This window comes from Streptomyces sp. NPDC048417 (genome assembly GCF_040651615.1).
In the GTDB taxonomy this organism is placed as follows: domain Bacteria; phylum Actinomycetota; class Actinomycetes; order Streptomycetales; family Streptomycetaceae; genus Streptomyces.
Genome location: NZ_JBEZKI010000007.1, coordinates 17,969 through 75,639 on the forward strand (window position 1 = coordinate 17,969; position 57,671 = coordinate 75,639).

Annotated in this window: 42 protein-coding genes and 3 pseudogenes (1 of these 45 cut by a window edge); 18 read left to right on the plus strand and 27 right to left on the minus strand. The window is 71.5% G+C overall.

The genetic code is table 11. The features are described from left to right. The first annotated feature begins 300 nt into the window (after window positions 1–300). Window positions 301–1,293, plus strand: a complete 993-nt coding sequence (gene hemB / locus AB0D59_RS12740; RefSeq protein WP_362564216.1) for a porphobilinogen synthase — start codon at window positions 301–303, stop codon at window positions 1,291–1,293. A 139-nt stretch (window positions 1,294–1,432) separates the two neighbouring features. Continuing rightward, window positions 1,433–1,643 (plus strand): annotated as a pseudogene (locus tag AB0D59_RS12745) (SAM-dependent methyltransferase); the annotation flags it as partial. A 14-nt stretch (window positions 1,644–1,657) separates the two neighbouring features. On the opposite strand, the gene AB0D59_RS12750 reads toward AB0D59_RS12745, so the two are convergent. After that, window positions 1,658–2,401 carry a DUF4232 domain-containing protein gene (locus tag AB0D59_RS12750; RefSeq protein WP_362564218.1) on the minus strand — a complete coding sequence of 248 codons (744 nt, stop codon included), beginning with the start codon at window positions 2,399–2,401 and terminating at the stop codon, window positions 1,658–1,660. A gap of 156 nt (window positions 2,402–2,557) precedes the next feature. Here AB0D59_RS12750 and AB0D59_RS12755 point away from each other — a divergent pair. Next, window positions 2,558–3,930, plus strand: a pseudogene (locus AB0D59_RS12755) (helix-turn-helix domain-containing protein). On the opposite strand, the gene AB0D59_RS12760 reads toward AB0D59_RS12755, so the two are convergent. Beyond that, the gene (locus AB0D59_RS12760) at window positions 3,876–4,076 is read right to left on the minus strand and encodes a hypothetical protein (protein ID WP_362564220.1); all 201 of its coding nucleotides are present in this window, start codon (window positions 4,074–4,076) and stop codon (window positions 3,876–3,878) included. The pseudogene AB0D59_RS12755 and the gene AB0D59_RS12760 overlap by 55 nt on opposite strands. Before the next feature lie 307 nt (window positions 4,077–4,383). Between AB0D59_RS12760 and AB0D59_RS12765 the strand changes: the two genes are divergently transcribed. Further along, the gene (locus tag AB0D59_RS12765; RefSeq protein WP_362564221.1) at window positions 4,384–5,577 is read left to right on the plus strand and encodes a PLP-dependent aminotransferase family protein; all 1,194 of its coding nucleotides are present in this window, start codon (window positions 4,384–4,386) and stop codon (window positions 5,575–5,577) included. 48 nt (window positions 5,578–5,625) lie between these two features. On the opposite strand, the gene AB0D59_RS12770 is transcribed toward AB0D59_RS12765, so the two are convergent. The 3 genes and pseudogenes from AB0D59_RS12770 to AB0D59_RS12780 form a co-directional block, all read right to left on the minus strand. Continuing rightward, window positions 5,626–6,399 (minus strand): DUF4253 domain-containing protein, encoded by a 774-nt coding sequence (locus AB0D59_RS12770; RefSeq protein ID WP_362564222.1) that lies wholly within the window; start codon window positions 6,397–6,399, stop codon window positions 5,626–5,628. Between the two features lie 60 nt (window positions 6,400–6,459). Further along, complete coding sequence (locus AB0D59_RS12775) at window positions 6,460–6,681, minus strand: helix-turn-helix transcriptional regulator (protein WP_362564652.1); 222 nt, start codon at window positions 6,679–6,681, stop codon at window positions 6,460–6,462. A 21-nt stretch (window positions 6,682–6,702) separates the two neighbouring features. Further along, window positions 6,703–6,957 (minus strand): annotated as a pseudogene (locus AB0D59_RS12780) (helix-turn-helix transcriptional regulator); the annotation flags it as partial. A gap of 221 nt (window positions 6,958–7,178) precedes the next feature. Here AB0D59_RS12780 and AB0D59_RS12785 point away from each other — a divergent pair. Then, window positions 7,179–7,628 carry a peptidoglycan-binding domain-containing protein gene (locus AB0D59_RS12785; RefSeq protein ID WP_362564224.1) on the plus strand — a complete coding sequence of 150 codons (450 nt, stop codon included), beginning with the start codon at window positions 7,179–7,181 and terminating at the stop codon, window positions 7,626–7,628. Between the two features lie 51 nt (window positions 7,629–7,679). On the opposite strand, the gene argS is transcribed toward AB0D59_RS12785, so the two are convergent. Next, a complete protein-coding gene (gene argS, locus AB0D59_RS12790; protein ID WP_362564226.1) occupies window positions 7,680–9,437 on the minus strand; it encodes an arginine--tRNA ligase in 1,758 nt (585 codons plus the stop codon). Window positions 9,438–9,751: 314 nt separating this feature from the next. Here argS and lysS point away from each other — a divergent pair, with 314 nt between their 5' ends. Continuing rightward, window positions 9,752–11,494, plus strand: coding sequence for a lysine--tRNA ligase (lysS, locus tag AB0D59_RS12795; protein ID WP_362564228.1), 1,743 nt, complete (start codon window positions 9,752–9,754; stop codon window positions 11,492–11,494). 66 nt (window positions 11,495–11,560) lie between these two features. On the opposite strand, the gene AB0D59_RS12800 is transcribed toward lysS, so the two are convergent. The 3 genes from AB0D59_RS12800 to AB0D59_RS12810 all read right to left on the minus strand — a co-directional run bounded on the left by AB0D59_RS12800 (window position 11,561) and on the right by AB0D59_RS12810 (window position 14,941). After that, window positions 11,561–12,919: a DUF2637 domain-containing protein gene (locus AB0D59_RS12800; RefSeq protein WP_362564229.1), complete on the minus strand. Its 1,359-nt coding sequence runs from the start codon at window positions 12,917–12,919 to the stop codon at window positions 11,561–11,563. A gap of 99 nt (window positions 12,920–13,018) precedes the next feature. Then, on the minus strand, window positions 13,019–13,930 hold the full coding sequence (locus AB0D59_RS12805; protein ID WP_362564231.1) for a DUF3558 domain-containing protein: 912 nt from the start codon (window positions 13,928–13,930) through the stop codon (window positions 13,019–13,021). 132 nt (window positions 13,931–14,062) lie between these two features. Further along, window positions 14,063–14,941: a DUF3558 domain-containing protein gene (locus tag AB0D59_RS12810; RefSeq protein ID WP_362564233.1), complete on the minus strand. Its 879-nt coding sequence runs from the start codon at window positions 14,939–14,941 to the stop codon at window positions 14,063–14,065. Between the two features lie 228 nt (window positions 14,942–15,169). On the opposite strand from AB0D59_RS12810, the gene AB0D59_RS12815 reads away from it, so the two are divergent. Continuing rightward, a complete protein-coding gene (locus AB0D59_RS12815) occupies window positions 15,170–16,363 on the plus strand; it encodes an RtcB family protein (protein ID WP_362564235.1) in 1,194 nt (397 codons plus the stop codon). A gap of 523 nt (window positions 16,364–16,886) precedes the next feature. Further along, window positions 16,887–18,107, plus strand: a complete 1,221-nt coding sequence (locus tag AB0D59_RS12820; protein ID WP_362564236.1) for a transposase — start codon at window positions 16,887–16,889, stop codon at window positions 18,105–18,107. Window positions 18,108–18,141: 34 nt separating this feature from the next. On the opposite strand, the gene AB0D59_RS12825 is transcribed toward AB0D59_RS12820, so the two are convergent. The 3 genes from AB0D59_RS12825 to AB0D59_RS12835 are packed head-to-tail and all read right to left on the minus strand — an operon-like array spanning window position 18,142 to window position 19,483. Further along, on the minus strand, window positions 18,142–18,318 hold the full coding sequence (locus AB0D59_RS12825) for a hypothetical protein (protein ID WP_362564238.1): 177 nt from the start codon (window positions 18,316–18,318) through the stop codon (window positions 18,142–18,144). Further along, window positions 18,318–19,091, minus strand: a complete 774-nt coding sequence (locus AB0D59_RS12830) for an SDR family NAD(P)-dependent oxidoreductase (protein WP_362564239.1) — start codon at window positions 19,089–19,091, stop codon at window positions 18,318–18,320. Before AB0D59_RS12830 ends, AB0D59_RS12825 begins: the two co-directional genes overlap by 1 nt. A gap of 53 nt (window positions 19,092–19,144) precedes the next feature. Then, the gene (locus AB0D59_RS12835; RefSeq protein ID WP_362564241.1) at window positions 19,145–19,483 is read right to left on the minus strand and encodes a YnfA family protein; all 339 of its coding nucleotides are present in this window, start codon (window positions 19,481–19,483) and stop codon (window positions 19,145–19,147) included. Between the two features lie 125 nt (window positions 19,484–19,608). On the opposite strand from AB0D59_RS12835, the gene AB0D59_RS12840 reads away from it, so the two are divergent. Beyond that, window positions 19,609–20,079 (plus strand): hypothetical protein, encoded by a 471-nt coding sequence (locus AB0D59_RS12840; RefSeq protein WP_362564243.1) that lies wholly within the window; start codon window positions 19,609–19,611, stop codon window positions 20,077–20,079. Window positions 20,080–20,103: 24 nt separating this feature from the next. Here AB0D59_RS12840 and AB0D59_RS12845 read toward each other — a convergent pair whose 3' ends face one another. Then, window positions 20,104–21,120: a thaumatin family protein gene (locus tag AB0D59_RS12845; RefSeq protein WP_362564244.1), complete on the minus strand. Its 1,017-nt coding sequence runs from the start codon at window positions 21,118–21,120 to the stop codon at window positions 20,104–20,106. 227 nt (window positions 21,121–21,347) lie between these two features. Here AB0D59_RS12845 and AB0D59_RS12850 point away from each other — a divergent pair, with 227 nt between their 5' ends. Then, window positions 21,348–23,267 (plus strand): sigma-70 family RNA polymerase sigma factor, encoded by a 1,920-nt coding sequence (locus tag AB0D59_RS12850; protein WP_362564246.1) that lies wholly within the window; start codon window positions 21,348–21,350, stop codon window positions 23,265–23,267. 54 nt (window positions 23,268–23,321) lie between these two features. Here AB0D59_RS12850 and AB0D59_RS12855 read toward each other — a convergent pair whose 3' ends face one another. Then, window positions 23,322–24,371, minus strand: a complete 1,050-nt coding sequence (locus AB0D59_RS12855) for a thaumatin family protein (RefSeq protein ID WP_362564247.1) — start codon at window positions 24,369–24,371, stop codon at window positions 23,322–23,324. 184 nt (window positions 24,372–24,555) lie between these two features. Between AB0D59_RS12855 and AB0D59_RS12860 the strand changes: the two genes are divergently transcribed. The 4 genes from AB0D59_RS12860 (at window position 24,556) to AB0D59_RS12875 (ending at window position 28,963) form a co-directional block, all read left to right on the plus strand. Next, on the plus strand, window positions 24,556–25,677 hold the full coding sequence (locus tag AB0D59_RS12860; RefSeq protein ID WP_362564248.1) for an LLM class flavin-dependent oxidoreductase: 1,122 nt from the start codon (window positions 24,556–24,558) through the stop codon (window positions 25,675–25,677). After that, on the plus strand, window positions 25,674–26,270 hold the full coding sequence (locus AB0D59_RS12865) for an FMN reductase (protein ID WP_362564250.1): 597 nt from the start codon (window positions 25,674–25,676) through the stop codon (window positions 26,268–26,270). Before AB0D59_RS12860 ends, AB0D59_RS12865 begins: the two co-directional genes overlap by 4 nt. A gap of 503 nt (window positions 26,271–26,773) precedes the next feature. Beyond that, the gene (locus AB0D59_RS12870; protein ID WP_362564252.1) at window positions 26,774–27,517 is read left to right on the plus strand and encodes a response regulator transcription factor; all 744 of its coding nucleotides are present in this window, start codon (window positions 26,774–26,776) and stop codon (window positions 27,515–27,517) included. Continuing rightward, window positions 27,518–28,963 carry a HAMP domain-containing sensor histidine kinase gene (locus AB0D59_RS12875; protein WP_362564254.1) on the plus strand — a complete coding sequence of 482 codons (1,446 nt, stop codon included), beginning with the start codon at window positions 27,518–27,520 and terminating at the stop codon, window positions 28,961–28,963. 123 nt (window positions 28,964–29,086) lie between these two features. Here AB0D59_RS12875 and AB0D59_RS12880 read toward each other — a convergent pair whose 3' ends face one another. Then, the gene (locus AB0D59_RS12880; RefSeq protein WP_351741206.1) at window positions 29,087–29,257 is read right to left on the minus strand and encodes a hypothetical protein; all 171 of its coding nucleotides are present in this window, start codon (window positions 29,255–29,257) and stop codon (window positions 29,087–29,089) included. A gap of 181 nt (window positions 29,258–29,438) precedes the next feature. Here AB0D59_RS12880 and AB0D59_RS12885 point away from each other — a divergent pair, with 181 nt between their 5' ends. Then, window positions 29,439–33,806, plus strand: a complete 4,368-nt coding sequence (locus AB0D59_RS12885; RefSeq protein WP_362564256.1) for a hypothetical protein — start codon at window positions 29,439–29,441, stop codon at window positions 33,804–33,806. Here AB0D59_RS12885 and AB0D59_RS12890 read toward each other — a convergent pair. Together AB0D59_RS12890 and AB0D59_RS12895 are read right to left on the minus strand one after the other, a co-directional pair. Continuing rightward, entirely contained in the window at window positions 33,784–35,583 is a 1,800-nt protein-coding gene (locus AB0D59_RS12890; protein WP_362564258.1) for a phosphatidylglycerol lysyltransferase domain-containing protein, read from the minus strand. The two genes, AB0D59_RS12885 and AB0D59_RS12890, sit on opposite strands and share 23 nt — an antisense overlap. A 140-nt stretch (window positions 35,584–35,723) precedes the next feature. Continuing rightward, window positions 35,724–35,987 carry a hypothetical protein gene (locus tag AB0D59_RS12895; RefSeq protein WP_351741198.1) on the minus strand — a complete coding sequence of 88 codons (264 nt, stop codon included), beginning with the start codon at window positions 35,985–35,987 and terminating at the stop codon, window positions 35,724–35,726. Between the two features lie 78 nt (window positions 35,988–36,065). Between AB0D59_RS12895 and AB0D59_RS12900 the strand changes: the two genes are divergently transcribed. Continuing rightward, window positions 36,066–36,896, plus strand: coding sequence for a M55 family metallopeptidase (locus AB0D59_RS12900; protein ID WP_362564260.1), 831 nt, complete (start codon window positions 36,066–36,068; stop codon window positions 36,894–36,896). Window positions 36,897–36,902: 6 nt separating this feature from the next. Here the strand turns inward: AB0D59_RS12900 and pstB are convergent, their stop codons facing one another. From pstB to AB0D59_RS12940, 8 genes are all read right to left on the minus strand, one after another. Then, window positions 36,903–37,775: a phosphate ABC transporter ATP-binding protein PstB gene (gene pstB, locus AB0D59_RS12905; RefSeq protein ID WP_362564261.1), complete on the minus strand. Its 873-nt coding sequence runs from the start codon at window positions 37,773–37,775 to the stop codon at window positions 36,903–36,905. Window positions 37,776–37,789: 14 nt separating this feature from the next. After that, window positions 37,790–38,704 carry a sortase gene (locus tag AB0D59_RS12910; RefSeq protein WP_362564263.1) on the minus strand — a complete coding sequence of 305 codons (915 nt, stop codon included), beginning with the start codon at window positions 38,702–38,704 and terminating at the stop codon, window positions 37,790–37,792. A 74-nt stretch (window positions 38,705–38,778) separates the two neighbouring features. Continuing rightward, window positions 38,779–40,755 (minus strand): Ig-like domain repeat protein, encoded by a 1,977-nt coding sequence (locus AB0D59_RS12915; protein WP_362564265.1) that lies wholly within the window; start codon window positions 40,753–40,755, stop codon window positions 38,779–38,781. A gap of 112 nt (window positions 40,756–40,867) precedes the next feature. After that, window positions 40,868–43,474: a hypothetical protein gene (locus AB0D59_RS12920; protein ID WP_362564267.1), complete on the minus strand. Its 2,607-nt coding sequence runs from the start codon at window positions 43,472–43,474 to the stop codon at window positions 40,868–40,870. After that, a complete protein-coding gene (locus tag AB0D59_RS12925) occupies window positions 43,471–45,162 on the minus strand; it encodes a phosphate ABC transporter substrate-binding protein PstS (protein WP_362564268.1) in 1,692 nt (563 codons plus the stop codon). Before AB0D59_RS12925 ends, AB0D59_RS12920 begins: the two co-directional genes overlap by 4 nt. Continuing rightward, the gene (pstA, locus tag AB0D59_RS12930) at window positions 45,162–46,679 is read right to left on the minus strand and encodes a phosphate ABC transporter permease PstA (protein ID WP_362564270.1); all 1,518 of its coding nucleotides are present in this window, start codon (window positions 46,677–46,679) and stop codon (window positions 45,162–45,164) included. Before pstA ends, AB0D59_RS12925 begins: the two co-directional genes overlap by 1 nt. A 2-nt stretch (window positions 46,680–46,681) precedes the next feature. Beyond that, window positions 46,682–47,656, minus strand: coding sequence for a phosphate ABC transporter permease subunit PstC (gene pstC, locus AB0D59_RS12935; RefSeq protein ID WP_362564271.1), 975 nt, complete (start codon window positions 47,654–47,656; stop codon window positions 46,682–46,684). A gap of 669 nt (window positions 47,657–48,325) precedes the next feature. Further along, window positions 48,326–48,988, minus strand: a complete 663-nt coding sequence (locus AB0D59_RS12940) for a hypothetical protein (protein ID WP_362564272.1) — start codon at window positions 48,986–48,988, stop codon at window positions 48,326–48,328. Window positions 48,989–49,276: 288 nt separating this feature from the next. Between AB0D59_RS12940 and AB0D59_RS12945 the strand changes: the two genes are divergently transcribed. Further along, complete coding sequence (locus AB0D59_RS12945) at window positions 49,277–50,287, plus strand: cytochrome c oxidase assembly protein (RefSeq protein ID WP_362564274.1); 1,011 nt, start codon at window positions 49,277–49,279, stop codon at window positions 50,285–50,287. 769 nt (window positions 50,288–51,056) lie between these two features. After that, window positions 51,057–53,000 carry an HEXXH motif-containing putative peptide modification protein gene (locus tag AB0D59_RS12950; protein WP_362564275.1) on the plus strand — a complete coding sequence of 648 codons (1,944 nt, stop codon included), beginning with the start codon at window positions 51,057–51,059 and terminating at the stop codon, window positions 52,998–53,000. Here AB0D59_RS12950 and fxsT read toward each other — a convergent pair. Beyond that, window positions 52,997–57,544, minus strand: coding sequence for an FxSxx-COOH system tetratricopeptide repeat protein (gene fxsT, locus AB0D59_RS12955; protein WP_362564277.1), 4,548 nt, complete (start codon window positions 57,542–57,544; stop codon window positions 52,997–52,999). The genes AB0D59_RS12950 and fxsT overlap by 4 nt on opposite strands. 74 nt (window positions 57,545–57,618) lie before the next feature. Beyond that, window positions 57,619–57,671, minus strand: partial view of a MoxR family ATPase gene (locus tag AB0D59_RS12960; RefSeq protein ID WP_362564278.1) — the end only. It continues 1,174 nt past the right edge of the window; 53 of the gene's 1,227 nt are visible here — the last part of the coding sequence; the start codon falls outside the window, past its right edge — the gene reads right to left on this strand; its stop codon occupies window positions 57,619–57,621.

Consider the following 57,671-nt stretch of genomic DNA (forward strand, 5'->3'; position numbering starts at 1 on the left):
TGTGGTTCCCCGCGCTCCTTTTGCGTTCGCGGTGTGCGCCTTGGTGTTCGGCTGTTGGTGTGTTGTGGCTGGTCGCGTGGTTCCCCGCGCTCCTTTTGCGTTCGCGGTGTGCGCCTTGGTGTTCGGCTGTTGGTGTGTTGTGGCTGGTCGCGTGGTTCCCCGCGCTCCTTTGCGGCGCTTCCCGCACGGGGTGGCGCTGCCTACGCGGCGTTGTTGCCGGGGACTTGCCGCATGACGTGGGCCGGAGCGCCGACGCCGCGTCGGCAAGCGCGCCCAGGTGGCGGGCGTAGCGTAGGGGACATGACGAAGTACGGCTCCTTCCCCGGCACGCGGCCGCGTCGGCTGCGGACCACCCCCGTCATGCGGCGCATGGTCGCCGAGACCCGGCTGCATCCCGCGGACTTCATCCTCCCGGCGTTCGTGCGCGAGGGCGTCGACGAACCGGTACCGATCGCCGCCATGCCCGGCGTCGTCCAGCACACCCGGGACACCCTGAAGAAGGCGGCCCTGGAGGCCGTCGAGGCGGGGATCTCCGGGATCATGCTGTTCGGGGTGCCGGAGGAGGGCAAGAAGGACGCCCTCGGCACGCCCGGCACCGACCCGGACGGGATTCTCCAGGTCGCGCTGCGGGACGTGCGGGCCGAGGTCGGCGACGAACTGCTCGTGATGTCCGACCTCTGTCTCGACGAGACGGTCGACCACGGGCACTGCGGGGTGCTGGACGCCGAGGGGCGCGTCGACAACGACGCCACCCTGGAGCGGTACGCCGAGATGGCCCAGGTGCAGGCCGACGCGGGCGCCCATGTCGTCGGGCCCAGCGGGATGATGGACGGGCAGATCGGCGTCGTCCGTGACGCCCTCGACCAGATCGGGCGGGAGGACGTCGCGATCCTCGCCTACACCGCCAAGTACGCCTCCGCCTTCTACGGTCCCTTCCGGGAGGCCGTCGGGTCCTCGCTGAAGGGGGACCGGAAGACCTACCAGCAGGACCCGGCCAACGCGCGGGAGTCCCTGCGGGAGCTGGCGCTGGACCTGGAGGAGGGGGCCGACATGGTGATGGTCAAGCCGGCCGGGCCCTACCTGGACATCCTCGCCCGGGTCGCCGACGCCGTGGACGTGCCGGTCGCCGCCTACCAGATCTCCGGCGAGTACTCGATGATCGAGGCCGCCGCCGAGAAGGGCTGGATCGACCGCGACCGGGCCATCCTGGAGACCCTGACCGGCATCAAGCGCGCCGGCGCACAGAACATCCTCACCTACTGGGCGGTCGAGGCCGCGCGGATGCTGGGCTGAACCTCAGGGGCAGGGGCGGTGCCCGCTGTGAGATGTCGCAGTGGGCACGTGCAAGTCGCCCGCGGAGTCGGGTTGTTGGCCCCTGATTCCGGGTTGGGTCGGCGCAGACGCCCATGTCCGGCGACGCGAGTTCGGCAAGGCGCTGCCCGTCGGCAGCCGGGCGGTGCTCAGCCACCTCACCGAGGACCTCGACCCCGGGAACATCCGGGCGGTCCAGCGGGAGCGCACCTCGCGCGGCTTCAGCTTCGTGCTGCGGTCGCGGGCCGAGGCCGAGCGCCTGCTACGCCGACATCAACGACGTCACCGACGCCGACATCAACGTCTACGTCCACGCGGCGCTCGGAGCCAAGGCCCGGGCACCGGCTCACCAGTTGAGGGCGTCGCCGCGGTCCTGCTGCCAGTACGTCACCCGCAGCGAGCTGTCGTAGTACACGCCCTTCGCCGGCAGCGACGGCGTCGCCGAGGCACCGCCGCTGCTGTTCGGGGACATGCCCTGGAAGGCGAGGACCAGCTTGCGGCCGGTCGTACCGCCGTCGCCGCTGCCGTCGGCCGCGGACAGCAGCACGCCCGCGTACCCGGACTCGCCCGGGGCGAGGGTGGTGACCGCCTGCGGATGGGTCTCCTCGGCGGGCTGCGGGACCCACTGCATCTCGTCGAAGCGGAGCACGGGGTAGTAGGTCAGGTAGCAGGTCCTGCTGCCGGTGTTCTTCACCGTGATCAGCATGTGGTTCAGCGGGCGGGAGAGCGGCTGGACGGTGACGGCGGTGTCGGAGCCGTTGCAGAGCACGGGGGTGGACTTGCCGCCGCCCCCGCCCCCGCCCCCGCCGCTCGGCGTCTTCGTGGTCGTGTCGCTCACGGGCGCGGACGTGGATGTGGACGTGGACTTGCCGGTACCCGTTCCGGTACCGGTACCCGTTCCGGTTCCCGTGCCGCCGTCGGCGGTTTCCGAGGGCTTCGGTGCCGATGCCGTCGGCGTCGACGCGGTCGTCGTCGACCGGGACGCTCCCTCGTCTCGCGTGCCCGTTCCGTTCTCACAGGCCGTGAGGGCGAGGGCGGCGACGGCGGCGCCGGTGGCGGCGAGCAGGCGGACACGTCGGGCGGTGCGCATGTCGAATCCTCTTTCGAGTGGTGGCGTGCTTGGATGGCCACAGCCTGTGGGCTGCTCCGTCCCGTCCGCCACAGCCGTCGGACGATCAGGGACGCTGGAACGGCCACACTGGCTTTGACCTGGGAGAACATCCCTTCCCTGGAACGCGGGAACGGGATGCGGGGGACGGAGGAACCGTGTCGGACGGCGCTGCGGGAAGCGGCTTCGCGGAGTTGCTGCGGGAGCTCAAGGACCGCTCGGGACTGAGTTACGGCACGCTCGCCAAGCGGCTGCACATGAGCACCTCGACCCTGCACCGCTACTGCAACGGGGACGCCGTACCGGCGGACTACGCCCCCGTGGAACGCCTCGCCCGGCTCTGCAAGGCCGGCCCCGAGGAACTCGTCGAACTGCATCGGCAGTGGGTACTGGCGGATGCGGGGCGGGGGCGGAAGCCGGCCGAGCCGGAGACGGCGGCCGTGCCGGAGACGGCGGCCGTGCCGGAGAAGGCGGCCGAGGCCGTCGTCACAGCGGAGCCGGAGCCGGAGCTGGAGCCCGCGCAGGAGCCGGAACCGGCGGCGGTGCCGGAGGCGGACGTGGAGGTGGTGGTCGGGCCGGGCGTCGCCCGGCGTGGTCGCCGTGCTCCGCGGCCCGCGCTCCTCGCCGGGATCGCGGTCGTCGTCCTGCTCGCCGCCGTCGCCGCCGCCGTACGGCTGCCTTCCGGCGGGACCGACGAGAAGAACGCGGAGTCAGCGGGCGCCACCACCGCCGCGGCCGGCGCCGCTCCGCACGGCACACACCGCTCCTCCGGGGCGCCGACGGCCACCTCGTCCACCGCCTCGCGGACCCCCTCCGCCGCGTCCTCGGCCCCGGCCGCCGGTCCGGCCGAGGCCACCGCCACGGCCGGCTCCTCGCCCACCGCGCACGACAGCTCGGCCGCGCCCCCGCTCACCGTCAACACCCAGCCCTACAGCTGGGAGAGCCCCTGCTCCCAGCACTACCTGATCCACCGGGCCCCGGCCGACGTGGCGCCGCCGCCTCTGGAGTCCGACGCGACCGCGTGGGTGACCGCGCACCAGGCGGTCTCCTCGGGGGAGCAGTACGTCACCCTGACCGTGCAGGGCACCGGCACCGGGTCCGTGGTGCTGGAGGGGCTCACGGTCCGTACGGCGGAGCGGAGTTCGCCGCTCGCCTGGAACGACTACGCGATGGGATATCCGGGCGTCGGCTGCGGCGGGAACGTACCCACCCGCTCCTTCACCGTCGCCCTGGACGCGATGCGGCCGGCGGTCGTGCCGGAGGCGGGGCACCGGGACTTCCCGTTCAAGGTGAGCGAGTCGGACCCCGAGGTGTTCTACATCAGGGCCGACGCCTCGGCGTACTCCGTGGGCTGGTACCTGGAGCTGTCCTGGTCCAGCGGGTCGCGGCACGGGACGCTGCGGATCGATGACAAGGGGCGGCCGTTCCGCACCAGCGGGAACAACGGGCGGCCCGCCTACGAGTTCCCGCTGGGCGGCGAGGCCTGGCGGACCGCGTCGTCGGCGGGGTGAGACAGGGACGCGGCGGAGGGGCCCTCGTCGCGTACGCCCTCGCCGTCCCGGCAGCCGCCGAGGGCGGTCGCGGCGACCAGCGCCAGGGCGGCCGCCGCCAGGAGACGGCGACGGCCGGCGGCCGGAGTGGGGCGCGTGGCGGACATGCGAGGGCTCCCTTGACGTCGTCGGCGTGCTCGGCGGTGCTCGGCAGGGTCGGCGATCTCGGTGTGCCCTCAGCCTGTGGGGCGGCGGGCCCGGACCGCCAGACCTCACCGTTGATTCGGGACGAGTGAGCCCGGTCCACGGCTCCGACCTGCACGGATCCCACCCCGTGGGACGGAGGGACGGGACGCCCGCGCACCCGGATCCAAGGCCCGGGCGCCCTTCGTCCGTATCGCGGAATCACGGGTGTAGACGGCATCCACCTCTCTAGGCTCCGGCCAAGACGAGGATCAGCCCGAGGAGCCGTCCATGACCGCCACCAGTGCCCCCGCCGCCCTGCCGCCGCTCGCGGCCCGTGCCCGAGCCGTCGGCGGTTCGCCGGTACGGGAGATCCTCGCGGTGACCGCACGCCCCGAGATGATCAACTTCGCGGGCGGGCTGCCGGCCCCCGAACTCTTCGACCGGGAGGGCATCGCGGCCGCCTTCCGGGCGGTGCTGGAGGAGTCGCCGGAACGGGCCCTGCAGTACTCGACGACGGAGGGCGAGCCGACCCTGAGAGACGGACTGGCGGCGCGCGTCACCGCACAGGGCCTGCCCACCGACACCGACGACCTCCTGATCACCACCGGCTCCCAGCAGGCCCTCTCCCTCCTGGCGAGCGCACTGATAGACCCCGGCGACACGGTCCTCGTCGAAAGCCCCTGCTATCTGGCGGCACTTCAGGTCTTCGGGCTGGCCGGCGCCCGGATCCTGCCCGTCCCGGGCGACGCGGACGGCGTCGACCCGGCCGCCCTGGAGGAACTCGTCCGCGCCGAGCGGCCCAAACTCCTCTACCTCGTCCCGACCTTCCAGAACCCCACCGGCCGCACCATGCCCGCTGCCCGCCGCGCCGCCCTCGCCACCACCGCCGCCCGGCACGGCCTGTGGGTCGTCGAGGACGACCCCTACGGCGACCTCCGCTACGACGGCGACCGCGTCCCCTGGATCGCGTCCTTCCCCGGTGCCGCGGACCGGGTGGTCCTGCTCGGCTCCTTCTCCAAGGTGATGGCCCCCGGCCTGCGCCTCGGCTGGCTCCGCGCCCCGGGCGCGCTGCGCCGCGCCTGCGCGGTGGCCAAGCAGGCGGCGGACCTGCACACCCCCACCCTCAACCAGCTCGCCGCCGCCCGGTACCTGGACGTCCTGGACGGCCATGTCGCCAAAGTGCGCGCTGTGTACGGCGCGCGCCGGGACGCCATGCTGGCCGGCCTCGCCGACGCCCTGCCGACCGGCTCCACCTGGAACCGGCCCGAGGGCGGCATGTTCCTCTGGGCCCGGCTCCCGGAGTCGTACGACACCACCGCCCTGCTCCGCCGGGCCGTGGACCACGACGTGGCCTACGTCCCCGGTGAGCCCTTCTACGCCGCCGACCCCGACCGCTCCACCCTGCGGCTGTGCTTCGTGACCCAGACACCCGAGGAGATCGGGGAGGGGCTGCGCAGGCTGGCTGCGGGACTCAGCGGCTGAGGCGGATCAGTCCCCTCGGATCAGTCCCACCGGGTCAGTCCCGTCGGCTCAGTCCCACCAGAAGTGCCACAGCCGCTCGCCGACCAGCTGCTCGGCGTACGACGACAGGGTGTCGTCGGCGCCGGGCAGCACGCTGTACGGGCAGAACGCGTAGTGCTCGGCGGCCACCGCCTCCGCCTCCTCGAGGTCGGCGGGCGGGGCGGCCACGGAGACGGCGAGATGGTCCAGGCCGAGGGCGACCACCCGTATCCCGAAGCGGTCCTCCCAGGAGCGCAGCACCGCGCACAGCCGGGCCACGTCCTCCTCGTAGTTGACCGGCCCGCCCCAGCCGATGGCCGCCGGTATGTCCGCGCTGCGCCGGGCCGACACCAGCGCCAGGTGCGGCTCCTTCAGCCAGGGCCGCCCCAGGCTCAGCGCGTCGGCGACATCGGCGGCCCGCGCGTCCGGGTCGGCGACCAGCGTCGGGGCGAGGGCCAGCCCCGGCCACTCCGCGCCGTCCGGCGGGTCCTCCTCCCAGTAGTCCTCCAGCACCTCGTCGGCGTCGTGGTCCCCGGGGTACGACGTCTCCTCGGGCGCGAAGTCCCAGTCGTCGACCTCGGACACGTCGATGAGCACCGGCAGCAGCCCCGCGCGGGCGGCCGGGGCGCCCAGCGCCGTCCAGGTCCCGGGACCGGCGGGCTGCCCCGCGTACCACAGCAACGGCTGGTGCCACGGGCCGTCGAGGGTCTCGTCCAGCAGGGTGCCGGGCGGGAGTTGGAGCCCCAGGGAACGACCGCTCGGGTCGGTCGCCAGCTTGGGCAGCGGGTTGGGAAGAGTCGCCATGCCACAGACTGTAAGGGCGGCCACTGACAACGGCGTTGGCGCCCACACGAAGCGATCCGGTCAATCCCCGCCGTACCCCTGCGCCACCACCTCCCGCAGGGCCAGACAGCGCCCCGCCGGTTCACCGGCCAGGGCGCACAGCTGCTCCACGGCCGCGCGCGGCGGCAGGGCACGGCCGCCCAGATAGCGCTGCCAGGACGACTTGCTGAACGTCGTCCGCGCCGCCAGCCCAGCCAGACTCAGCCCGGTGCGGTCCCGTAACGCGCGCAGCGCGGCGGGCACCGCCTCCGCGCCGCCGCCCCGGGACGCGACCTCGTGCAGCGCGAGCAGCCCCACCGGATCGCCGCCGCCGAGCCGGGCCAGCGCCGCCACCGCCTCCGGGGGCGGCAGCGAGCGGCCCGCCAGATAGCGCTCCCAGGACTTCGGGCTGTACCCGGTGCGCGACGCCAGCCGGTGCAGACTCAGCCCGCTGCGCTCCTTCAGCCGACGCAGCCGCACGATCAACTGCCGTGAGCACGGCTCCAGTTCGACAGGCAGCGCTTTCCCGTGACGCGACATGAACCCCCCGCTCGTCGTCCCCATCCGGCTGACGGATCGGGCGCGGTGCCCGTATGAGTCCGGCGGTGCCGTCCTGTCGTTCCGTCGCCGCGCACGGCTTTCACGCAGGTCAACTGGTACGGCGTCCCGTCCGGCCGTCACTTGTGGGGGAGCTGTGGCGTCCGCCGTCGTCCGGCCCGCACGCTCGTGTGGATCTGATCTCGCGACCGGAAGAGGAACGCATGCGATCGAACGTTCTGGCCAGGACCCTCGTCAGTGCCGCCGCCGTGGCGGGGCTCGCCGCCGGAAGCCTGGCGGCCGCGGGCACGAGTTTCGCGGCCTCGCAGCCGGCCGCCAAGGCGGCGGTGAGTTCCCGGACCGTCGGCATCCAGGCGGTGAACAACCTCGGCCTGGACACCGCCCACGCCGCCAACTGGCAGTGCTGGATGGCGAGGTGGGGCTACAACCCCGGCACGATCGACGGGCAGCTGGGCACCAACAGCTGGAAGGCGGCTCAGCAGATGTTCAACGACCAGGGCCTCGGCGCCGGCACCGTCGACGGCGTCGTCGGACCGAACACGATCAGGGCGCTGCAGCGCTACCTGAACCAGTACGGCTACAACCTCGACGTCGACGGCGTCGCGGGACCGGCGACCAAGGCCGCCTTCTGGGACTTCAACGCCTACTGCTGAGCCGCCCGGACGGCCCGGACGGCCCGGACCTTCCGGACGGCCCGGACGGCCTCAGAGCCGCTCGGGCGTCCGGATGCCCAGCAGGGCCATGCCCTGGTGGAGGGTGCGGGCCGTCAGGTCGCACAGGAGGAGGCGGTTCTCCACCTGTGCCGGGGTGTCGGCCTTCAGCACCGGGCACTTGTCGTAGAACGACGTGTACAGCGACGCCAGTTGGTACAGGTACGCGGCCAGCTTGTGCGGGGCGTACTCCGCCGCCGCCTCGAAGACCGTGTCGCCGAACGCGTCCAGGTGCAGGCCCAGCGCCCGCTCCGCCGCGTGCAGTTCCAGCTCCGGGTGCGCGGCGGGCCGGACGTCCCCCGCCTTGCGGAGGATCGACTGGATACGGGCGTACGCGTACTGGAGGTAGACGGACGTGTCGCCGTTCAGCGAGACCATCTGGTCCAGGTCGAACTTGTAGTCCCGGCTGGGCGACGTCGACAGGTCCGCGTACTTCACGGCGCCGATGCCGACCTGCTGGGCCCGCTCCTGGATCTCCGCCTCGGTGAGGTCCTGCGCCTTCTCCCGGACGACCTCGGCGGCCCGCTGCACCGCCTCGTCCAGCAGGTCCTCCAGCCGTACGGTCTCGCCCTCACGCGTCTTGAACGGCTTGCCGTCCGCGCCCAGCACCGTGCCGTAGCCCATGTTGTGCGCGGTGACGTCGCCGGTGAGCCAGCCCGCCCGCCGTGCCGCCTCGAAGACCATCTTGAAGTGCAGCGACTGCCGCACGTCCACGACGTAGAGCAGCGAGGTGGCGTGCAGGTCGGTGACCCGGTTGCGGATCGCCGTCAGGTCCGAGGCCGCGTACCCGAAGCCGCCGTCGGCCTTCTGCACGATCAGCGGGACCGGCTGGTCGTCCTTGCCCCGGATGTCGTCGAAGAAGACCACGAGCGCGCCCTCGGAACGGACCGCGACGCCCATCTCCTCCAGGAGGCGGGCCGTCTCCGGCATGCCGTCGTTGTACGCCGACTCGCCGACGATCTCGTCGTCCCGGATCTCCATGTCCAGCTTCTCGAAGACCGAGTAGAAGTAGACCTTCGACTCGTCCACGAACCGCTGCCACAGGTCCAGCGTCTCCTTGTCGCCGGACTGGAGGGCGACCACCCGCTTCCGGGCGCGCTCCTTGAAGCTCTCGTCCGCGTCGAAGACCGCCCGGGAGGCCTTGTAGACCCGGTTCAGGTTCGACATGGCCTGCTCGCCGTCCGTGTCGGTCTCCGCGGACAGCTCGTCCGGGTTCTCGATCAGGTACTGGATGAGCATGCCGAACTGGGTGCCCCAGTCGCCGATGTGGTGCCGGCCGATCGTCTTCTCGCCGGTGAAGTCGAGCATGCCGCGCAGGGCGTCGCCGATCACCGCGGAGCGCAGGTGGCCGACGTGCATCTCCTTGGCGACGTTCGGCTGGGCGTAGTCGATGACCGTGATGCCCGGGTTCGCCTTGGCGGCCACGCCGAGCCGGTCGCCGTCCGCGTACCGCGCGGTCAGGTTCTCGGTGATCGCCTTGTCGGAGAGGGTGATGTTGAGGAAGCCGGGTCCGGAGACCTCGACGTCCTGGATCAGGTCCGCGCCGGTGACGATGTGGGAGACGACCTGCGTCGCCAGCTCCCGGGGGTTGGCCTTGGCCTTCTTGGCGAGGGCGAGGATGCCGTTCGCCTGGAAGTCGGCCCGGTCGCTGCGTCGCAGCAGCGGGTCGACGGCGGCCTCCGGCAGGGTTGCCGAGAGGGCGTCCGCGAGACGCTGATTGACGAGATCGGTGAGCGACGTGACCGAGGCCATGGGGTGGGAGCCGTTCTCCTCGTGGGTGCGGGTAGACGGGACCAGTATTTCACGGGGGGTAAAGGGGTTTTTGCGGCTACGAGCTCGAGGGGGTGTGGTGGGCGGCCGGGTGCGGCGCCGTGGGGGCTGGTCGCGCAGTTCCCCGCGCCCCCGAGGGCGGCTGCGCCCCCAGACGGCGGTCGCGCCCTCAGACGGGGCCGCGGCGGTCGTTGGGAGGGCCTCGGTAACCCGTTTTCGTGGATTCGACCTCGGCTGGGACAATAGAGCGGTCAGCCGTGCGACCGTACCGGCTGTCCCATGTCAGAAAGAAGGACGTGCCGATCGTGGCTCAGAGCACCGAGACCACCGACTGGGTCTCCCGTTTCGCGGATGAGGTCATCGAGGAGTCGGAGCGTCGGGCCCCGGGCAAACCGGTCGTCGTCGCGTCCGGGCTCTCTCCGTCCGGCCCCATCCACCTGGGGAACCTGCGGGAGGTCATGACCCCGCACCTGGTCGCGGACGAGGTCCGACGGCGCGGGCACCAGGTCCGGCACCTGATCTCCTGGGACGACTACGACCGCTACCGCAAGGTGCCGGCCGGTGTCGCCGGGGTAGACGAGTCCTGGGCGGAGCACATCGGCAAGCCGCTCACCTCCGTCCCCGCCCCGAAGGGCTCCGCGTACCCGAACTGGGCCGAGCACTTCAAGGCCGCGATGACCCAGTCGCTGGCCGAGCTGGGCGTGGAGTTCGACGGGATCAGCCAGACCGCCCAGTACACCTCCGGGGTGTACCGGGAGCAGATCCTGCATGCCATGAAGCACCGTGGTGACATCGACGCGATCCTCGACCAGTACCGGACCAAGAAGGCCCCTGCGAAGAAGCAGCAGCAGAAGGCCGTCGACGAGGCCGAGCTGGAGGCGGCGGAGGGCTCGGGCGCGGCCGGCGAGGACGACGGTTCCGCGGGCTCCGCCGGATACTTCCCCTACAAGCCGTACTGCGGCGGCTGCGGGAAGGATCTGACGACCGTCACGTCCTACGACGACGACACCACCGAGCTGACCTACGTCTGCACGGCGTGTGCCTTCACCGAGACCGTCCGGCTGAGCGAGTTCAACCGGGGCAAGCTGGTCTGGAAGGTCGACTGGCCGATGCGCTGGGCGTTCGAGGGCGTCGTCTTCGAGCCGAGCGGTGTCGACCACTCGTCGCCCGGGTCGAGCTTCCAGGTGGGCGGGCAGATCGTCGGGATCTTCGGCGGGGAGCAGCCCATCGGGCCGATGTACGCGTTCGTGGGCATCAGCGGGATGGCGAAGATGTCGTCCTCGCGCGGTGGCGTACCCACGCCCGCCGACGCGCTGAAGATCATGGAGCCGCAGATCCTGCGCTGGCTCTACGCCCGCCGCCGGCCCAACCAGTCCTTCAAGATCGCCTTCGACCAGGAGATCCAGCGGCTCTACGACGAGTGGGACAAGCTGGACACGAAGGTGAGCGAGGGCGCCGCGCTGCCCGCTGACGTCGCCGCGCACGCGCGTGCGGTGGGCACGGCCTCCGGCGAGCTGCCGCGGACCCCGCGGCCGCTGCCGTACCGGACACTGGCGTCGGTCGCCGACATCACCGCCGGGCACGAGGACCAGGCGCTGCGGATCCTCAGCGAGCTGGACCCGGCCAACCCGCTGGGATCGGTGGACGAGGCACGGCCGCGGTACGACAAGGCGGAGGCCTGGATCAACACCCAGGTACCGGCCGACCAGCGCACCATCGTGCGGGACGAGCCGGACGTCGAGCTGCTGAAGTCCCTCGACGAGGCGTCCCGGCAGTCGGTACGGCTGCTGCTCGACGGGCTCTCCGAGCACTGGTCGCTGGACGGGCTGACGCACCTCGTGTACGGCGTGCCCAAGGTGCAGGCCGGGTTCTCCGCCGACGCGACGGCCAAGGAACTGCCGGCCGAGATCAAGACCGCCCAGCGGACGTTCTTCGCGCTGCTCTACCACCTGCTGGTGGGGCGCGACACCGGGCCCCGGCTGCCCACGCTGCTGCTCGCCGTGGGACAGGAGCGGGTGCGGGTCCTGCTCGGGGAGTAAGCGGCACCGGCATGAAGAAGGGGCCCTCTCCGCCGGAGAGGGCCCCTTCTTCATGCCGTGCGCGGCCTACGCGATGTGGTCTTCCTGCAGTTCCGCCGTGTGACGGTTCGTGAAGCGGTTGACCATGCGTTCCGCCTCCCGCTGCGGGAGGGTGATGCCGTACGTCGCCTCCACGTCACCCCGGAACTGGCCCGAACTGGGGTAGCCCCCGTCTATCGACTTCTTGAAGACCAGGTAGAAGTCTTCCTCGGTCGGCTCCGGGGGGCCACCGCCCTCGCCGAGTTCACGGGTGCGGCCGGGGCCGGAGGGGATGGGAAAGCTGCCGGTCGTCTCCGACGCGGACTCCTCGGGCAGCGGCTGCTGCTCCGGCGGGAACTGCTCCTCCGCGAACTGGGCGGGCGCGAACTGCTGCTGCTGCCGGGCCAGTTGCTGCTGGTACTGCTCCTGCTCGTACTGCTGCTGTGCCTGCCAGGCCGCGTACTGCTCCTCGGTGAACTGGGGCTCGAACGTCGGGTCGTAGTCGCCGTGGTACTCGATCTGCTGGGGGTCCCTCGCATGCAGCCAGGGGTTCAGCTCCGGGTCGGGTTCCGGCTCGGGCTCCGGCGCGTAGGCGGGCTGCTCGGCGTTGGGGCCGGGGACCAGCCCGGGGCGCTGCTCGCCGGGAGGTGCGGCCTGCCGCGGGAGGGCGGCCGGAGCGGGCGCGGCGGCAACCGGAGCGGGCGCGGCGGCAGCCGGCGCGGGGGCCGGCAGGAGCGCCGGCAGGTCTATGCCCGCCGCCGCCAGGCCCTCCGGGGCCGTCTGGGCCAGGGGGACGCCGTAGCGGGCCAGCCTCAGGGGCATCAGGGACTCCACCGGGGCCTTGCGGCGCCATGCCCGGCCGAAGCGGGAGCGCAGTCTCGCCTGGTAGACGAGACGTTCCTGCTCCAGCTTGATGACCTGGTCGTAGGAGCGCAGCTCCCACAGCTTCATCCGGCGCCAGAGCAGGAACGTGGGCACCGGGGAGAGCAGCCAGCGGGTGAGGCGGACCCCCTCCATGTGCTTGTCCGCCGTGATGTCCGCGATCCGCCCGATCGCGTGGCGGGCGGCCTCGACCGCGACCACGAACAGGATCGGGATCACCGCGTGCATGCCCACGCCCAGCGGGTCCGGCCAGGCCGCCGCGCCGTTGAAGGCGATCGTCGCGACGGTCAGCAGCCAGGCCGTCTGCCGCAGCAGCGGGAAGGGGATGCGGATCCAGGTCAGCAGCAGGTCCAGGGCGAGCAGGACGCAGATGCCCGCGTCGATGCCGATCGGGAAGACATAGGCGAAGTTCCCGAAGCCCTTCTTGATGGCCAGCTCACGGACGGCCGCGTACGAGCCGGCGAAGCCGATACCGGCGATGATCATCGCACCGGTCACGACCACACCGATGAGAACGCGGTGCATCCGAGTCAGCTGTATTCGCTCGGCCACCCGTACTCCCCTCCCCTTGCATGTTGTTGCGCGCAACAGGGTGGCACATCAGTGCGGCGCGCGTGTTGCCGGTCAGCCCTTCTTGGTTGACGACTTGGAGGGCGACGCACTCGCGGAGGGTGACTTGGAGGGTGACTTGGAGGCCGACTTCGACGGCGTCGCCGCAGGTGAACTCGGCGTCGTGGCGGAGCCGTTGGCCGTCGCGACCGAGGCCACCGCCTCCTTGGCGGCCTTCTCCGCGGACTTCGCGAGAGTGCCCGCGTCCGGGGTTTTCTCCCCGGCCAGACCCGCGCCGTTGTAGTCGACGGTGACGACCACGTTCGCGACCCGTGCCACGACCGTCTGCTGCCGGAAGGCGCCTTCCTTCTTCTTCAGGTCGTAGTGCACGACGGTCGCCTGGTCACCGGTCCCGGTCACCGGCTCCGACTTGGTGTTCTTGGCACCGGTCACGGACTGCGCCTCCTGCACCTGGCTCGCGTAGTACGCCTCGGCCTGCTTCTCGCCGGAGCCGCGGTTGGTGTCCGATGCGAAGCGGAGGAAGGAGATGTTGAGCCAGCGGAACTGCGAGCCCTTGACGCCGTTGTTGTCCAGGCTGCTCCAGGAACAACTGCCCCGCGTGGCCACGTCGTCCGAAGTGCCCTTCTTGCCCGACTTCGCGCCCTTCGGTACGAGTGCGGTGAGCGTCTTCTTCGACGGCACCGCACACGGCTCCGGCAGCTTCTGGTACTTGGCAGCCTGGACGGTCGGCGAAGGGGCGGTGCCGGCGTCGGAGCCGGAGCCGGCGGGGGCGGTGGCCGGGTTGGAGCCGCCGCCCGTCTCCTTCGCGGCGGCGTCGGAGTCCGAGGAACAGGCCGCCGCGAACAGCGCCACGGCGGGGACGGCGGCCGCACAGACGAGGCCGCGGCGCAGGCGCCCTGCCCGTCGCTGTGCGTTCCGCTCGTTCCGGTCGCGCTGGTCGTCTCGCTGGACTGCTACTCGCTGCATGGTTCCTTCACTCATACGTTCGGGGTTCCTGCGGTCGGATCGGGTCCGAGGGGCCACGGTACGCGGTGAGGAAGCTGTGCGGTTTCGGTTCGCGGGCTTTGCGGGCGGGGTGCGGAGGGCGTGCCCGGGCGCTCAGCTGTTGAGGGCCTCGGCCAGCTGGGCGGCCAGATTCTGGGCCCTGTCCTGCAGTTCCTTGCTGTCCGGGACGGTCCCGGTAGTCATCGGCTGCTCCTCGTACTCGATGGTCACCACGACGTTGGACGTGCGGAACACCACAGTCACCGTGCGCTGTTCGGCCGTCGAGCCGGAGCCGCTGAGCTGGTCGTCGAGATACGCCTCGTCGCCGAGGTCGGCGAGGGCGCGGGGCTGGAGGTCGACCGGGGTGGTCGAGGCGGAGGCCGAGGTGGACGCCGACGTGGACGTCGTGGCGGTCGTCGAGGCGGAGGTGCCGGCGGATCCCGAGGGGGACGCGGGCGCGGACCCCGTGTCGGACGGCGTCGGGGTCGGCGTCCCGGACGACGATACGGAGGACGACGCCGACTCGGAGGCGCTCGGGGGCGCGGACTCGGGGATGTCGGCCGCCGACTCCCGCTGCGTGTAGATCGTCTGCGCCTCGTTGTCGTCGCTGACCGCGTTGTCGTAGGACACCACGCGCTCGAAGTCGACGGACAGCCGGTCCGTGGCGTCGGTGGACTCGACCTTCCAGCGGCAGCCGACCTTGCGGTCCGTGTCGTAGGTGAGCGTGGCCGTACCCGCGTACGCCTTGTCGCGCTGCTCCTCGTCGGTGATCTGGGCGATGCCCGGGAGCAGCGAGTCGAGGGTGTCCTGGCTGACCGCGCCGCAGGGCTCGGGGAGGGTGCGGTACTTGCCGGGCTGGGCGGCGACGGTGGCGGTGCCGGTGTCCGCGTTCTTGTCGCTGATGTCGTCGCCACCGCTGGAACCGCTCGTGCAGCCGGCCAGCAGGGCCGCGAGGAGGGCGGCGGTGCCGGTTACGTACGCCTTCCGCTGCACGGTCAGGCTCCTTTCCGTTCACTGGGTCGCTCGGTCCTGCTCCAGTGTCCCCGCTGGTTAATCGCTTGCCGCAGCGGGGCGTCCCCTGGAGACAATGTGTATCGCACGCACTGCCGTGAACGCCGGTCCCAAGTCTGATTTCGGTGACCTTGGCGACGCATTTGCGTTATTCCTTGATTAAGTCTTTTGTCCATTTTGTTTGATTGTCCGCGGGGGAATGAGGAAGCCATGTCGTACGTGGAGATGCCGGGTGCGAAGGTGCCGATCCGGATGTGGACCGACCCGGCGGCGGTCGAGGAGGTGGCGCTGCAGCAGCTGCGCAATGTCGCGACCCTGCCGTGGATCGAGGGCCTGGCGGTCATGCCGGACGTCCACTACGGGAAGGGCGCCACGGTCGGGTCGGTCATCGCCATGCGGGGGGCCGTGTGCCCGGCGGCGGTCGGCGTCGACATCGGCTGCGGGATGTCGGCGGTGAAGACGTCACTGACCGCCAACGACCTGCCGGGGGATCTGTCGCGACTGCGGTCGAAGATCGAGCAGGCGATTCCGGTGGGGCGGGGGATGCACGCGGATCCGGTGGAGCCGGGGGACTTCCACGGGCTGGCGACGGCCGGGTGGGGGGAGTTCTGGGGGCGGTTCGACGGGGTTGCCGATGCGGTCAAATTCCGTCAGGGGCGGGCGCATCAGCAGATGGGAACGCTCGGATCCGGAAATCATTTTGTCGAAGTATGCACAGATGTGGCCGATTCTGTTTGGTTGATGCTGCACTCCGGTTCCCGGAACATCGGCAAGGAACTCGCCGAGCACCACATCGGCGTGGCCCGGAACCTTCCGCACAACCAGGGCCTGGTCGACCGTGACCTCGCCGTCTTCGTCGCGGATACCCCGCAGATGGCGGCGTACGAGCACGATCTCTACTGGGCTCAGGAGTATGCGAAATACAACCGCTCGCTCATGATGGCGCTTCTCAAGGACGTGATCCGCAAGGAGTTCAAGAAGGCCAAGGTCACCTTCGAACCTGAAGTCAGCTGCCACCACAACTACGTGAGTCGCGAGCGGTACGAAGGCATGGACCTGCTCGTGACCCGCAAGGGTGCGATCAGTGCCCAGGCCGGGGAGTACGGCATCATTCCCGGCTCCATGGGCACCGGGTCGTACATCGTGAAGGGCCTCGGCAACGAGAAGTCCTTCAACTCCGCTTCACACGGCGCGGGTCGGCGCATGAGCCGGAACGCGGCCAAGCGGCGCTTCTCGACCAAGGACCTGGAAGAGCAGACGCGGGGGGTGGAGTGCCGCAAGGACTCCGGTGTCGTGGACGAGATCCCGGGCGCGTACAAGTCCATCGACCAGGTCATCGACCAGCAGCGGGACCTGGTGGCGGTAGTGGCGAAGCTGAAGCAGGTCGTCTGCGTCAAGGGATGATCCGCGGACCGCAGCGCAGAGCCCCGGTCGACGAGACCGGGGCTCTGCGCTGCACGCGGTGTGGCTACGTGGTCGTCATTCTCCGCGCCGTCCGGTGCCATGCAGGTACGACTGAGGCTGGTTCGAAGCGGTGTGATCCCTTGGTGCCGGGGAGGATGATCACGGACTCCAGATGATCGTGTGACGCGAGCCTGGGGTGGATGTTCGTGTGGCGATCGGGTGATCGATGAGGTTCGCCCGTGTGGGCTGTCCGGCGCTCACCTGGTGTCTTGTGAGGAGGTCCCGGCGTTCACGCCGGGGAGGAATCGCATCCCGTGACAGCGACGCGGAGCGTCGCCGTATCCGGCCCGTGGGCGCGGAGCGCCACCGTGCTCGCCCGGCGGAGCCGGGTGGAGGCGAACGTGTGTGCCTGCGTTCGCTGATGGGGGTGATCGTGGCGGGAGTTGGGTGTGGGTGTGCGAATCTCGCCCGTACGGTCGTGCGAGGGCAGGGCGGGTGACGGGAACGCGAGCGGGGTGTCGGCGTGGCGGAAGCGGCGGGGACTGATGGCGTGGGCCATGCCCGGTGCACCTACCGGCTGCGTGTGTCGTCTGCTGCCCGCAGTGCCCTGTCGGCGGAGTGGGACCGGTGCCGGTGGACCTGGAACGAATGCGTCGCCAAGTCCAGGGCCGTACACCTGCACAACAAGGCCACCGGGCAGAAGGCCACGTGCGGCCCGGCGCAGCTCGACAGGATGCTGACCGAAGCCCGCGCTCGCACGCCGTGGCTGCGTGAGGGCTCGTCGGTTCCCCAGCAGCAGATCATCCGCGACTTCGGCCGCTCCCGCGCCAAGGCGCACAAGGACATCCGGGAGCGGTTGCCGATGGCGCGCCGGGCCGGGATGCCCAGGCACAAGAAGAAGCGCGAGGCGCTGGCGAGCCTCAACTACACCAAGCGCGGCTTCCGGCTGAAGGACGGCTGTCTGCATCTGGCGGGTGGCATCGTGGTGACGGTGGTGTGGTCGCGGGAACTGCCGGCCGAGCCGTCCTCGGTGCGCGTGTACCAGGACAGCCTCGGGCACTGGTACGCCTCGTTCGTCGTCTCCGCCCAGGCGCAGCCGCTGCCGGAGACCGGCCGCGTGGTCGGCGTGGACTGGGGCGTGAAGGAGACTGCCACCACCACGTCCGACGACCATGATCTGCCTCACGCCGGGCATGGCAGGAAGGCTCAGACAAAGCTGACCCGGTACGACCGTATGATGGCCCGCCGCAGACCGGACAAGGGCCAGCCCGCCTCGAAGGGCTACCGCGAGGCGAAGAGACTGCGTGCGAAGGCGTACAAGAAGGTTGCCCGGCAGAGGCAGGACACTGGCCGTAAGTGGGCCAAGAAGGTTGTCCGCGACCATGACGCTGTCGCCGTCGAGGACTTCAAGCCGAAGTTCCTGGCCAGGACCACCATGGCCCGCAAGGCCGCTGACGCCGCCATCGGCGCCACCAGGACGGCTCTGGTCGAGATGGGCCGCAAACACGGGCGGGACATCCGCCTCGTACACCCCGCGTACACCACGATGGACTGCGCGCACTGCGGAGCGAGAGCCAAGCACGCACTGCCGCTGGGTGAGCGCACCTACACCTGCACCGTGTGCAAGACCGTCTCCCCACGGGACAAGAACTCCGCACACGTGATGCTCGTCCGGGCTGGTCTCAACCCGGCTGGTGCCGATGGTGCAAGACCTCCGGGAGCGCTGCTCCAGGAGGCGGCCTGAGCCAGGAATCCCCTCCCTTCAGGGAGGGGAGGATTCAATTCGCGTGATGGACCGCGTAGATCATCACGAAGGCGAGGAAGTGGATGCCGAAGAGGAAGTAGGCCAGGAAGTACCAGACCTGGCGTTCGTTCCTGGTCTCCTGTGCCAGGCGGCGCTTTTCCAGGTCGTCTTCCAGGGCGGCCGTGGGGTCGGCGTCCGGACGGTCCCCCATCACAGGTCCCGGTGGACCTTGGAGTTGGAGGCCTGGGCGCGGGGGCGTACCACCAGGAGGTCGATGTTGACGTGGCTGGGGCGGGTCACCGTCCAGGTGATCGTGTCCGCCACGTCCTCGGCCGTCAGGGGCTCGGCGACGCCCTGGTAGACCTTCGCCGCCTTCTCCTCGTCGCCGCCGAAGCGGGTCAGCGCGAACTCGTCGGTCTTGACCATGCCGGGGGCGACCTCGATGACGCGGACCGGCTTGCCGACGATCTCCAGGCGGAGTGTCTCGGCGAGGACGTGGGCGCCGTGCTTGGCGGCGACATAGCCGGCGCCGCCCTCGTAGGTGCCGTGGCCGGCGGTCGAGGAGACGACGACCACCGTGCCGTCGCCGCTCGCCTCCAGCCGGGGCAGCAGGGCCTGGGTGAGGTTGAGGGTGCCGATGACGTTCGTCTCGTACATCGTGCGCCAGTCGGCCGGGTCGCCGGTGGCCACCGGGTCGGCGCCGAGGGCTCCGCCGGCGTTGTTCACGAGGACGGCGACCGTCTTGAAGGCGGTCGCGAACTCGTCCACGGCCGCGCGGTCCGTCACGTCCAGCGGGTAGGCGGTCGCCTGGTGGCCGGCCTCGTTGATCTCCTTGGCCAGCGCCTCGATGCGGTCCTCGCGGCGGGCGGTGAGGACCACGCGGTAGCCGGCAGCGGCGAGCTGTCGGGCGGTCGCGGCGCCGATTCCGCTGCTCGCACCGGTGACGACGGCGATGCGGGAGGCGGCGGACGGTGCGGTGGCCATGCGGTGCTCCTGATTGCTCGGTGGGCGTCGGCTCCTTCCAGCGTAGGCGAGGGTCAGCCGCCGCTCCTCGGCGCCCACATGATCACTGCCATGCCCGCCAGGCAGATCGCCGCGCCCGTGAGGTCCCAGCGGTCCGGGCGGTAACCGTCGGCGACGACGCCCCACAGGATCGAGCCCGCGACGAAGATTCCGCCGTATGCCGCCAGGATGCGGCCGAAGTGGGCGTCCGGCTGGAACGTGGCGACGAAGCCGTAGGCGCCGAGGGAGAGGATCCCGCCGGCGATCCAGAGCCAGCCCCGGTGCTCCCGTACGCCCTGCCAGACCAGCCAGGCGCCGCCGATCTCGAAGAAGGCGGCGACGACGAACAGGGCGGCGGAGCGGAGGATCAGCATGTCCGCAGACTGCCATGGCGTCCGGCTGTCACCTGTTGGAGGGCGCCTGCGCCGGGGTCCGGGTGGCATACATCCGTACGAACGCCGGAGACGGACGGGATGGACGGATGGACGGGACGGGTGGCATGGCGATGCGTCGTTGCGGGCTTGCGGTGGTCGGGGCGGTGACGGTGGGCGCGCTGGTGGTCGGGGCGGGCGGTACCGCGTGGGCCGGGGACGCCGATCTCGAGGTGCACGGGTCGGTCGTGATGAGCGGGGACCTGGTGGAGGTCCGGGTGACGCCGCGCAACCTCGGGCCGGACACCGTGTCCGACGCCACCGTGCGGTTCAGCTGGTCGGCGGCGCTGGCGGACACGCAGCAGCTGCCGGCCGCCTGCGCCCGCTCCGGCGACCGGGAGGTGGTGTGCGCCACCGGGCCGCTGGCCGTGGACCTGCCCGGCGAGCAGCTGGTGGTTCCGGTACGGCTGCGGGCGCGGCCGTCGGAGGTGACGCTGGAGGTCGACGTGGCGTGGGGCGGCGGCGCGGTGGACCACGACCGTACGAACGACAGGCAACGGGTGCTGGTGCTGGCGACCGGGGATCCGTACGCCTTCTGACCGGAACGCCAGGACGGCCCCTGGCTAGGTCGTGCCGAAGGTCACCCGGTAGTAGCAGGCGCCCTTGCAGGGCATGGTCGCCGCGTCGTCGAAGGCGTACGAGTAGGCGTACGGCGCGGCCCGCTTGAAGACCTGGGTGTAGTCGACGGGCCACTTGGCGGGGACGCAGTTGTCGCGGCCCGCCCAGGCGCCGCGGCAGCAGTACGTGTCGCCGCCGAACGCCGCGCACGGCGGCTTGCAGCCGATCTCCCGGCCGCCGGAGAGGGCCTGCATCGCCTTGGGGCAGTCGATCTCGGTGGTGCAGGCGCCGTGGTAGCAGCCCGTGGAGCTGACCGGGTCGGTGGTCGTGCTGTGGGAGATGTTGATGTACATGGGCAGGTTGGCGCCGTCGACCATGCTGACGTCGTAGAAGTCCATGCCCGCGTACGCGTCGAAGGTGAACTCGCCGAGGGTGGTGGGTGGGTTGGGGCCGGTGCAGACGCTGGTGCAGTCGCCGGAGGCGCAGGGGCCCGCGGCGGTGCCGATGCATCCGGTACGGCCCCAGATGCGGCCGCCCCAGTTGTTGGCCACGGTCAGCGAGAGGCTCTGGCCGGGGGCGAGTCTGCGGCCCGCGGGGTAGACGGCGGTGTTGGTGACGATCGCCCAGACCGGTTGCGCGGTCCGGTTGACGACCGTGATCAGACGCCGGCCGGCCGGGGCCGACGCCGGGGCATGCTGGTGCGGCGCGGCGGCCGGCTTCCGGGCGGTCGTGGCCGACGGCTTGGCCGAGCGGGACGGGGACGCGGCGGGGGATGCGGAGGAGGAGGGGGGCCCACTGCGGCCGGCGGAAGGCGCGGGCGAGGTGGCCGGCGGTGTGGACGGGGCGGCTGCGGCCGTCCGGCGGGCCGGTGTGCCCGCGGTGTCGGTTCCGGGTGACGGTGTCCACGCGCCGTAGGTGATCAGTACGGTGGCCGCCGTCGCGAGGGCCGCGGCCGCCGCGGGGGCGTACCACCAGCGGCGTCGCGGGGGTCTCGCGCCGTGTCTTCTGCGTCCTCGTGCCATCCTCGGGCCTTCCTCGGGCGGTGCCGGATGTGTGCCTGCCTCTCGGTGACCTCGTGCGCGGCGGCCGTACAACATAAATTGCGGACTCGAACAGGTTTCGACGTCGACCCGCCGGTTTTTCTGTTGTCCCCGTGGGCCTCGGGAGGTCTCCACACCACAAGCCGGTCCGACAGCCGGTACCGAGGCCGGTCCCAGAGCCGGATCCCTGCGCGGAGGAACAGACCCACATGATCGAGAACCATCGGAGGGGGCCCGATCCCGGCCTGGTGACGGCCGCGCGCGCGGGTGACGGGCGGGCCCTGGAGCAGCTGGTGACCGATTGCCTGCCGCTGGTCTACAACATCGTCGGCCGGGCCCTGAACGGTCATGCCGATGTCGACGACGTCGTACAGGAGACGCTGTTGCGCATGGTGCGCGGGCTGCCGAAGCTGCGGGATCCGTCGGCGTTCCGGTCCTGGCTGGTCGCGATCACGATCAGGCAGGTGCGCAACCGGGAGAGCCTGCGGGCCACCGACCGCGACCGCAGGGCGCGGCTGGAGGACGCGGAGGTGCTGGCCGACCCCGACCTGGACTTCGCCGGGCTGACCATCCTGCGGCTGGGCCTGACCGAGCAGCGCCGGGAGATCGCCGAGGCGACGCGCTGGCTCGATCCGGACGATCAGGAACTGCTGTCCCTGTGGTGGCTGGAGGAGACCGGTGAGCTGGAGCGCGCCGAGCTGGCCGGTGCGCTGGGGCTGTCCGACCGGCATGCCGCCGTGCGGGTGCAGCGCATGAAGAAGCAGATGGAGGTCGCGCGGTGTGTGGTGCGCGGGCTGGGCGCCGAACCGCGCTGTGCCCTGCTGGACGAGATCGCCGCGCCGTGGGACGGCACGCCGGGTTCCCTGTGGCGTAAGCGATTCGCCCGTCACATACGTGACTGTGGGGAGTGCGCGGGCCTGGAGCGGGGGCTGTTGCCGATGGACCGGTTGCTGGGCGGTCTGCCGCTGGTGGCCGTGCCGGCCGGTCTCGATCCGGCGCGGGTGCTCGCCCATGTCACAGCGTCTTCCGGTACTTCCGGTACTTCCGGTTCTTCCAGTACGTCCGGTGCTCCTCGCGGGCGGCACGGGCATGCGGGCAGGCGGGCCCGGCGGGCCCGGCGGGCGGTGAGCAAGCCTGTCGTGGTCGGTGGCTCGGCGGCGGTCGCGGTCGTGGCGGTGGCCGCGCTGGTCGCGGCCCGGCTGACGGCCGGTCCGTCGGCCCCGGTGGACCAGACGGCTCCGCGTCCGTCGGCGCCGGTGGCCGTCACCTCCCCGAGCTCCACGCACTCGCCCTCCCCGTCGCCTTCCCCGTCCCGCAAGCCGAGTGCGTCCCCGAGCCGGTCGGTGAAGCCCACTCCGTCCCCGCGCGCCGCGGCCCCCGTGCAGGTCGCCTCCAGTGCCCGCAAGGGTGTCGGGGTGTGGTCGTTCAACGGGGTGAGCCAGGCGCTGGCCGCGAGCGGGGCGAGCTGGTACTACACCTGGAACACCCAGCACCAGGGCGTGACGACCCCGGGTTCGGCCTCCTTCGTGCCCATGGCCTGGGGCGCCGCCTCCGTGACCGACGCGTCGCTCGCGCAGGCCCGGGCGCAGGGGCCGTACCTGCTGGGGTTCAACGAACCCGACATGGCGCAGCAGTCGAACATGACGGTCGAGCAGGCGCTGGAGCTGTGGCCCAGGCTGATGGGGGCCGGCAAGGTGCTGGGCAGCCCGGCGGTGGCGTACGGCGCGGACACGGCCGGTGGCTGGCTGGACCGGTTCATGTCCGGGGCGAAGGCGAAGGGGTACCGGGTCGACTTCATCGCGCTGCACTGGTACGGCGGCGACTTCCGCACCCCGCAGGCCGTGCAGCAGCTGACGTCGTATCTGGCTTCGGTGTACGAGCGGTACCACAAGCCGATCTGGCTCACCGAGTACGCCCTGATCGACTTCTCGCAGGGGACGCGGTTCCCGTCCGCGCGGCAGCAGGCGGACTTCGTCACCGCGTCCGCGAAGGCACTGGACGCGCTGCCGTACCTCCAGCGTTACGCGTGGTTCGGCCTGGGCGCGGACCCGTCGAAGCCGAGCAGCGGGCTGTTCACCAGCGGTACGGCGGCAACGGCGGCGGGCCGGGCCTTCCAGGCGGCGCGCTGAGCGGAGGGGGCCGGTGCGACCGCCGTGCGGCGGTGGGCACCGGCCCCCTCGGGGTCATGGGCTCACGCCCCAGGTGACGCGGTAGTCGCACTCTCCGGAGCAGGTGAGCACGCTGGTGGCGTCGTCGTTGACGTAGGAGTAGGCGTTGGGTTCGGCCGCCTTGAACACGGCCGCGGAGTCGACGGGCCAGGAGGACGGGACGCACTGGGGGCGGGCCGCGTAGGCGCCCGTGCAGCAGGTCTGGTCGGTCTTGAACACCAGACAGGCGCTGAGGCACGCGACGACATGGCCGTCGCGGACGCGCTGGAGCCTGGCGGGGCAGGTGGCGTTGGCGTCCCGGGTGCAGCCGGCCGCGGAGCAGCCGTTCGCGTCGATCCTGTCGCGGGAGGAGCCGCCGTAACTGTTGATCCACATCGGCAGGTTGTTGCCCTCGACCAGGCTGACGTCGTAGAAGTCCATGCCGTTCCAGGCGTTCAGGTTGAACTCGGCGAGTGTGGAGGGGAATTCGCCCCAGGTCGAGCCGCACTGGAAGCGGCCGCAGTCCCCGGTCAGGCAGTGGCCGCGGCCGGCGGCGTCGAAGGAACAGCCGGTGCGGGCCCAGAGGCGGACGTCCCAGTGGTCGGGGATGCGGAAGGTCAGGCTGGCGCCGGGGCGCAGTACCCAGCCGGTCGCCTCGACCGGGTGCTTGGGGTCGGCGGCGATCGCGGGCCAGATGGTCTGGCCGAGGCGGTTGACGAGGGTGATGGTGCGCTTGCCGGGGGTCTTGGCGGCGGCCGTCGGCTGCTTTGCCGTACGGGAGGGCGAGGAGGCCTTGGCCGAGGGCGATGTCCCGGCGTGCGGAGCCGACGAGGCCGAGGGGGTCGGTGACGGTTTCGGGGAGGGGCTCGCGAGAGGGGTGGCGGCGGCTGTCGTACGGGGCGTCGCCGCCGGGTCGGCGGTGGTGGTCGGCTGGTCGGAGGCCGGCGCCGTCTGCATACGGGCCAGCACTACGCCGGTCACCAGGGCGAGGCAGGTGAGGACCACGGCGGTGGTGGCGGCGAGGCCGGAGTACCGGCGGGGTCGGTGGCGGCGGCGGTGGTGGCGGTGGTGGCGGTGGTGGCGCATGGCACGGGGCTCCTGTCCGTTCCCACGGGTGTGGGCTTACGTGGGGGAGACCCGGACGGGGGTGGTGGGACAACGGAAATGGGGTGGCTGGTGCGGGTGCGCTGTGGATGTGGGGAATACCGGTGGGTGGGGTCTCGTTCTGCAGGTATAGTTGAATCGTAAACAACCTGGAGGGTGAGCGAGCATGCAGTTCGGGATCTTCACGGTCGGCGATGTCACGCCGGACCCCACGACGGGTCGGACGCCGAGCGAGCGGGAGCGGATCAAGGCGATGGTCGCGATCGCGCTGAAGGCCGAGGAGGTCGGGCTGGACGTCTTCGCGACCGGTGAGCACCACAACCCGCCGTTCGTGCCGTCGTCGCCGACCACCATGCTCGGTTACGTCGCCGCGCGCACGGAGAAGCTGATCCTCTCCACCTCCACCACCCTGATCACCACCAACGACCCGGTGAAGATCGCCGAGGACTTCGCGATGCTCCAGCACCTGGCCGACGGCCGGGTGGACCTGATGATGGGGCGCGGCAACACCGGCCCGGTCTACCCCTGGTTCGGCCAGGACATCCGGCAGGGCATCAACCTCGCCATCGAGAACTACGCCCTGCTGCACCGCCTGTGGCGCGAGGACGTCGTGAACTGGGAGGGCAAGTTCCGCACGCCGCTGCAGGGCTTCACCTCCACCCCGAGGCCGCTGGACGGGATCGCCCCGTTCGTCTGGCACGGCTCGATCCGCTCGCCGGAGATAGCCGAGCAGGCCGCCTACTACGGTGACGGCTTCTTCCACAACAACATCTTCTGGCCCGCCGACCACACCAAGCGGATGGTCGAGCTGTACCGGGCCCGGTACGCCCACTACGGGCACGGCACGCCCGAGCAGGCGATCGTCGGCCTGGGCGGCCAGGTGTTCATGCGCCACAGCTCGCAGGACGCGGTGCGCGAGTTCCGGCCGTACTTCGACAACGCGCCGGTCTACGGTCACGGGCCCTCCCTGGAGGACTTCACCGACCAGACTCCGCTGACCGTCGGCACGCCCGAGCAGGTCATCGAGAAGACGCTGGCCTTCCGGGAGTACGCCGGTGACTACCAGCGCCAGCTGTTCCTGGTCGACCACGCGGGGCTGCCGCTGAAGACGGTCCTGGAGCAGATCGACATGCTGGGCGAGGAGGTCGTACCGGTGCTGCGCAAGGAGTTCGCGAACGGCCGTCCGGCGAACGTCCCGGAGGCGCCCACGCACGCGTCGCTGCTCGCCGCGGCCGCCTCGGAAGGCGCGGAAGGCTCGGACGCGGAGAAGAAGGAGGTCGGGGCATGAAGCTCGTCGTCGTCTCGGCGGGACTGAGCGTGCCGTCGTCCACCCGGCTGCTGGCCGACCGGCTGGCGGCCGCGGTGGGCCGGCAGGCCGCCGGTGTCGAGGTCGAGGTGGTGGAGCTGCGCGACCTCGCGGTAGAGATCGCGCACAACTTCACCAACGGCTTCCCCGGGCGCAGGCTGGCGGCCGCGCTGGAGGCGGTGACGGAGGCGGACGGCGTGATCGCGGTCACGCCGGTGTTCACGGCCTCGTACAGCGGCCTGTTCAAGTCGTTCTTCGACGTCCTGGACAAGGAAACGCTGGTGGGCAAGCCGGTGCTGATCGCGGCGACCGGGGGTACGGCCCGGCACTCGCTGGTGCTGGAGCACGCGCTGCGGCCGATGTTCGCGTACCTGCGGGCGGTGATCGCGCCGACCGGCGTCTACGCGGCGTCGGAGGACTGGGGCGCGGAGGGCCTGGAGGCCCGGATCGAACGGGCGGCGGGGGAGCTGGCGGCACTGATGACGGGCCTGACCGGCGCGCGGCCGGCGAAGCCGGAGGCTGTGCCGGTGGTGGTGCCGTTCGAGGAGCAGCTGGCGAGGCTGGCGGCGAGCTGAGATCGACCGGGGCCGGGGGTGTCGCTTACCGGCGCCGGCAGGGTGCCTCCCCCAGAGGGGGTGCCGCCAGCGCCCACCCGTGCCGCCCTGGGGGCACGACTGCCCGCAGCTGGGACGCGCCCCGTAAGGGGCGCGGGGCTGTATTCGATGTGCGGCCGCCGTCGTGGGGGCGCGACCAGCCCCCACCGGGCGACCAGCCCCCACCGGGCGCTAAGCCTCCACCGGGCGACCAGCCCCCACCGGGCGCTAAGCCTCCACCGGGCGACCAGCCTCCACCGGGCGCTAAGCCTCCACCGGGCGATCAGCCTCCACCGGGCGACCAGCCCCCACGGGGCGCTAAGCCCCCACCGGGCGCTAAGCCCCCACCGCGCGACCAGCCCCCACCGGGCGACAGCCAGAACTCGACGCCCGTTGCCTCTGTGACGGTGAGAGCCAGGTAAAAAGGGTGATCGTAGGCCCGCTCACCCCGGCCGAACCACCGGAGGCCTTGGCAGACTGGGTGCGTGCCCCAGACTGTGCTGCTCGCCGAAGACGACCGCGCCATCCGCCACGCCCTGGAGCGGGCCCTCAGCCTGGAGGGTTATGAGGTGACGGCGGTCGCGGACGGTGTGGAAGCCCTGGCGCACGCCCATCGCGAGCGACCGGACGTCCTCGTCCTCGACGTGATGATGCCCGGCATCGACGGCCTCCAGGTCTGCCGCGTCCTGCGCGCCGAGGGCGACCGCACCCCCATCCTGATGCTGACCGCGCTGGTCGAGACCGCCGACCGGATCGCGGGACTGGACGCCGGCGCCGACGACTACGTCGTCAAGCCCTTCGACGTCGAAGAGGTCTTCGCGAGGCTGCGGGCCCTGCTGCGGCGCACCTCCCCGGTGACCACCGGCGGCGGCTCGGGCGGCTCGGGCGGCGTGGTCGCCGACCCCGGCCGGGAACCGCAGGTCTCCGACCGGCAGGTGGAGGCGGCCGGCCTGCGGATGGACCTCCAGGCCCGCCGGGCCTGGCGCGGCCGGCGCGAGCTGGAGCTGACCCGTACCGAGTTCGAGCTCCTGGAACTGCTCGCCCGCAACGCCGGGATCGTCCTGGACCACTCCACGATCTACGACCGTATCTGGGGCTACGACTTCGGCCCCGGCTCAAAGAACCTCGCCGTCTACGTCGGCTACCTGCGCCGCAAGCTCGACGAGCCCGGCGGCGCGCAGCTGATCCACACCGTCCGGGGCGTGGGTTACGTGCTGCGGGAGGACTGAGTGGGCCGCTTCCGGCGGCTCCGGCGGGTGCTGGTCAGGCGTCGGCCCCGGCTCGTCTCCCTGCGCACCACGTTCGTCGTCTCCTTCGCGGCCGTCACCGCGGCCGTCACGATCGTCGTCGGCATCCTGTCGTACAACGCCGCCGCCCGGCTGGTCCGCGTGGACGAGCAGTCGGTGTTCACCCAGGTCGTCTCCGACGTCCAGGACGAGGTCAAGCAGCACCGGATGGTCCCGGAGGACTTCTTCTCCTCCAAGCCGGGACATGACCTGGTCCGGCCGCCCCGCACCGACGTCCAGGTGCTCGGCGAGCACGGCGAGACCGTCGACCACGGCAGCCCGGTACTGCCCGTCACCGACGCGGACCGGGCGGCCGCCATGGCCGCGAAGGCCGGGACGACGGCCCAGCGCAAGGACGTCCGGGTCGGCGACGACCTGTTCCGGATCGCCACGGTGGCGCTCGGCGACGGCCGGGGCGCGGTGCAGGTGGCGCAGGAGTTCAGCGACACGGAGGACCTGCTGCGGGCGCTCCAGCAGCGGACGCTGGCGCTGATGGCGGCGGTGGTCGTGGCCGCGGGGCTGTTCGGCTGGTGGCTGGCCCGCCGGATCACCCGTCGGCTGGTGATCCTCACCTCGGCCGCGGAGGACGTGGCCCGCACCCGGCAGCTCGGCATCCAGGTCCCGGTGACGGGACTGGACGAGGTGGGCCGGCTGGGCCGGGCCTTCGACCGGATGCTGGGGCGGCTGGCCCAGTCGGAGGAGGACCAGCGGCGGCTGGTCCAGGACGCCGGTCACGAACTCCGCACCCCGCTGACCTCGCTCCGTACCAACATCTCCCTGCTCCGCCGTATCGACGAACTCCCGCCGGCCACCCGGGACGAGCTCGTCGCGGACCTCGGCCAGGAGGCGCGCGAGCTGACCGACCTGGTCAACGAGCTGGTCGACCTCGCGGCCGGGCAGTCCGACGCGGAGCCGCCGCAGCGGGTGGACCTGGCCGACATCGGGGAGGACGTCGCCGGGCTGGCCCGCCGTCGTACCGGCCGCGAGATCCTGCTCCGCGCGAGCGGCGACACGACCACCGACGGCCGCCCGGGCATGCTCCAGCGGGCCGTCTCCAACCTGGTCGAGAACGCGGCCAAGTTCGACCGGGACGGCAAGGCCCCCATCGAGATCAACGTCACCGGCCCCGCCCGCCCCGGAACGGTCCGCGTCGAGGTCCTCGACCGCGGCCCCGGGATCGCCGAGGGCGACCTGATCCGGATCTTCGACCGCTTCTACCGCGCCGCTGACGCCCGCTCCCTCCCCGGCTCCGGCCTCGGCCTCTCCATCGTCCGCGAGGTCGCGATGGCCCACGGCGGAGCCCCCTTCGCCTTCCGCAGAGAGGGCGGCGGCGCGGTGATCGGCTTCACGGTGGGCGGGGGGTTCGCGGGCGGGATGCCACGGGTGTAGGCCCGTACCGCACCGCGCGCAGGAGCGGGACCGCGCACCGCTCACCGCACCGCGCGCCCCACCCACCGTGAAGCCGCGCACCGCACCGCGCACCCCCCCACCCACCGTGAAGCCGCGCACCGCTCACCGCTTTCCGCGCAGGGCCCGGACGACGTCGGCCACGGCGGTGAGGATGCGGGCCCGGTCCCTCGAATCGGCGTCGGCGAGCGCGGTACGGACGATCAGCACGGCGGCGCAGGCCACGATCAGCAGCGCCAGGACTCCGCACAGGGCGGTGAGGAGCAGGGGGGCCATCGGGGTTCCTTCCAGGGCCGGAGCGACGACGCCGCCGACTGTGCTCCGGGTGCGCTGCTCGGGGCTCCGGCCGATGTGCTCGAATGCCGGTGATACCGCAGGTCATGGAGGTAATCTGCGATTTCGCGAGTCGTACGGGTCGTACGGGTCGTGCGATCCGGGGCCTGGAGGGGGACGGCCGGTGACGTACGAGGAGCAGCTGGACCGGCTCGTCAGGGCCGCCGAGGGACCCGGTCCGGCGGTGGTGGCCGCGGCGATCGCGGCCAAGTACGGGCTGAGCATCCACGCCAACACCGTCAGGGACTGGCTCCAGGGCAAGGGCGTCCCCCGTGACCGGGTGAAGCGGCACGCCTTCCTCGGTGTGCTGACCGAACTCGCGCAGACCCGGCGGCCCGGTGCCGTGCCCCGCCTCACCCGGGAGCAGTGGGACCGTCTCGCGGAGGCGTCCCGGCAGGGGAGGACGGCCGACTCCGCGCCGCCCGCCCCACAGGGTTTCGGCCAGGACTGGCTGAGCGCCGTGACCGGCTCCGTCGTATGGCAGCTCGTCGCGCCCACCGAACAGGAACGGGCCGGGACGATGCGGGAGCAGACCCTCGACGTCGTACGACGGCTCGCGAAGCTGTACGACGAGCGGCGCGGGCCGCTGGCGCGGGACCCGTGGCGGGACCCGGAGCTGGGGGAGCGCATGGTCCGGGCGACGAAACTCCTGCTGCACGAGATACAGGAGCGGCTGCGCCGGCCGACGCTGACGCCCGCCGAGGCCGCGCTGATCTCCCTGCTGCCGTTCCTCCACCAGGCGCACGGCGCGTACACCGTCGCCGAGCTTGCCCACATCGACCCGGTGGACCTGGACGACCAACTGCCGGGCGGCGCACACCGGCAGACCCACAACGCCCTGCTGCGCGCCCACAAGCGGCTCGTCCGCCAGGCCAACCGCGGGCATGAGCTGCCCGACCGTGGGGACGGGCGCCCGGAGACCGGCTGGTGGCTCTTCCACCAGTGGGCGAAACAGGAGATGGGCTCACTGCCCGCCCTGCTGGCCGAACTGGAGTCCCCCGAGACCGGCCTCGGCGCGCTCCTCGACCGTCACCTGCTGACCCGGCTGCTGGCCTGTGCCCAGGTGCCACCCCGCAAGCTGTACGGCAGGGGGCGCGACGGGCTGCTGAAGCCCGAACCGTTCCCGGTCGAACTCGGCGGTGGACACTGGCAGGAGGTCCGGGAGCACCTGGTGGGGCCGTTGTTCGCGATCGCCCATGCCATGGCCCTGGAGCCGACCGCCCTGCCCCCGGACATCGTCGAGCACGTGGGCATCCCGGATCCGGTGACGGCCGAGGCGTTCCTGACCACTCTGAACAGAGCCCGCTGGATCCCTCGCGGTGACGCCCTGGGCCTCCAGGCGACCTGCGACCACCCCGCCGTCGTGGCCGCGCTCGTCGACCACGCGCAGCATGTCGACACCCTGCTGCGGGAGGCGCGCCGCACCCGGCCCACGGAGGAGATCGGCGCCCTGCCCGTCTACGCGCACGCCGACGAGGTCTACGAGGTGGACGACGCGGGAGAGCCCCGGCAGGCCGGCGAGGTGATCCGGTTCCGGCTGGACGAGGCCCGCATCCAGGAACTCCTCATGGGCGAGAACCTCTACCGCGACCGCGCCCTCGCCATCCGCGAGCTCTACCAGAACGCCCTGGACGCCTGCCGGCTGCGCAGGGCCTGGGAGCATGCCAGGAACGGCGAGGACGGCTTCAAGGGAAGGATCGAGTTCGAGCAGGGCTACGACCAGGACGAGGAGCGGTACTACCTGGAGTGCCGGGACAACGGCATCGGAATGGACGAGACCGTGCTCGCGGAGGTGTTCTCCCGGGCCGGCGTCCGCTTCAGCGAACACGCCCGGTTCCAGGAGGAGTCCGAGGAGTGGCGGAAGGACGGGATCGCCGTCTACCCGAACAGCAGGTTCGGCATCGGCGTGCTCAGCTACTTCATGCTCGCCGACGAGATCCGGGTCACCACCCGCCCGGCCAGCGGCAGATCGGGGCCGCTCACCGTTCTGATCACCGGCCCCGGTCACTACTTCCGGGTCAGGCCCGGTGACGAACGCCGGTTCGTGGGAACCACGGTCCGTCTCTACCTCCGGGACGGAAAGAAGGCCCCGTCCTGTGTGCGGGAGCTGCGCAGGTTCCTGGGCATCGCCGAGTTTCCGACCTTCGCCGAACACGCCAAGAGCACGGCGAGATGGGATGAACCCGGCCGGCTGGAACCCCGTGAGGCACCTGTCGGTGGACCGGACGGATTCCTGGCCCACGGCAGGACGGCCGGCCGTCCGCAAGGCGGTTACGCGGTCCACGGCCAGGTGGTGTGGTGTGAACACGGTGGCGGGATCCTGGCCGACGGCATCTTCGTCGAACCCCGCGTACGGCGCGGTGTGCTGGCCGATCCGGGAGGTACGCGGCGGCTGCGCGGCGCGGTGGTCAACCTGACCGGGGCGACCCGGCCGAAGGACCTGTCCGTGGACCGCACGGAGATCCTGGACGGCGATGTGGACGAGCAGGTGGAGCGGCTCATCAGGGACGCGCTGCCGGCCCTGCTGGCCGCCGACCCGCCCCTGCTGACGACCCAGTGGCTGGCGGACGTCTCGAGCCACAGCCCCCGGCTCGCCGACATCGTGACCGAGGCGGCGGGGGAGGCGGGGTTCGTGCTGGAGTTGCACGGCCACTCCGCATCGGTCGCCACGGCCGGGTTCTTTCCCTCGGACGTCGACATCGTCCACCAGGCGGCCGATGAGCCCACGGAACTGGACGACACCGACGACATCCGGCCCAGCGGCCCGCCGGACGACGTCACCCTGCTGTGGCGCCTCCTCGCACATCGGCCCAACGCCGAAACGGACGCGCTGACCGAACTCGTACCGGAGCTGTCCCGGGTGGAGACGGTCCTGGTCGCCCGACCCTCGGACCTGCTGCTGCGCACCATGTCGGCCGGAGGCTGGAATGAGCGGCACTGGCCCGACCCGCGCACGGCCACCCGCCACCTCTCGCCCCCGGGGCATGCCCTCTCCATAGCTGAGGCCTGCGGCATGACGTATCTGGACGTGCTGTCCCGCATGGAACTGCTCGGCATGGTGACTCCGGGACCTCCCCGGGACGACGTCGTGGTCGACCCGACCGGAGTGGCACTCCTCGACGCCTACCTTCGCGGTGTGACCCGGGACGCCCTGGCCGGCGACTGGCGGAGTGTGGACGACGTCGTTCCGCCGGGGCACCTCGTGAAGGCGCATCTGGTGCTGAACATCGGGTTCGAAGAAGCTCTCGGCCGCATGCGGGCCGTCGGCTTCGACCTGCCCGAGCACGTGCCGACGGAGACCCCGGAGGACTGGGTACTGGCCGTGCTCAGCCGGTTCCTGAACTCCGATGACCCCTGGCTGGAGCAGGACGACCCGGTCCCGGTCGGGCACGTCCTGCGCGCGATGTGGCAGACCGGCCGGCCTCTTTCGGAGGTTGTCGAGACACTACGGACGTACGGCTTCCGTCCGGAGCTCGGTTCGGTGGACGAGGAGACGGCTCGGGAACTGCTGCGACAGCGCGCCGAGTGGAACTGGGACGCCGACGATCTGAGCGACCTCGAGGTGACGGTGCCGGTGCCGTTGCGCCTGCTGGCCGAAGCGTCGATCGCCTCGGGCGTTCCGCTGCGGGAGACAGCCCGCCGGGTGACGGAACTGGGCTTGTGCGTCGCCGACTTGCCCGACCGGGTCGATCCGGCGGACACCAGGATCCTGAGCGTGGTGATGCCGACGGAGGACAAGGTCGTCCACCCCGGGAGCTTGGTGAACGCGGCGGAGGAAGCCGGTATGCCCCCGGCGGCGGTGGCGGACCGCCTGCGTGCCTACGGACTGCGGACACTGGCTGTGGGACTTCCCGAAGTGATGGCCGGTGACGTGGAGTTGCTCAGCCATGTGAGTAACGCTCTGGGGGGCTGGGCCGGACTCGGTCCGGACCGGCGGGTGCCGGTGTCGGCGGTGGTCAGGGCCGCGCAGGAGATGGGGCAGTCGCCCAGGGCCGTCGTCGACAGACTGGCCTGCTACGGCCTGGGCACGCCGCTCGCGGCGCCGCCCGTCAAGGCGAGCAGAAGCGACTACGGCCTCACGGGATGGTCCGGCTACGCCCGCGAGACGAAGTTCGACTGGGGTGCGCCGGTGCCGGTGCATCATCTTGTCTCGGTGGGCCCGGAGTTGCTGATGGAACAGCAGGAAGTCGTAGAACGCCTGACCGCCTTCGGCTTCCGTATGCCCGCCCTCGGTGTCGACGACCTGGACCAGACCGATCTCAGTCTCTGCCGGGACACGCACGTCCAGGGAAACCAGACAAAACGCCTCCCCCTGGGCCTGCCCAACCCGATCTCGGACTTCCTCGACATCGCCCGCTTCGCGCCCCTCCCCCTCCCCGAGCTCCTCCCTCGCCTCGCCCGCCTCGGTGTGGACCTCTCCAAGGTGACCGAAGCCGTCCGGGCCGCCCTCCCCGAGGTCCCCGGTCTCGTCATGTCCCCCAGGGAACCGTGAGGAATCCCTCGGCGCGGGCGCTGGCCAGGCCGATCCGCGGGATGTCGCTGCTTCGCGCGAACAGCAGGTAGCGCGGTTCCCATATCGGGCGGTACTTCGCGTTCGCCCGGTACAGGGACTCGATCTGCCACCAGCGGGAGAAGAACGTCAGGGTCGCGTGCCACAGGCGCAGGACCGGACCGGCGCCGAGGCGGGAGCCGCGTTCGAAGACCGAGCGGAACATCGCGAAGTTCAGGGAGACCCGGTCCACCGCCAGGTCGGGTGCCTTCAGGAGGAGTTCCACGACCATGAACTCCATCAGGCCGTTCTCCGCGTCGCGGTCGCGGCGCATCAGGTCCAGGGAGAGGCCCTGTTCGCCCCAGGGCACGAAGCTGAGGAGGGCGCGGGGCACGTCGTCCGCATCCCGGCACTCCAGCATCACGCAGCGGCCGTCCGCCGGGTCGCCGAGGCGGCCGAGCGCCATCGAGAAGCCGCGTTCCGTGGTGCCGTCGCGCCAGTGGTCCGCACGGTCGATCAGAAGGGACATCTCGTCGGCCGGGATGTCCTCGTGGCGGCGGACGCGGACCGTGTAGCCGGCTCGCCGGACCCGGTTGTGGGCCTGGCGGACCACGCGCATCGCGCGGCCTTCGAGGGTGAAGTCGCCGATGTCGACGATCGCCTCGTCGCCCAGTTCCAGGGCGTCCAGGCCGTGGCGGGCGTAGATCGTGCCGGCCTCCTCGCTCGCCCCCATGACCGCGGGGGTCCAGGCGTGCTGCCGGGCCTCCGTCAGCCACGCGTCGATCGCGCCGGGCCACGCCTCCGGGTCGCCGATCGGGTCGCCGGAGGCCAGGCTGACGCCGCCCACGACGCGGTAGGTGACCGCCGCCTTGCCGGTGGGGGAGAAGATCGCCGCCTTGTCACGGCGCAGGGCGAAGTAGCCGAGCGAGTCGCGGGCGCCGTGCCTGTCCAGCAGCGTGCGCAGGCGTGCCTCGTCCTCCGGGCCGAGCAGACGGCGGCCGCGGGGGGAGCGGAAACCGGCGTACAGGACCAGGCAGAAGGCGGCCGCGAGCAGGACGTTGATGACGATGTCGGTCCAGCGCGGGGCGTGGACCGCGGTGACGTGGTCGGCGAGCGGACCGACGCTGACGCCCCTCAGGAGCGTGTAGGCGATCTCGTCGGGGAGGGTGGCGCCGGGGAGCTTGTTCGTCGCGTGGACGAGGAGCGTGCCCAGGCCGCCGGTGAGGGCCACGCCGCCCACGCCCACCGCCAGTGCCAGCCTCGGGTTCGACGGGTCGCCGACCGCGTGGAACTCCCGGCGGCTGATCAGCAGCGCGGCCACGAAGAGGCCGGTCAGGGCGGCGGAGACCCAGTTGAAGACGTGGGCGCGGTACGCGTGCTGGGTGAGGGCGAGGACGTAGAGGGCGAAGACGGGGGTGGACAGGAGTACGTTGACCAGCCACGCCGCTCGCTTGCGGCGCCGCATCACCAGCACGAAGAAGATCGCCAGGGCGGCCGAGACCAGGCCCGCCGTGGCGAGGTACGGCGTGAAGAACTGGCCGGAGTGGTGGGCGTGCTGCCGGTGGAGGTGCAGGGTGAGGCGGCCGTTGTTGTGTTCGTCGACCTCCTGGCGGAACGGCAGGGACAGCACCGCCGCTATGTTCAGGACGGCGATCAGGCGCAGGTACCAGACGGTGGCGTCGGCGGCCCGCCTGCGCAGTGCGCCGCCGGGTGTGGCGGCGGGGGCGCGGCGGTCGGCGGATGCGCGCGGGGGGATCAGGGTCGTCGGCTGTGCGGGCATGGTGACCGGTCACCTTGGGGACGGGGACGGGGACGATGGCGGAGGGAGCTGTGACCCTACAGTCTGTAGGGTAACGGCGGGGGGTCGGGTGAATGACCGGCCGCGGTGCGGAATACGGTGTGAAGAGGGAGAGGGTCCTCTTACGGACACTCCCGCTCGGCCCGCCACCGGGCCGCCAGCACCCACGCCAGGTTCCCGATCGCCGCCCCCGCCGCCACCGCCGCGACGATCACCCCGCCCGTCGCCAGCCCGTCGCTGAACAGGTGCGGGCGCCGGTCGAGGCTGTGCAGGCCGAAGCCGGACAGCTCGTACACGCCCACCGCCGCGACCAGCAGGCTCGCCACCAGCACCGCCACCGTGGGGGCGAGGCCGCGCCGCGCCTCCTGTGTGTCCGTGCCCTGCATGAGTACCCCCGATGAGCTGACGGGCCGCCGTGGCCGATGGGGAACCTACAATACGTAGGGTCTGGATACCCTCAGGACGTGCGTATTTACATCAGCGTGGACATGGAAGGCATCACCGGGCTCGTCGACCGGGACGATGTGCAGCCCGACGGCCGGGACTACGAGCGCGGCCGGTCCATGATGGCCGAGGATGTGAACGCCGCCGTACGCGGGGCGGTCGCCGCCGGGGCGACCGAGGTGCTCGTCAACGACGCCCACGGCCCCATGCGGAACCTGCTCCCCGAAGCCCTGCACCCGGCCGCCCGCCTGGTGCGCGGCAAGCCGAAGAAGATGGTCATGCTGGAGGGGCTGACCGCGCAGGACGACGCGGCGGTGTTCGTCGGCTACCACGCTCGGGCCGGTGCCCTCGGCGTCCTCAGCCACAGCTTCATGGGGCACGAGATCGAGGACATCTGGCTGGACGGCAAGCCGGTGGGTGAGATCGGGCTCGCGCACGCCACCGCCGCAGCGCTCGGCGTGCCCGTCGTGGCCCTCACGGGTGACGATGTGGCGTGCGCCGAGATGACGGCGTGGGACGAATCGGTCGCCACCGTCCCGGTGAAGTACGCCCGGGACCGGTTCGCCGCCGAGCTGCGCCCGGCCGAGGAGGCCCGTCGGGCGATCGAGGAGGCCGTCGCCGGGGCCCTGGCGCCCGCGCCGAAGCGGCCCGCCCCGCCGGAAGGCGACGCCACGCTCGCCGTCCGCTGGCAGTCCGCCTCGGTCCCCGCCGTCCTCCTCGGCATCCCGGGAGTGACGGCCACGGACAGCCGTACCGTTCAGGCGTGTGGTCAACTCCCGGCGCTCTACCGGCAGTTCGGCGTCTGGATGCGGGTGGCCGCCTCGCTCACCAGCCAGCCCCCGTACTGCTGAGCCGGCTCAGCCGAACCGGCCCGCCACGTAGTCCGCGGTGCGCTGGTCCTGCGGGGAGTTGAAGACGGCCTCCGTGGCGCCGTGTTCGACGATGCCGCCCGGGGTGCCCTGTTCGGCCAGGAAGAACGCGCACTGCTGGGAGACACGCGCCGCCTGCTGCATGTTGTGGGTGACGATCACGATGGTGACCTGACCGGCCAGGTCCTGGATCGTCTCCTCCACGCGGCGGGTGGAGGTGGGGTCCAGGGCCGAGCACGGCTCGTCCATCAGCAGGACCCGGGGGCGGACCGCCAGCGCCCGCGCGATGCACAGGCGCTGCTGCTGGCCGCCGGAGAGGGCGCCGCCGGGCTGGCGGAGCCGGTCGCGGACCTCCTTCCACAGGCCCGCACGGGTCAGGGACTCCTCGACCAGCTCGTCCCGCTCCCGGCGGTTCACCTTCGTGCCGGTCAGCTTGAGGCCGGCCACCACGTTGTCGTAGATCGACATCGCCGGGAACGGGTTCGGCTTCTGGAAGACCATGCCGATCCTGCGGCGTGCGTCGGTGAGCCGCCAGGACGGGTCGTAGATGTCCTCGCCCTCGAAGAGCACCTCACCGCCGAACTGCGCCGAGGGGATCATCTCGTGCATCCGGTTGAGGGTGCGCAGGAACGTCGACTTGCCGCAGCCGGACGGCCCGATGAGCGCGGTGACCTCGCCCGCCGGCATGGTCAGCGACACCCGGCTGAGCACCTGGTGGGAACCGAACCAGGCGGAGACGGCACGGGCTTCGAGGGTGGCGGGGGCGGGGCCGTCCACCACCGGGAGGGCGGCCGGCAGTACGGCGGTGTCGGTCACGGCGGCGTCGGTCGTCGCGGACTCGGTCGTGGCGGTCTCGGTCATCTCATTCACCTGGTTCACAGCAGATTCGGCAACAGTTCGGTGGTCCGCGTCGCGACCTGAAGGCCGAGCACCGCGACGACCGGGGCGAAGACGATCCACGTCTGGTGGCGGCCCCAACGATGCCAGGCCCAGACGGCGGCCACGGCGGTGAGCAGCAGCGCCTGCAGCCACATCACCAGCGGCCACGGCACCCCGGAGGGGCGGGCGAGGGGTTCCTCGGAGTCCGGCAGGGTGCCGGCGCGGATCACGGCCGCGGGGGTCTGGAACGGCTCGGAGACCAGGTCGGCGTCGACGCGCAGGACGCCCGAGGGGATGAACCTCGGTCCCGTCGCCGTGATCAGCACCAGCCGGCTCTTGCCGGCGGCGAGCGCGGGCGGCGCCGGATCCCCGGCCCGTCGTACGTCGATGACCAGGTACTTCGCCTTGCCCTGGCCGGTGATCACGGTGAACGTGTCGCCCGTGGTCAGCTGGGAGAGCCTGCCGAACGGGCCGCCGTACGCCGCCGCCCGGCCCATCAGCACGCTGGTGCCGGCCTGGCCGGGCATCGGGGTGTCCCGGCGGTGCCCGGGGCCGTCGGTGAGCACGGAGGAGTCGGTGCCCTCCAGGACGACCTGGCTCAGGCCCAGCTTCGGAATCCTGACGATCGCGAGCGGGGTGCCCGGTGCCAGCAGCTTGCCGTCCTGGCCGGTCTGGGCCACTGGGGCGGTGCCGAGGGCGAGTTGCTCGCGCAGCTGGTCGAAGTCGGCGTGCTGCGCGGCGTGCTGCTGGGCCCCGCTGACCACCAGCAGCTGCACGGTGATGCCGAGCAGCAGGGCGGCGAGGCTGAGCAGTCCGCCGCGCGAGAGGTGGCGGACGAAGGTGACGCTGCGGACGGGCTTGCGCGGCACGGCCGCGGCCAGAGCTTTCGGTGTCGGTACGGCGACGGTCACGGGGCCCGCCTCCTTCGGAAGACGCGTGCGGGGCCGCCAGGAGCCTTGCGGCTCCCGGCGGGCCCGTCAGGGGGTTACTTGGAGGTGATGCTGAAGCTGGCGCCGGTCTTCGAGTTCACGGTCGAGGAACCGACGTAGAACGCGTGCAGGGTGTGCTTGCCCTTGGCCAGCTTCGGCAGGGTGATGGTGACCTTGCCGCCGCTCAGGGTGCCGGTGGCGATGACCTTCGTGCCCTGGTAGATCCGGACGGTGCCGGTCGGGGTGGTGCCGGTCGCGGTGACCTTGACGGTGACCTTGGCCCGGGCGGTGTGGCTCACCGAGGTGGGGTGGGAGGTGGAGACCGCCGCCGTCGCCTTGGTGATCTTCAGGGAGACGAGCGTGGAGGACGCGTTGAGCTTGGAGGTGCCCGGGTAGGACACCGACAGCGAGTGCGTGGCGACCTTGAGGTGGTTCGACAGGCTGACGCTGACCTTGCCGGACGAGTCCAGGGTGCCGGTGCCGACGACCGTGGTGCCGTCCTTGACGGTGACCTTGCCGGTCGGCTTGACGCCGTGCGTGCCGGTGACGGTGACGGCGACCTTCGGGGTCTTGCCGTAGGCGGTGGTGGCGGTGGTGGCCTTGGTGGTGCTGGCGTACTTGACGGCGCCGGTCCAGGTGGCCTCGGTACCGGCGCCGACGAGGTTGTTGGCGGTGACGGTGACGCTGTACGTGCCGGTGGCGAGACCGGTGAAGGAGAACGACGTCGTGGACTTCGGCAGGTCCTTCGTGATGAGGACGCCGCCGTCCGCGTCCTTCAGGGTGACCCGGTAGTCGGTCACCGGCAGAGCCGGGGCGATGGTGCTGGGGGTCCAGCTGAGCTTGAGGCTCGCGTCGCCGACCGTGGCCTTCAGGGTGGGCTTGGCGGGCGCGTTGCCCGTGGTGGTCGACTCCAGGCCGCCGACCCTGGCGTGCTTGGCCTGGTTGATCGAGCCGTTGTAGGACTCGTTCAGGAAACCGAAGTCCGCGATGACGTCCTCGGCGGTGTCCGAGGCCATGGCGGCCTCGTGGTCGCCGCTGGTGACGAAGACGTCGTAGACGTCCTTGTTGAAGAAGATGCTGGTCGGGTCGATGGCCCGGCTCGGCACGACGTTGTAGACGTCACGGCCGAAGGTGGAGTTCTCGTAGTAGTGGGAGACCGGGGCGAGCTTGCCGTCCACCGTGGTCACCGGGCTGGTGACGCCACCGATGTCGCCCGGCAGCTGGACGCTTGCCAGGTGCGCGCCCGCGGCGACCGCGTCGGAGCTGTAGTCGGGGGCGACGCCGTTGTTCTGCGCGATCCAGCTGCCCACCGAGAACGGGACGAGCGCGCCGTCCTGGGTGAGGGCGGCGTCGGCCTGGTTCTCCTGCACGGTCGGCAGGGTGGTGTCGACCGTGCCCTCGTTCAGGCCGATCGCGGCGAGGAAGAACTTGCGGGTGCCGGAACCGCCCTGCGGCAGGACCGGGTGCAGGGTCTGGCCGTTCAGCGTGCGCGTGCCGCCGGCCTTGTAGATGTCGAACAGCTGGTCCTTCGTCAGCGTGTCCAGGCCGGTGCCACGGACCGCGACGCCGACCGCGTCCCGCGCGAACGGGATGTAGGTCAGGGCGTTGCCCACCAGGTTGCTCGGGCCGCCGGAAGAGCGGGCGAAGTCCAGCTGGCCCGAGACGGTGGTGTCGTTGAACTTGTCACCGGTCAGCGAGTCGCTGAGCGCCGTACGGCCCGGGCCCGAGCCGTTGGGACGGTTGAAGGACGGGCCGCCGGAGCGGGTCTGGATGGTGGCGGAGCCGATCGCGTCGTAGGAGGCGAGGCCCGCGCCGGCGGACGACTTCACGGCCTTGTCGGCGTAGGAGTTGCCGTTGACGGTGTCGCCGGCCAGCGCGTTCATCACGTCCTGGGTGGTGTCGGAGCCCACGCCGACGAGCTGGCGGAAGGTGCCGGCGGGGGTGGGGTCGGCGTACGCCGGGCTCGCCAGAGCCAGGCCACCGGCCACCACTGCGGCGGCGACCAGGGCCGCCGTGGAGCGCGTTCTGCGCATCGAGTGTCTCCGTGATGTGTGAAGGAGCGAGGAGTGAAAGGGATCTGGCAGGGTGGTGCGGGCCGTCCGCCCCGACTGTCCTTCGGGGCGGACGGCCGTCTGTGGGGCGGCCTCAGGGCCGCAGCAGCCTCCGCAGTCGCTGCGGAAGTTCGGGAAGGACCGTCACCGTGCGGCCGCCGGGCAGCGGGACGCGCAGCGGCAGCCTGAGCCGGCCACCGCCCGCGAAGGGCGCCCCGGCTCCGGCGACCGCGCCGAGCGCGGCCCCGACCGGGACGGCGTACCGCAGCGGGTTGGCCGGGTCGGCCGGAGTGTTGCCGGCCGCGGTGGTCTCCAGCGCCTCGCCGCCGTCGAACGACGCCTTGGGGCTGGGGGAGGCGGAGGAACCGCCGGCCGGTGTGCCCGTGCCGGCGCCGCCGGTCGTGCCGCCGTCGCGGCCGTCGGCGCCGGAGGGCCCGCCGCCACTTGTGTCGGTGCCGCCGCCGTCCGCGGGGCCGCCGTCGCCGGCGGGGCTCGGGCCGGTGTAGTGGAGCAGTGCGTCGGCCGCCTTGCCGGTCTGGGTGCGCAGCTTCTGCGGCAGGGGGGCGTAGCCGACGGGCAGCCGGCCCGGGTCGGCGCCGGTGATCTGGCCGTTGCCCGCCGCGTACTTGAGCAGGTAGGCGTAGTCCTGGCGGGCGGCCTTGCTCACCTTGCCGGGGCGGACCGCCGCGTAGACCAGCTGGGCCAGCGGGTAGGCACCCTTGGCCGTCGCCCCGGACGGGGTGATCTCGGCGAGTCCCTTGCCGGAGGCGCTCGCTGCGGCGGACGTCAGGGCGGTTTCCGTCGGTCCGGCGAACTTTCCTGCCGCGTTGCGCAGGCGGGCGGTCTGGAGACCGTACCGGGTGGCGGAGGCCGCGTCGGTGACGGTGATGAGGAACCGGGAACCCACGGTCTGCGGGCCGGGGCTCTTGTAGGCGGGCGGGCTGGCCAGCGGGTCCCAGGTCGACTTCCACAGGCCGTCGGCGCGGCGGGTGTGCAGCGCGCCGGCGTGCATGTCGTCGACGTACGGATGGAAGTCGATCATGCACTGCTTCAGGGTGGCGCCGCTGCCGGACGGGATGGTGCACCAGGGATCGCTCTTCGGGTAGTCGTCCGTCTGGGACGGGTCGAAGGCGAGGCCGGTCGGATTCAGGTCCGTGTTGGTGGAGTAGTACGGGTTGATCCGCATGCCCCAGTCGTCCGGGACACCGGCGAGGAACTGCCGGGCGTCCTTGTCGGACACGATCCACTGCCACAGCGCGCGGGCCGAGTCGGAGTGGCCGAGCGAGGTCAGCAGGTCGGTGTCGGTGGCGGGGGTCTCGGCGACCGACAGATGGGCGAACTCCGGGTTCAGCGCGATGAACTCGGGGTCGGTGGCGAGACCGGCCGGGTTGTTCTTCGTCCAGCCGTACCCCTTGGCGGCGGTGCCGTTGATCACTGCCTGCCAGGTGGAGTTGCGATACGACTCGGTGAGCAGCTTGGCGGCCAGACGCGGGGTGATGTCGATCGACTCGACCTTGGTCCCCGCGAGTTTGTTCTCCGACTCGGGAGCGTCGGACCTGGGTCTTCGTTCGATCGTGAAGGCGATGACGGTTCCCGAGAGCGCGACCGGCGCGTACGACGTCGTACCCGAGGGCGGGGTCGTGCCCAGGTCGGCGCCGAGCGCGCGGGTGGTGAAGGCGAGGCCGAAGGAACCGTCGTTGCCGAGCCGGGTGCGGGCGTCGGGTTCGCCCATCTCCGTGTAGCCGTAGACCTTGCCGGTCGCGCACAGGGCGGCCTGCCAGCTGGTCATGGCGTCGGCGGCGAGCTCGCTGCCGGCGGTGGGGCGCTCGTCGGCGCCCAGGGCGCAGTTGGTGCCCACGCTGTTGAAGTCCAGCTTGACGGCGACCCGGTTCTTCCAGTTGGTGGAGGAGACCGGGGAGCCCGCGTTGACCTGGCTCTGGTCGGCGTACGGCTTGCCGTCGAGGTCGAGATGGCCCTGCGGGACGATCACCAGCCAGCAACTGCGCGGCTTGGTGGCGCCGTCGACCGTCACGGGCACTCCACAGCCCAGATGCGGCGCCTCGTTGGCGGTCTGGACCTCGAAGAACTCCTGCCCGGTGCCGTCGGCGCCGGTGCGGGCGAAGTCGACCTCGTTGGTGGTGTTGTGGTTGAAGTAGGGGTTGTTCTGGGTGTTGTTGGTGACGGTGTCGCCGCTGACCGGCTTGAAGGGGACCTCACCGGGGGCGTTGGGGTTGCCGGCGCCGAAGCGGTCGTCCTGGCCGTAATTGGTGGGGTCGGCGCTGTAGAAGACCCGGCGGGTGTCGTCGTAGTCGTTGCCGGGCCAGCTGCCGCGGTCCGTGGTCGGCGAGGCGCCGTACTGGCACTGGGTGCGGGAGGGACCGGGGTTCGACGGGACCGTCCCGTCGTCGTCGCCCCAGCACTGCATGATCTGCACGAAGTCCGTGTTGAACTGCGTGCCCGCGAAGGTGGTCGGGACGCCGCCGGACCAGCTGACCGTGACGGCCTGGCTGGTGAGGTGGGTGGTCTGGGAGACCGTGAACTTCATGTCCTTGAACTCGCCGCGCCCGGCGACGCTCACGGCGGGGCCGGTGGCCGCGGTGGCGGTGGGGGCGGTCTGGGCGATCGCGAGTCCGGCGAGGGCGCCGACCGTGGCGCCCGCGAGGAGCCGTATCAGCGCGTTGCGTATGCGGGTGCGTCTCATCGCGAACTCCCGTCTTCGGACCGGCTGGTGCCGTTGCCATTGGCCTTGCTGCCGACCAGCCGGGAGACCAGCGAGGGCAGCAGGAGGAGGCCGAGGACCAGGACCGCGGCCAGCAGCATCAGCGTCTGGGTGGCGGTCCAGCCGTGCGCGGTGGCCACGGCGACCGGCTGGGCGAGGGCGACGGTGCCGTCGGCGGTCGTACCGCCGGACGAGGCGGTGCCGCCGGATCCGGCGCCGTCCGGGGAGATGGTCTGGCCGGTGTCGGGGTCCACGGAGGGCGTGGCGCTGCTGCCCCCTGCGGAGCCGCCGCTGTCGGCGCCGGTGCCGGTCGCGCCGCCGGAGCCGCTGCCGCCGCTGCCGCCCGAGGTCCCGCCGCCGTTGTTGCCGGTGCCGGCCTTGCTGCCGCCGGTGCCCGTGGTGCAGGGCGCGGCGCCCTTCTTGTCACAGGTGGCGGGGTAGGGTGCGGTCTGGGCGAGCCGGTTCTGGCCGCTGGCCGTGAAGGTCGGGTTGTTGCAGTTCTTGATGTTGATGTTCTGTGCCTGCACACCCGGGATCCGGCGGATCTGGTCGAACCCCGCCTGCACGAGGTTGATCGGGAGCGGCGAGTAGCCGAGCTTCGGGGCCTGTTGCTGTCCCTGGCACATGAAGTAGTAGGAGAAGGCGCCGAGGGTCTTGCCCTTGACCTTGGTGAAGGTGCCCTGCACCTTCAGCGGCAGGATCATGTACGAGTAGCTGGAGAGCGGGTAGTTGCGCTTGTCGGAGTCGTTGTAGACGCCGTCGAGCTGCTGGGTGAGGTAGTCCGCCGAGCTCTTGTTGGTGTTGATCTTCGCCTTGAGGAGCGAGACCGCCACGTTCTGCGGAGTGGGCTCGGTGTAGTAGCCCGCGTGGTTCAGGACCTTGGCGACCGGGTAGTGCGCGTTGAGTGCGTACGAGTAGTTGACGTACCCGATCGCGCCCTCGCCGTAGTTCTGGGCGACGTAACCGGCGACACCGAGGTCACCGGACTGGGCGATCATGCCGGAGACGGTGGGGTAGTACGAGGTCTGGCCGCAGGACCCGGACCGGCCGACCTTCGCGCAGTACGCGTTCCACAGCGACCTGTGCTGGTTCGCCATCCACATCGTGAACTGGGCGGTGGAGCCGGAGCCGTCCGAGCGGACCACCGGGACGATGGTGCGGTGCGGCAGCTGGAGGCCGGGGTTGTCGGCCTTGATCACCGGGTCGTCCCAGGTCTTGATGACCCCGGTGAAGATCTTGGTGACCACGTCGCCGGAGAGGCGGAGGTTGGTGACCCGCCTGCCGTTGACGGTGAGGTGGTACATGAAGACGGTGCCGCCGGCCACGATCGGCATGTAGGCGTACGACCCGGAGGCCGGGCGCTCGGCCGCGCTGCCGTCGGTGGGGTTCGTCTGGAACGGGATGTCGGAGACGGCGAAGTCGACGGTGCCGGAGAGGAACTGGCGGCGGCCGTCCGATGAACCGGTGCCGGCGTAGCTGATCCGCATGCCGTACTGGTTGACGGCGCGACGCCATTCGTCGACGGCGTTCTCGGCCCAGGTGGAACCGGCGCCGGCGATGGGGGTGTAGCTGTCGGCGGACGCCGGCGTACCGGCGAGGGTGCCGATGATGCCGAGCAGTGCGGCCAGGATGCCCAGCCGTCGGAGGGCGTTGATGACAGGGCTGGACATCAGTGGCTGTCTCCTGTTGCGAGGTCTTCGTTCCCACCCGCACCACCCGTGCGGGTTTCGTCGTCGGGTGCGGGTGGCCCGTGCGGGGCGGAATCGCCGTCGGCGGGTGCGGGCTGCGTTGCCGGGGCGCCGGTCGGGGGGGCCTGTTCGCCGCCGGCGGGTGCGGGTGCGGGTGCGGCTTCGGGGGCCTGGCCGTCGTTGTCGGGTGCGGGCGCGTCGTGGCTGGCCGCGCCGTTCCCCACGCCCCCAAGAAGTCTGTTGCTCTCGCCGGAGTTTTCGCTGTCCACGGTCTCGAACAACTCCAGTCCCGGCGTGTGGAGTTCGGCGAACCTCGTGGCATCCCGGCGGGACGCCCTGGCCGCTCTTCTCGCCTGGCGCTTGTTCTGGTGGCCGGGGCCGCGGCCGCCGATCACCCGGGCGATCGCGAAGAGGACCAGGACCAGGGCCATCAGGACCGCCGCCGAGCCGAAGCCGCGGGCGATCATCGTCGGCTCCGGGGACTTGACGAAGTTGAAGACGGCGAGGGGGAGGGAGACCATCGGGCCGCTTGTCGGGTCGGCGTTGAGCGCCGCCGTGAAGCCCGCCGTCAGCAGGACCGGGGAGGTCTCGCCGATGCCGCGGGCCGTGCCGAGGATGACGGCGGTGGCGAGACCGGAGCGAGCCGTCGGCAGGACCACGTGCCAGACCGTCCGCCAGCGCGGGGCGCCGAGGGCCTCGGACGCCTCCGTCAGGTTGCCCGGCACCAGGCGCAGCACCACGTCCGCCGCGCGGATCACGATCGGCAGCATCATCACGCTGATCGCGAAGCCCGCCGCCAGACCCGACTTCTGCATGCCGAGACCGAGGATCCAGACCGCGTACACCATCAGGCCGGCCACGATCGACGGCAGCGCGGTCATCGCCTCGACGATCGTCCGGACGAACCGTGAGAAGCGGCCGTGGATCTGGTTGAGGTACACCGCGCAGGCCAGGCCCAGCGGGACCGTGATCGCCAGCGCGATGGTGATCATGATGAGCGTGCCGAGCATGGCGTGCGCGATGCCGCCGTGGGTCAGCGGGTCGAGCGGGCCCGCCGCCTGCATGTCCTGGGTGAAGAAGTTGCCGTGCGGCAGGGCCTCCCGGCCGCGCCACGCGGTGAAGCCGACGACCATCGCGAGCGCGAGGAACATCAGTCCGCCCGCGGTCCACAGGACGACGGTCATCACCCGGTCCCGTACCGCCTGCCCGTCCTCCTCAAGGCCTGTCAACACCGCGTAGATACCCAGGAATGAAAGGTATGCGGTGACGAAGAAGCCCAATCCCCCGGAGAAAGGGGCGAGTTCGCCGAAGAGCAGGACGGCGGTGCACAGCCCGGAGGCGGCGGCGCCGAACAGCGACAGCACCCCGGAGCGGGTCAGCCCGCCGATCCGGCGCGGTACGTCGGGAAGTTCGGCGACGGTGTCGTTCGGGGTGCCGTCCGCGGGCACGTCCCGGGGGGCGTCCTGCGGAACGTTCATCTCAAGGTCTACGACGGTCATCGTCACGCCTCGCTCTGCGCGCCGGACCGTGACCGCGCCACGATCGAGGAGGCGGTGAAGTTGACCGCCAGGGTGAGCAGGAACAGCGCCAGGCCCGCGGCCATCAGCGCCGACATGCCGAAGGTGGAGGCATCGCCGTAGTGCAGGGCGATGAGGGAGGAGACCGAGTTCGAACCGGTCTGCAGGATGTGCGGCTGGATCACGAATACCGGGGAGATGATCAGGTAGACCGCGATGGTCTCGCCGAGCGCCCGGCCCAGGCCCAGCATGGTGCCGCCGATGATCCCGCCCATGCCGTACGGCAGTACGACCGCGCGGATCATGCCCCACCGGGTGGCGCCGAGCGCGTAGGCGCCCTCGCGTTCACCGGCCGGTGCCTGGGCGAACACCTCGCGCATCACCGAGCACTGGATCGGCGCGACCATCAGGGCGACGACGATCCCGGCGACGAAGGTGGAGGCGGTGTAGACGCTCTGGGAGGCCAGGGGTTCGCCCGGCTGGGTTCCGTCGACGTGCAGGAACGGGATCCACCCGAACCAGTCCGACAGCCAGCGGGAGAGCCCGATCACATGCTCCTGGAGGAAGAACAGCCCCCACAGGCCGTAGACCACGGAGGGCACGGCGGCCATCAGGTCCACCATCGTGACGAGCGTGCGGCGCAGGGGCCGGGGCGCCACGTCCGAGATGAACAGGGCGGTGCCGATGGCCAGCGGCACGCTGATGGTGACGGCGACGGCGGCGATGAGCAGTGTGCCGGTGAGCACGGCCGCGATGCCGAACCTGTGCACGTCCGGCTGCCATTCGGCGGTCGTGAGGAAGGCCCAGACGCCTCTCGCCCGCAGCGCCTGCCCGGACCGGAGCAGCAGGAACAGCCCTACGGCGGCCATGATGGCGAGGACGATGCCACCCGTGGCCGTCAACTGGTACCGGAACATCCGGTCCCCGAGCCCCCGGGCGGCGGACAGCCGCCTGGGCACGGGTCTTTCGGATTCCGCCCCGGCGGAATCCTCGAGTGCGGACACCACTGTGCCCCCCCTATACGAAAACGATTCTCCCCACACGGCCCCGAAATGGGGTGCCGCGCGGGGAGAGTCAATGGCCGGTTCCTTGCGCTCCAGCGCGTCGAATGTGGAGGACTGGTGAACTGTTCATGCCATTTCAGTGGGGGAGATGTGGGTGTCCCTGTGCTGGAGGGGCAGGCGGGACGCGGCCGACGAGGCGGTGTGCGGCGGCGAGGGCGGGCGTGGGTGGAGTGAAGGCGCCGGTGAACGGGTGCGAAGGGCGTGCGAGCGGGGCGAGCGCGGCCGGGGGCCGGGGCTGCGGCCGGGTGACGGGAAAGTTAAGTCGAGTGCCACGTCGGGGAGTCGAGCGACCGTTCCGGACGGGGAATCCGGGCACGGGCGGGGGAGGGAGTTGAGCCAGGAGTCGGGCGCGCCGGTTCGGTCATGGGCCGGGCGGGGGCGGTTCGGCCGTGGGCCCGGCCGGATGGTTCACCCGCGGGCCGGGCGCAGCTGACTCAGTGGCGGGCCGGGCGGAGCCGGTTGGGTGGTTGCCGGGTGGAGCCGGTTGGGTGGCGGGTGGGGCGGAGCCGGTTGGTGGCGGGCCGGTTCGGGCTGGGGCGGGGTACGGCTCAGTCGTGGCCGGCCTCAGTCGTGCTCGGCGTTGTCGAGGATGCGCTTGACGGCCTGCTCGTTCTGGCCGAGTACCGCCTTCTCCAGGCTGTGGTCGTCGTGCCGGGAGAATCGTTCCCCCTCGGCGACGTCCTCCTTGCTCAGCACCCGTCCGCACCACTCGCCCTGGTCGCCGGTATGGTCGTCGAAGGGCACGGCCCCGCCCTCGCCGAGGACCACCCAGCCGCCCTCGCGCCAGCGCAGGGCGAGCAGATAGGTGTGGCCGACCTGGAGCCGGGGCGCGTCGGTGGCCGGCTGCGCCACGCGGGTGCCGCTGGACCGGTAGACCTCCCAGCCCGGGGCGACCATGTCGAAGTCCGACCCGATGGCGTGCCGGGGTGAGCTGCGGGACCACAGCCTGCTGCCGGTCCGGAAGCTCACCAGCCGGTCCATCGCGTACGCGACCGCCCCCTTGCGGTAGGTCCGCCGGTTGGTCTCCTGCTCCCGGATCGGGCTGGCGACGACGACGTGATCGGCGTACGACACCCAGTCCCGCGCGGTCCCCGACGGATAGAGGTCCCCCGACGTCCCGCACCCCGGCACCGACTCCAGCCCCGGTCCGCCGACCAGCACTCCGGCGACGATCCCGACGGCGGCCAGGACCGCGGCGACGGGCCGCGCCGGCACACGCCGAGGCATGACAGATCGTTCCCCCATGATGAAGACGCCCCCCAGTGCGTAAACCAAGTTCCTGCGGAGCCGGACCCGGTCAAGATCCGTAACCGCGGTGATCACCCTAAGCACGGTCCGGTGAAAGTGAACAAGGACCGCCTCTGCCCGGCACAGAACTGTGACGCGGGGCATCGCGCCAGGCGGGTCACACGCAACCCCGATACCCGGCCCGGACGGGCCGGGTATAGCGTCGCGCAGTGGGTCTGACCTGACCCGTTTCGTCCCGGACCGAAGGACCCGAGGAGGGTGAGCGGGATGGCCGAGCTGACCGTGGGCCGGCTGCTGACGTCGTGGCAACCGGATGTGCCGGCGCTGCTGCTGGTCGTGGCCCTGGGCGGGCTGTACGGCTGGGGCGTGCTGCGGGTACGCGCGAAGGGCGAACCCTGGTCGCCGGCCCGTACCGCCGCCTTCACGGTCCTGGGCCTGGGTGCGCTGGTGGTGGCGACGATGTCGGCCCTCGCCGTCTACGACCACGCGCTGTTCTGGCCGGCCGCCGTCCAGAACATCCTGCTCGACCTCGTCGGGCCCCTGGGCCTGGCGCTGGGCGACCCGCTCCGGCTCGCGGTGGAGGCCCTGCCGGAGCCCGCGGCGGCACGGCTCCGCCGCACGATGACCGGCCGCCTGGTCCGTCTTTTGACCTTCCCCCTGGTCAGCACGGCGCTGGTGCTCACCACCGAGCTGACCGTCTACTTCACCCCCTACTTCGCCACCGCGTTGCGGGTGGGCTGGCTGCACGAGCTGATGTACCTGCACCTGCTGGTGGCGGGATGCCTGTTCGTCGTACCGGTGCTGACCCGGGAGGAGACCCTCCCGGCCTGGTGCACCCACCCGGTCCGGGCGGCCCTGGTCTTCCTGGACGGGGTGATCGACGCGATCCCGGGCGTGGTCGTCATGACGCACGGCACGCTGATCGCCGGTGCCTGGTACCTGCACCACCACCCGTCCTGGTCCCCGGACGTCCGGCACGACCAGCAGATCGGCGGCGGCGCGATGCTGAGCATCGCCGAGCTGGTCGCGTTGCCGTTCCTGCTGACGATCCTGTTCCAGTGGGCGCGGGCGGAACGGGTGCAGACGGCGGCGCTCGACCGCCATCTGGACCGACAGCAGGCCGCCGAGGCCTCCGCCGCCCAGGCCGCCGAAGCCTCCGCCGCCCCCGCCCGGGTCCCCACCACTACCGCCCCGTCCGCCGAACGGGTCCGCCCCTGGTGGGAGACGGAGAAGAACGAGGTGGCCGCGAGAATCCGCCGCCAGCACGGCGACCAGTGACCGGCTCCGCGTACGGCCGGCTCGCGCGCGGAGCGGGAGGCAGCCGGGGTCCGGTCGGTCCGGGACGCACCGGGGACCGGGTCGGTCCGGGACGCACCCGGGATCCGGTCGTCCGGGACGCACCCGGGATCCGGTCGTCCGGGACGCCGTCCCCCCGGCTCCCCCGGCTCCCCCCGCAACCGCCGCACGACAATGGCCTGTTCTGAACGCGAGGCGAAGCCCCGTTCGCCTCGGTGACCGACGGGGGCGACCGTCCCGTCCGCAGGTACCGTGCCGGCGCCATGCCACGGTCACCTTGAGGCGTCCCTCACCCCCTGACTTGGAGACCTTGGCTCCCCCGGCCCGTCATCGGTCACCTCCCCGACCAGGAATCCGTCACCGTTCACCGCCGGAAACCACAGTGACCTCCTCATGTTGCTCCCCCCTCGCCTGCCTGCCGCGCACCCGTTCGGGCCGCACGGTGGATGACCTGCGGCCGTCTTCCACTGCAGGGGCATTGCAGCCACCATGGAAGCGCGCCCAGAGCCGCCAAACACCATGTCAGGGGGGAACCACGTATGGCAGACCCTGCGAAGGACTTCCGTTCCGACCTTCTAGATCTGTCTGGGCTCTCTCTGGCGGAGCTGCAATCGAGTGACGATCCTGCCCTGCGACGCGCGTTGAGGGAGATGAACGTCAAGGCGGCCCTGGCCTTCGGAACGCTGGTGGGAGACAGCCAGAGCGACGAGATGAGATTCGCCCGGGGCAGGCGTCCGGACGAGTGCGGGCGGTGACCGCTGGGCCGTTGGACGTCCACCGGGTGTCTCGGGACTCGCTCCGGGACATAGCGGCGGGCCGTGCGAGCGAGGCGGACCTCCGCCTGTTGGGTGCCGCTCAGCGCAGCCAACTCCTCCTGGTGCTGCGTGCTTTGCTGGAACACGACGACAAGGCGGTGCGGCGCGGCCGGCACGCCGGCGTCCTGTCGGGCCGGACCGCCTGGAGCCTGCTGTGCACGGCCGAGGAGCGGTCTCCGGAAGCGGTGGAAGCCGTCCTCGCGGATCCCACCGTCATGGCGTGGGCACTGCGCCTGCTCCGCCGCGTGGGCGGCACCGCCGAGGGTCCGGCGTCCGCCGCCCCGCTCTGGGCCGATCTCGGCCAGTTCCATGCGCTGGCCGCGGCGGCTGCCCTGCGCGCCGGGGTTCCCGGTGTGCTGCGGGTGCCCGCACACCGGGGCATGATCTGGCTCCCCGGCGCGGGAATGGCGGGTCCGGTGGCACGCCGCCGGTGGTCCGAGGCCGAGATCCGGGTGGACCGGAAGGGCGCCGTCGCGGTCGGGGAACTGGCAGAGGTACGGCTGCCGGCTTCCCGCCTCCTCGCCTCCGAGGCGCCGGGCTGGCGTCCGTTGCGGGCGGTGCGCGGCTTCGCGCCCACCGGGGACGGCGCCGCGGGACCGGGGCCGTGGCTGGACACGGTGAGTCCCTACCGGGACTTCACGCGCTACCCGCGGTCGCCCGACCGCTCGGGCGATGAGCGGCTGCGCGTCTGGGAGGCCCGGCTGGCCGGCGCGTACGCCCTGCTGGACCGGGAGTGCCCGGCGGAGGCCGTCGCGCTCAGGACCTTGGTGCGGGCCCTCGTGCCGCGCTCGTTCCGAGGCGCGCGGGGAGCGCTGGTGGCCAGTGCCTCCTCGCTGGACGCCTTCGGCGCGGTCACCCTGTCCCTGCCCTCCGACGAGACCCAGACGGCGGCCGTCCTCGTCCACGAGTCCCGCCATCAACAGCTCAACGCCCTGCTCGGCCTGGTGTCCCTGGTCCACGCCCCCGAGAAGGAGAAGGAGAAGGAGAAGGAAGGGGAGGGGGAGGGGGAGGAGAAGGAAGGGGAGGGGGGCGAGGACGGCGGCGAGCCGAAGGCGCAGCGGCTCTACTACGCGCCGTGGCGCAGTGATCCCAGGCCGGTGCACGGCCTTATCCACGGATTGTTCGCGTTCGCCGGTGTCGGGCGGTTCTGGCACGCACATCGCAGGCACGTGACGGGCCCGGAGGCCCGACGCGCGGACTTCGAGTTCGCCGTGCTGCGGGAGCAGTTGCAGGAGGCGGTGACGGCGCTGCTGCCCGGCGAGAACCTGACGGGGGCAGGTGAACTGTTCGTCGGCGAGATCGCGGACCTGGTCGCCACCTGGCAGGACGACGAAGTGGCCGCCGGGCCGGCCGCACTGGCCCGCGATTACTGCACGTTGCGGCGTGCGGTGTGGCGCGCGCGGCACCTGGAGGTTCCCGCTCCGGTGACGAATCGTTTGGCCGAAGCCTGGATGGCCGGAGCCGCTGCTCCGGCCCTGCCGCCCGCAGAACTGCGTCCGCGCCCCGACCTGATCCGTCTCGACACCTACGGACCGCTGGCCAGGGTCCGGCTCTCCGCGCCGGACACCTTCGACCGTCGGCGGCTACGGGAGGACAGGGACGGAGAGCCCGCGCTCAGGGCCGGCTACGCCGCCGTCGCGGGAGACACCGAGCGGGCCGCGGCCGCGTACGCGGAGTGGGCGGCGCAGGACCCCGGGGACCCCGAGGCATGGATCGGCGCGGTGCTGGCGCAACCCGAGCATGCCAGGGGGACAGGTGCCGCTCTGCTGCTGGACCGTCCCGAGGCGGTAGCCGGTGTCCGCCGGGCGGTCGCCGCGGCCGGAGGAGACGTGCCCGCCCCCGCCGAACTCGCCCAGTGGCTGGGCGGGGCCGGCTCCTAGAGGGAGAGCAGGTCGATGTCTCCGTTGGCCCGCAGCCCCCTTTCGGCGTCGAGTGTGGCCGGGTGGGAGGGGCCCAGGCGTTCGCGGTACTGCTCCAGCGTCCTGGCGTACAGACGCTCGCTCTCCTCGGCCCGGCGCAACGCCTTCAGGTCATGGCTCAGGTTGAGTCCCACGGCCAGGTTCGTCGGGTGGTTCTCACGCGGTCGCCTCGACTCCTCCGCCACGGCGTCGTCGAGATCGTGCGCCTCTTCGATGCGCCCCAGAGCGAAGTAGTCGCTGGCCAGGTTCATACGGGCGAGCAGGGTGCGGGGGTGCCCGGAAGAGAGTTCGAGGGTGAGGCCCTCGACCGATTCCGTGTCCAGTTCCAACGCGGCTTCGGGCTCTCCCAGCAGACGCAGTGTCACCGCGAGGTTCATGGCGATGGCGTAGCTGTGGGGATGTTCCCGGCCGTACTTCTCGCGGTGCATTTCGAGCATTCTGTCGCTCAGGGCGCGCGATTCCTGGAGCTTGCCGACCTGCCGGAGGTCGTTGGCGTGGCTGACCGCGATCAGCAGATACTGGCGGCTGGTGGCGCCGAGGGTTTCGTCGGTCAGTTCCAGGTACTTGCTGGACAGCGCGTAGGCGCCCTGGTGGTCGCCCATCTTGCGCAGTGTGACGCACCGGTTGCGGTTCACCAGCGCCACGAACCGGTGCTGTTCGCCGAGGCTTGCGGTGACTTCCGCGGCCAGCGCCTCGTACCCCTCGTTGGCCTCCTCGTAGCGACCGACCTCCTGCAGGTCGAGGAGGTAGGCCTCCCGCGTGCCCAGCGTGTTGATGTGGTCCTCGCCGAGCACCTCGATCCGGCGCTGCCAGGTGTCGTAGTCGAGGTTCAGGGCGTCCTCGGCGTTGCCGGCCAGCCGGAGGCTCACGGCGTAGTTGTGCGCGGCGAGGAGGGTCGCCGGGTCGTCCCTGCCGAACTCCCGAGCGCTGGTCTCGAAGACCCGCTGGTCCATCTCCCGGGCCTCTTCGAACTTCCCCCGGGTACGGTGGTGGATGGCCATGTAGCTCTGGGCGCGCAGGGTGTTCTCGTGTCCCTCGCCCAGGGCCCTGCGGTACCGCTCCACGAGGTTGGACTGCAGCCTGTAAGCGCGCTGCAGGTCGGTCTCCTGCTCGCGCAGCGTCTCGGCGATCTGCTGGTCGATGGCGAGGATCTCCTCGTGATCCTCGCTCAGGTCCGCGCGCCAGATGGCCGCTGCCTGCTCGCCCAGGGCGAGGGATCCCTCGTGGTCGCCGCGCGCCCGCAGGAACCGCACCTCGTTCAGGACCAGCCGACGTGTCCAGCCGTCCTTGCACCGCACCGCGTCGGACGCCCTCAGGTGGCTGAGCAGCGACGAGTACCGAGGCCAGTAGACGGATCGCTGTGGGTTCCGCGGATCCGCGTGGGCCAGGAGCTGATGCGCGGCGTGCCGCATCGACTCCTGCTCCTGCGGGTTCATCTGCTCGATGAGCACCCGCTGTACCAGCCGGTGCATGAGGACCGTGTTCTGACGGTGGTCGATGCGGGCCAGGGCGTACCGCCCGATCTCTCGCACGGCGCGGCCCAGTCTGACCGGATCGTCCAGTGTGGACTGCAACTCCGGAGGAACCGAGATACCGCGCACCGCCGAGAAGAGATCCCAGTCGATCGGCTCGGGAGCGAAGAACGCGCAGACCTGGAGCAACTGCAAAGCGTCCGGCCGGCTCTCGCGCAGCCGCTCCAGGGACACGTTCCATGCCGCCGCCACCGACCGGTTGTAGTCGCTCGGAGGGTCCGACTGCATCAACTCCGTGAAGTTGCGCTCGTACACCTCCAGGTACTGCTGCACCGGCATGCCCGTCTCGGCCAGCCAGACCGCCGCCTGCTCCACCGCCAGAGGCAGGTCGCCGAGCGCGGCGGCCAGATGGTCCACGGCGTCGTCGGGCAGGTTCTCGCTGCGGCGACGCAGCAGGGCCACGCTCTCCTCACGGGTGAAGACGTCGACTTCCAGGGAGCTGAAGTCGGTGGACCAGTGGGAGTTGCGAGATGTCACGACGATGCTGCCTGGTCCGTTGCTCGGGAAGTATTTGCGTACTGTGCGGGGATCTTCCGCATTATCGAACACCAGTAGCCATTCGGTGTACGGGTGACCCTCACGCAGGGCATTCAGCACGGTCGGCACCGCGCCCACGTCCGAGCCGGCTTCCAGGCCCATCTGCTCGCCCAGTTCGATCAGCGACTGGACGATCTGGCTTTCCTGTTCCGCCGGGATCCACCAGACCAGCCGGTATTCCCGGTTGTGCCGGTAGAGGTACTCGATGGCGATCTGGGACTTGCCCACCCCGCCCATGCCGTGCAGGGCCTCGGGCAGGACCGCGGCGACGCCACCGCGCAACCGCTCCCGCAGCCGGTCGAGCAACGCCTCCCGCCCCGTGAAGTTCCGGTTGCGTTGGGGGACGTTGCCCCAGAGGCGGGGCGGGGAGTTCGGGGGCTGTGCACCGGAGGCAGCGAGGGAGCCGGGGGACACGGTTTTGCCTCCTTGTCGCGGGGCGTTGGGTACGGGCAAAACACCGATGGGCGGTGGCGCTGCTGGTGAAGTCCCCGCGAGGGGCCGGATGTTCGTTGGTTCCGCGGGCTGAGGCGTAGGCCCGTAATCTAGCGCGCCCTCGGGGGGTATATTCAAGTTTGACCGCATTTCGGAGTGTCTGTAGCCTGATCCTTTTATTTGATCCGGTGCGGCTTGGGCGGCAGGGGGCGCGGGTTGCCCGGCCGGCCCGGGCTCGCTGCGCTGCAACAGACGGCCAAGCTGGTTGGCTCGCGCGAGATAGGGCCCCGAGACCGAGCACAACGCGGTGTACAGATGGGCCACGAACGGACGGGTCTGTTCCGTCATCGGCGGGTCCGGGGGATCTCCCTCCGGCGCCACGAGCGCGTCCCCGCCCTCACCCCAGAGCGCCTCCAGCCTCGGCCCGACATACCGGCGGACCTGGCGCATCGCGCGCAGCGTCTCGGAGCGGGAGCCGAGGGCCAGGAGTTCCTCCCGTACCCCCTCCGGGAAGTCGTACGACACGCGATGGACGGCCTCGGCCTCGGGGGTGTCGTCGACGCGGCGCACCAGGCCCAGCAGCATGATCTCGGAGAGGTTCCAGGGCTCGGACCCGGGCTGCAGCTCCTGGAGCAGCCGCATGACGGGGAGACTGAGCGCGGCCGCCGCGAGCCGCTGCGCAAGGGTGTAGGCGGCGGGGGAGGCCATTGCCCGAAAGCGCCGCACGGCGGTGGCAGCGCGTTTCGCCCGCAGCTCCACGGAGGACTCGGCGGGGCGCGCCTCGTCCGCCTCACCGCCGAGAGGCTCGGTCACCGGGTCGGCCAGTTCCCCGGTCGTCGGGCCGACCACCGCGGACCGCAGATCCCCGTCGGGGGCGGTCCACAGGGTCGCCAGGGTGTGCCCTTCGTCGCCGCTTGCCGCGGCCACCAGACGGGCCCAGCGGTCCAGCGCGTTCGGCCGCAGTTCGAGGACGGGCACCGGGATCGCGTTGTCCCGGCCGGGTCCGCCGGCCGTGGGTGACCGCGGGTCCAGAGGGTCCGTGCCCGGGCGCTTCCAGTCGGCGTCGTAGGCCCGGTTGGGGACGGCGGGTGACGGGGCCTGTAACCGGGTGCGGGTGACCGTGGGCAGCGTGAGGTCCCACAACTGCTGTGGGAGCAGGCTCAGTACGGCGACGGGGGAGGACCGGCCCAGCCGGTTCAGCACCGAGGCCGCACGGCCGGTCCGCCAGACGCTGTGGCCGCCGTCCGTGACGGCCAGCAGCAGCTGCCGGCCGTCGGAGTGGACCTCGGCCGCCGGCAGGCCGGTCGGCGTACCGGCGGCGAGGTCCCAGGGGACCGTCCGCACGGTGCGGAACGCCGCCGTGTGCTCCATCAGTTCGGCGAGCCGGCGCGTCGCCGGGGCCCACAGGTCCATCGAGCGGCACGTGTCCACCAGCAGTAAAAGATCCAGCCGGCGTTCCGACACCGGTCGGCACACCGGCGTCCACACCCCTGCCGCGGCGGCCTGCTCGGCGGTCGCCTCCTCGTCCAGTTCGACCTCGTAGGGCGAGTGGTGGGTCAGGCGCAGCGGACGCAGCGATCTGACGAGCCCGAGGCCGTCGGCCGGCTGGGGCGACGCCGGCCACCCCGACGGCCCGGGATCCGTCCCCGCCTGCCGGCGCAGGGTGTGCAGCGGACGGGACGGGAGCGGGCTTTCCGGTACGCGCGCGCCCAGCTCGGGGCGGGGACCGGCCGGGCGCTGTTCTCCGGTTTCCGCGGGGGCGTCAGGTGCGGGACCGTCCTGCTCTTCGGGCCGGGTGTCCTGTCCTTCGGGTGGGGTGTCCTGTCCCTTGGGCGGGGTGTCCTGTCCTTTGGGCGGAACCCGCTCGGCACGTCGGCGCCCGGCCTGCCGTAGGCCCTCGCCGCGCTCCAGGGCGGCTCGCCCCGGCACGTCGAACCGGGGCACCGCGGCATCCTGATACGCCGCCAGGTACAGGGCGTCCGCCAGTTCCGACCAGTCCGGCATGTCCTGGTCCGGGGCAGAGGTGAATGCCCCCTCTGCTGATACGGAGGGGGCCGGAGGCTCAGCGGACGCCGCCGTCATCCGGTCCTCGATTCCGCCCCCGCCCCGTCGAGCCGGTGCCACAACGCGT

What these genes read in the sequence shown, in the direction of transcription:
- AB0D59_RS12895 (WP_351741198.1), bottom strand. Translation starts at nt 35,987, where the DNA reads ATGCAGGGCACGGACACACAGGAGGCGCGGCGCGGCCTCGCCCCCACG.
- hemB (WP_362564216.1), top strand. Translation starts at nt 301, where the DNA reads ATGACGAAGTACGGCTCCTTCCCCGGCACGCGGCCGCGTCGGCTGCGG.
- AB0D59_RS12805 (WP_362564231.1), bottom strand. Translation starts at nt 13,930, where the DNA reads ATGCAGCGAGTAGCAGTCCAGCGAGACGACCAGCGCGACCGGAACGAG.
- AB0D59_RS12920 (WP_362564267.1), bottom strand. Translation starts at nt 43,474, where the DNA reads ATGAGACGCACCCGCATACGCAACGCGCTGATACGGCTCCTCGCGGGC.
- AB0D59_RS12770 (WP_362564222.1), bottom strand. Translation starts at nt 6,399, where the DNA reads ATGGCGACTCTTCCCAACCCGCTGCCCAAGCTGGCGACCGACCCGAGC.
- AB0D59_RS12750 (WP_362564218.1), bottom strand. Translation starts at nt 2,401, where the DNA reads ATGCGCACCGCCCGACGTGTCCGCCTGCTCGCCGCCACCGGCGCCGCC.
- AB0D59_RS12800 (WP_362564229.1), bottom strand. Translation starts at nt 12,919, where the DNA reads ATGCACCGCGTTCTCATCGGTGTGGTCGTGACCGGTGCGATGATCATC.
- fxsT (WP_362564277.1), bottom strand. Translation starts at nt 57,544, where the DNA reads ATGCCGGACTGGTCGGAACTGGCGGACGCCCTGTACCTGGCGGCGTAT.
- argS (WP_362564226.1), bottom strand. Translation starts at nt 9,437, where the DNA reads ATGGCCTCGGTCACGTCGCTCACCGATCTCGTCAATCAGCGTCTCGCG.
- AB0D59_RS12940 (WP_362564272.1), bottom strand. Translation starts at nt 48,988, where the DNA reads ATGCCTCGGCGTGTGCCGGCGCGGCCCGTCGCCGCGGTCCTGGCCGCC.
- AB0D59_RS12850 (WP_362564246.1), top strand. Translation starts at nt 21,348, where the DNA reads ATGATCGAGAACCATCGGAGGGGGCCCGATCCCGGCCTGGTGACGGCC.
- AB0D59_RS12760 (WP_362564220.1), bottom strand. Translation starts at nt 4,076, where the DNA reads ATGTCCGCCACGCGCCCCACTCCGGCCGCCGGCCGTCGCCGTCTCCTG.
- AB0D59_RS12785 (WP_362564224.1), top strand. Translation starts at nt 7,179, where the DNA reads ATGCGATCGAACGTTCTGGCCAGGACCCTCGTCAGTGCCGCCGCCGTG.
- AB0D59_RS12840 (WP_362564243.1), top strand. Translation starts at nt 19,609, where the DNA reads ATGGCGATGCGTCGTTGCGGGCTTGCGGTGGTCGGGGCGGTGACGGTG.
- AB0D59_RS12925 (WP_362564268.1), bottom strand. Translation starts at nt 45,162, where the DNA reads ATGTCCAGCCCTGTCATCAACGCCCTCCGACGGCTGGGCATCCTGGCC.
- AB0D59_RS12880 (WP_351741206.1), bottom strand. Translation starts at nt 29,257, where the DNA reads ATGGCCCCCCTGCTCCTCACCGCCCTGTGCGGAGTCCTGGCGCTGCTG.
- AB0D59_RS12765 (WP_362564221.1), top strand. Translation starts at nt 4,384, where the DNA reads ATGACCGCCACCAGTGCCCCCGCCGCCCTGCCGCCGCTCGCGGCCCGT.
- AB0D59_RS12945 (WP_362564274.1), top strand. Translation starts at nt 49,277, where the DNA reads ATGGCCGAGCTGACCGTGGGCCGGCTGCTGACGTCGTGGCAACCGGAT.
- pstB (WP_362564261.1), bottom strand. Translation starts at nt 37,775, where the DNA reads ATGACCGAGACCGCCACGACCGAGTCCGCGACGACCGACGCCGCCGTG.
- AB0D59_RS12860 (WP_362564248.1), top strand. Translation starts at nt 24,556, where the DNA reads ATGCAGTTCGGGATCTTCACGGTCGGCGATGTCACGCCGGACCCCACG.
- AB0D59_RS12915 (WP_362564265.1), bottom strand. Translation starts at nt 40,755, where the DNA reads ATGCGCAGAACGCGCTCCACGGCGGCCCTGGTCGCCGCCGCAGTGGTG.
- AB0D59_RS12865 (WP_362564250.1), top strand. Translation starts at nt 25,674, where the DNA reads ATGAAGCTCGTCGTCGTCTCGGCGGGACTGAGCGTGCCGTCGTCCACC.
- AB0D59_RS12890 (WP_362564258.1), bottom strand. Translation starts at nt 35,583, where the DNA reads ATGCCCGCACAGCCGACGACCCTGATCCCCCCGCGCGCATCCGCCGAC.
- AB0D59_RS12830 (WP_362564239.1), bottom strand. Translation starts at nt 19,091, where the DNA reads ATGGCCACCGCACCGTCCGCCGCCTCCCGCATCGCCGTCGTCACCGGT.
- AB0D59_RS12845 (WP_362564244.1), bottom strand. Translation starts at nt 21,120, where the DNA reads ATGGCACGAGGACGCAGAAGACACGGCGCGAGACCCCCGCGACGCCGC.
- pstA (WP_362564270.1), bottom strand. Translation starts at nt 46,679, where the DNA reads ATGACCGTCGTAGACCTTGAGATGAACGTTCCGCAGGACGCCCCCCGG.
- AB0D59_RS12855 (WP_362564247.1), bottom strand. Translation starts at nt 24,371, where the DNA reads ATGCGCCACCACCGCCACCACCGCCACCACCGCCGCCGCCACCGACCC.
- AB0D59_RS12815 (WP_362564235.1), top strand. Translation starts at nt 15,170, where the DNA reads ATGTCGTACGTGGAGATGCCGGGTGCGAAGGTGCCGATCCGGATGTGG.
- AB0D59_RS12835 (WP_362564241.1), bottom strand. Translation starts at nt 19,483, where the DNA reads ATGCTGATCCTCCGCTCCGCCGCCCTGTTCGTCGTCGCCGCCTTCTTC.
- AB0D59_RS12825 (WP_362564238.1), bottom strand. Translation starts at nt 18,318, where the DNA reads ATGGGGGACCGTCCGGACGCCGACCCCACGGCCGCCCTGGAAGACGAC.